Genomic DNA, 57671 nt, shown 5'->3' with positions numbered 1-57671 from the left:
ATGATCGCAACGACAAGAACTCCGGCAATTAAGAACATATCTCCACGTTTTAGTTTCATTAAGTATGTTATCTCCTACTCTGTATTTATTCTGGATTATATACTTAAAAATTTAAACATTCTATGCGTGATGAAATGGAAAAATGGAACGATGTTTGATATAATGTTTGCTTACATTTTTGAGGAGGTAACTTCATGCCACGTTTCCAAAAGGTGTTTTTGGCCTTGATTCTCTGCGTACTCGCGGTTACCGGCTGTAGCGGGAAGCAGCAGGAATCCACCCTTAAGGAGCCATCCACGAATCAAGAAGCGGCTGTAACGCCGAAATCTAAGACCTATTTTGTATTTGATACTGTTGTTTCCATTCGAGTGTATGACAATAAAGTGACAGATCATCATTTTGCGGAAATCAAGGCGCTGCTCGATGATATTGAGAACAAAATGAGCCGAACGATAGAAACCAGTGATATATCAAAAGTCAATGCGAATGCAGGCAAACATCCGGTGCAAGTATCCGACGAGACATTTTATGTTGTGAAAACGGCGCAGAAATATTCAGAAATGTCCAAAGGCCGGTTTAACGTAGCGATCGGAACGTTGGTATCGCTATGGAATATTAACCATGAAGGTGCTCATGTGCCACCTCAGGCGAAGATCGACGAAGCGCTCAAGCATGTGAATTATACGAATCTTGTGCTCGACGAAGCGAAAAAAACGTTATTCCTGAAAGAAACCGATATGGCGCTGGATCTTGGCGGAATCGCCAAGGGGTATGCGGCGGATCGCGTTGCAGCGTATTTAACGGAACGCGAGATGAACAGCGCGATTATTGACTTGAGCGGGAATATTTTTGCGCTCGGGTTGAAGCCTGGCAATCAATTGTGGACGATTGGCATTCAAGATCCTAATGAATCTCGCGGGAACCAAATTGGCAGCATGAAAGTTGATAACCAGACGGTCGTTACATCCGGTATATACGAGCGATATTTTATCGAGAATGGCGTTCAATATCACCACATTTTAGATTCGAAGACAGGGTATCCGGTCGTCAATGACCTGAATAGCGTATCGATCATAACGGACCATTCGATTGATGCGGACGCGTTGTCGACGACATTGTTCGCTTTGGGGAAGGAAGAAGGAATGAAGTTCGTGGAAAATATGGCCAATACCGAAGCGATATTTATTACCAAGGATAAAAAGATCTACGCGACATCTGGGATGCGAGAGAAATTTACGTTAACGAATGATGCGTATGCATTTGCCAATTAAGGAAGAGCCTTATTTGACACCGGGCGTATTTTTCTTTATCATAGAGTATCAGCAATACGATTGAAAAATCTCTTAAATTAAAGGTGGTACTATGGCATACATTCCTAAAGTAATTGATTTCAAACTTTCAGATTATAACGAAAAAGAAGGCCTTTACCAATTTGTTGTTGAACTGCAAGACGGCATTAAGTGCAGAATGTTCTACAATAGATACCCGGAATGGACGGTCAAAAATATCAACCGATTGCATACGACACCTTGCCCGATCTGCCGTAGAGACTACATTTGCAAATGTATGGCGAACGTTGTAGACCAAATTCATGCACAGGTGCAAGATCGTGAATTGATCTCGTCGGTGCTATCTCAAGCGTAAAAAAGAATATCGCATAACAAGATAACGAACATGTCAACGAGCTTCTTGGCATGTTTTTTTCTTGCCATCATGCGTAGAGGAGAGGTGTTCAGGATGCTACGTAAGCATCGCGGTTTTATGTTTTGGCTGGTTCTCACCGTGATTTGGATGATTTTTATTTTTTATAAGTCAGCGCAGAGTTATCAAGAGCAAGATATTCGTCCATGGCTTGCCTCATGGATTCCGCAATATGTCATTGATCATGGACTGCCGCACTGGGAGTTCAACTATGACGGCGGCTTGGTCACATGGAAGAAGCCCTATGATTTTATTGAATTTTTTATACGTAAAGGCGGACATGTGACCGAATATGCCATTTTGACATTTTTATGGATTATGACGCTCTTATCGCATGCGACATGGCGTCGTATTGCGATTCCTGTAGGCGCCGTGCTTTCGATTCTTTATGCGGCATCGGATGAATGGCATCAGTCTTTTGTTCCGGGTCGGACAGGGCACGCCATTGATGTGGCTATGGATTCCGTCGGCGTATTGGTTGTTTCGTTCTTATTCATCCTTGTTCTTATGATTCGAAGCCGTATGAAGAAACGTCGAATTTCCTAAAGTAATGCAGGATTTTGTCATCAGATGGTGAATTAGTGGAAGATAATTCAAGAACCACATGATGAGGGATGGAATGAGAACGTTAAAGATACTTGGTATGATCGGTATATATATTTTTCTTTTTGCCGCTCAAGGACGTGCGTCTGCCGCCCCCTTAGTACATACGATGGAACAAGCCCGGGGCACACCGTATGCTGATCAAGGGATCTTGGATGCAAGCCAGTGGGATTTTGAGCGGGACGGTATCTTGAAGCTGGACGGTCAATGGCGGTTCTATTGGAATCAGCTGATTGACCCGAATACGTTCCTTCAAGGTAAGCTCCCGCCGCCAATGCACGTCGAGGTGCCGAATTCATGGACGAGCTACATAAAGGATGGCCATTTGTTATCGAACAAGGGTTATGCAACCTACCGGTTGAAGATACGTCTCCCGGATCATGAGGCAGGCCAACTGAAATCGATTCACGTGAATGACGTGGCATCCGCGTATAAGCTGTGGGTGAATGGCAAGCTTCTCTTATCCCAAGGGACGGTAGGACGCAGTTATGAAGAAATGGTACCGCACAATTACGCGCAGATCGGATCATTCCTGCCTGAACAATCCGATGTAGATATTGTGATTCAAGTATCTAGTTTTGTTCAGCGCAAAGCGGGCATATGGGAACATATTGAACTTGGTCAGGCGGATCAAATTGCGGATCAACGCGTGAAGCGGGTTGCGTACGAAGTTTTTTTGGCAGGAACCTTGCTCATGATCGGTTTGTATCATTGTTTATTTTATTTGCAACGTCGTCATACCAAAACTGCACTATTTTATGGACTGACATGTATTGCGGTTGGATTGCGGACCTTATTCTTGGGCCAGACGTTAGCTGTATTTTTTATTCCTCAAATTCCATGGGTTGCTTCCGTAAAGGTGGAGTACATTACCGCCTATACTGCCATTTTATGTTTTACATTCTTTATTCAAATTCAATTTCCACATGAACGACAACGTCTGCTCGGACATCTTACGATTGGATTACATATCACACTCATCCTCGTTGTCTTACTTACACCCGCTTATGTATACACGCACATTCTTAGTTACTATGTTTGGATTGTTCTGGTTGCCTTCATCAACTGGCTGTACATCGTGATTTTAGCGATTTGGCGACGTCGAGAAGGGGCTCTTTTTCAACTATTTTCCGTCATTATTCTGATCCCTTGCATTATCCTTGAAATTTTCTATTATACCGATCTACTCGGCTTCGCGGATATGATCTCTCTTGGGATGTTTATCAGCTTAACCCTGCAAGGCATGTGGCTTGCGAGGCAGTTCTCTAAATCATATGGTCAAGTCCAGCGGTTATCGCAGGAGCTAAGTCGATGGAACCAGACGTTGGAAGAAGGAATCCAGCTTCGTGCCGCCGAGCTAGAGCAGTCGAATCAAGAGTTGCTTCAAGTCAATCAGCATTTAAGTCAAATGGAGCAGTCCCTTCGCCATTTGTTATCGGATATCTCGCATGAGCTGGGTACGCCGTTAACGTCGATTCAAGGTTACATGAAAGCCATGATGGATGGTGTCATCGCACCGGGTCATCCCAAGTATATGCGGATGATTTATGAGAAGACGATGGTCATGGATCGATTAATCGGCGATCTCTTTGAGTTATCCAAATTAGAAGCCAAACAAATAGCATTTGACTTCCAAACCGTCACCGCCATTCCTTACCTGTCGAAGTTGTATGACAAATACAAATTAGATTTAGCCGGTTACGATTATGAGCTGGCTTTCGAACTGGATGCAGGCTTAGACGAGTCGTATACGGTGGAGTTGGATCCGGCACGCATGGAGCAGGTCATCGTCAATTTATTAAATAACGCGAAGCATCATACCGTTCCAGGTCGGGCGATTCACATCGAAGTTCAGATGAAGAAGGACGAGATGACGGTCCATATTCTGGATCATGGCTCGGGAATGGATGAAGCAGAAATACCGTACTTATTCGATCGATTCTACCGAGGCAAACATTCGCAGCGGAATAAATCGAAAGGATCTGGACTGGGTTTATCCATCTGCAAAGAGATCATTACGATTCACGGCGGAACGATTGGGATTCACAGCAAGCTAGGGGAAGGCAGCGATGTATATTTTGCGATTCCAGTAAGAAGGTCTTAACTGGGGAAGATGGGAGGAATAAGGCATGTCGACACAGACTGTGATGGTCATTGAGGATGATGCAGAAATTGGGGAGCTTATGGGCTTGTATCTTGAGCGTGAAGGATACCGAGTGGTTTATGCTGAGAGCGGGGAGCAGGGCCTTGAATTGCTGCCTGCCGCGAAACCGGACTTGATTCTCATGGATATTTTACTTCCCGGGATGAGCGGCATGACAGTATGCATGGAAGTGCGCAAAGTGTCTGAAATCCCGATTATCTTTATGAGTTGCAAGCGCGATAATGATGATATTGTGGAAGGCTTGTCTTTGGGCGGGAATGATTATATCACGAAACCATTTAACCCTTCGATCATGGTCGCACGGGTCAAGTCGAACCTGCGCCGTTCAGCTATTCTGGATATGGAGGGATCGCGAGAAAGTCTGTGGAGCCATGGACATTTGGAGATTGATCTCCGGAATGAAGTGGTTCGTGTCCGTGGGAAGCAGGTTCCTTTATTCGTGAAGGAGCGGCAACTCTTGTTCTACCTGCTGAAGAATCCGAATCGGGTTTTCAGCATCTCTCATCTCTTTGAGCATATATGGGGGGCAGATCGGGAAAGTGATGAGCGGACCGTTATGGTACATATGAGCAATTTGCGCAAAAAAATCGAAGATGATCCGAGCAGCCCGCAATACGTAAGAACCGTTCGAGGTGTAGGATATAAGTTTCATATGGAGTAGGTTGTATTATCTTAGGGAATCTTCACGATATCGCCCTGGCGTAATTCCTGTCATGGCTTTGAACGTCTTCGCGAAATGGTGTACATCCGTAAACCCGCAGTACTCACTTACTTTTTTGATGGATTGACCGTCTCTTAACAGCTCCTCAGCATGTTCGATTCGGAGTTTTAACAAGTACTGATGCGGTGTCATGCCGAAATATTGTTTGAATAGGACCGTGAACCTTGATTCAGATAATCCAGCCCTTTTCGCCATATCATGAATGGTAATCGGTTCGGAGATGTGGAAAGCGAAGTAGGAGGTAATCCAGTTCAAAAAGGGTTTGGCTTGTGTTCGAACGGGGGCTGATATCATGTATTGCTTCATAAAAGCGGCAATCCACTCATGCACCAGTTGATGTGCCTCTAGTTTGCCAATATAGGTTTGCAGCTGCCAGCTTTCAATGATTTTAAAGACGAGATCTCTCATTCGCTGGGGTTGGTCAAGCTCTAATTTCACCGGTACGTTGAAGCCGTCACAATGATTGAGTCTCGGCTGCATGAAGGATGCGTGCAGGCTCAGATCCACTTGACCAGGACCGGTGATAAAGCTGTTCTTTTTTTGTGTGTTATAGAAAAAATCCAAATGAATATATGGGTTTATCGTATTTGTCATGCCTCGAATCGTATGGATGTCCCCAGGCTGCAGCAGCGCCCAATCCCCTTCTTTTAATACATGCGTGTCTCCGTCAACTTGAATCTCAAATAAGCCTTCCTGTACATAAAAAATAATATAGTCCAATAAGTTGCGTTTACCCAATAGAAAGGGCGGACGGATCGCGTAGTCGGCGTTGCGTATGTAAGGTACAAGTTCGAATTCCTCGATATGCATGATATGCCTCCCTACAAAAACAATCGTTTTTGACATCAAAGTAACCCGATTTAGACAAAGATTCTGAGAACGAATTCAACTATGATTATCGCACAGGACTATTCTTTACGTATACATATGACTTTGAGGTAAAGGGAGATATGTTATGAAAAAGGTATATACGGGTGCGAAAACTAAAGAAATCGTATTCCCACTTGGGGGGATTGGAAGCGGGTGTATTGGTCTTTCGGGGAATGGCCGGCTCGTCGACTGGGAAATTCATAATCGGCCTAACAAGAAGAGTTATAACGGTTTTAGCCACTTTGCTATCAAAGCAGAGCAGGATGGACAGCTGTTGGATGCCCGGGTTTTAAATGGCGATTTGCAAGCCCCGTATATGGGAGAACATATTCGAGGGGGTCCGATTCATAGCGGTTATGGATTTGGGCCTCAGAGCCAGACGATGGCCGGTATGCCGCATTTCCAACATACGGGATTCTCAGGAGAATTTCCTCTGGCATCGATGACATTTGAAGACCCTGCGTTCCCTGGGCAGGTTGAATTACTCGCATTCAATCCATTTATTCCGTTAAACGATCAAGACTCCAGTATTCCGGCGGCTTTTTTTGAATGGGAGATTGAGAATACAAGTGATGCTCCAATCACTTACACGTTATGTTTGTCAGTGGCAGATCCCGTACCTATAGAGAAAGTGACACATCATTTTGCTGATATCCCAGGGGAGCAAGGCCAACTCCTTCATACCTTAAAGCTTTCTTCCAATCAATATGATGCAGCGCATGTTGCCTATGGAGATGTATGTATCGCGACAGATTCGGACGAGATCAGTCATCAGGCCTATTGGTATCGCGGCAGCTGGTGCGATGCGCTGGAAATGTACTGGCATGACTTTACGAAGCCGGGGCGGTTGAAGAATAGAGTATACGCCGAGGATGAAGGAAACCAGCAGCGTAAAGATACGGCCTCGCTTGCCTCCCATGTGACGCTTGCGCCAGGCGAAAAAGGCAAGGTTAGATTTACGATCTCGTGGAACTATCCGAACGTGGAGAACTATTGGAACCCGCCGGCAGCAGGCAATAGCAGCTGGAAAAATTATTATGCATCGTTATTCGCAGATTCCCGCGCCAGTGCGGTGTATGCGTTGGGGCATTGGCAGCGTCTATATGATGAAACGTTAGCCTTCAAAGAAGCGATGTTCTCCTCGACATTACCGGAAGTCGTAAAGGAAGCGGTCTCGGCAAATTTATCCGTATTGAAGACGGCGACGTGTATGCGGTTAACGGATGGATCCTTTTATGGTTTCGAGGGCGGTATTGAAGATACCGGCTGCTGTGAAGGCTCTTGCACACACGTATGGAATTATGCTTATGGGATGCCGTTCCTGTTCCCTCAGTTAGAACGAAGCATGCGTGATCTGGATTTCAATTATAACCAGCGGTCGGATGGAAGAATGTCGTTCCGGCTCAACCTTCCGGTCGGGCGTGAGGCGCATGATTTCCATGCCTGTGCGGACGGTCAATTCGGCGGTGTGATTAAAGCGTATCGGGATTGGAAAATCTCCGGTAACGATGAGTGGCTCAGAATGAACTGGCCAGCTATTAAAAAATCAATTGAGTATGCATGGGCGGAAACGAACGAGGATCAGTGGGACCCTCACCAAAAAGGTTGGCTGGAAGGCAGGCAGCATCATACGTTGGATATGGAACTCTATGGGCCCAATTCATGGTTGAGCGGATTCTACCTCGCAGCCTTAAAAGCTGGATCTGAAATGGCGATTTATTTGGGTGAATCGGAGACAGGCCAAGTCTACCAGCACATGTTCGAACGAGGGAAAGCTTGGGTGGATCAGAATCTATTTAACGGGTCCTATTATATGCAGCTTATTGACTTGTCAGATCGGGATATTCTGGCTGTCTTCGGAGAGGACGCAGAACGAGGGTACTGGAATCGCGAGCTCGGCGAAATCAAGTATCAGGTTGCAGAGGGTTGCGTCATTGACCAGGTTATTGCCCAATGGCATGCAAATTTGTGCGGGCTAGGCGAGATATTCGATAAAGCGCAGACACGGCAAGCCTTGCAAGCGTTGTATCAGCATAATTTCAAATCGAGCATGCGGAATGAGGCGAATACTTGGCGCTTATATACGCTGAATGATGAGGCTGGTCTAATCATCTGTTCGTGGCCGGAAGGTACGGCTAAGCCATCGATACCGCTAACCTATAATTCGGAGACAATGACAGGGTTTGAATATCAAGCCGCCTCCCATATGATTCAAGAAGGGCTGCTTCAGGAAGGCCTAACGATCGTCAAGGCGATTCGGGACCGTTACGACGGCGAGAAACGTAATCCATGGAATGAGATCGAATGCGGCAGCAATTATGCCCGGTCCATGGCTAGTTATTCACTTCTCCTTGCATACAGCGGGTTTATGTATGATATGACAGCTAGGATGATCGGGTTTGACCCGGTATCACAGAAGGATCTCAAAGCACTGGAATGTTATCGGTTTTTCTGGTCGCTCGAGAGCGGATGGGGAATGTATATACAGAAGGAGCAGACCGCTGAACTCAGCATTTCCTATGGACAGTTGGAAGTGAGTACGCTTAAGTTGCCGAAATTCGCTAATGTCGCTGTACGCATCCAATATCCGAATGGACGGCAGGAAAACATCCTCACGGATGCGTTCGGATATATCCGGTTGGGCGAATCCGTCGTATTGAGAAGTGGAGAGCATTTGAGTGTAAGCAAGTCTGCTTAGTCAGCTCAATCAACAGGGACCAGGGACTGTCCTCGGTAGAAATCCGAGGAGTCAGTCCCTGATTTTGCATCGATATGCGGTTAGTCCAGTCCAGCGACGAGTTTACGCTTGCTGTTTCTGCAGCAAATCACGGAAAGCCGCCGTCAGCAGCGGCACGACCTCGAAGAGGTCTCCTACGATCCCGTAATCCGCGATCTTAAAGATCGGAGCTTCGGGATCTTTGTTGATGGCGATGATGACGCGTGAACTGCTCATCCCCGCTAGATGTTGAATTGCACCACTAATTCCGCAGGCGATATAAATTTCAGGCGTGACGACTTTCCCAGTCTGTCCGATTTGGAGACCGTAGTCGCAATATCCCGCATCACATGCGCCGCGGGATGCTCCAACCGCGCCTTGCAGAACGGAGGCGAGTTCTTCCAGGGGTTGAAACCCTTCGGCGCTCTTCACGCCCCGTCCGCCGGAGACGATAATTTTGGCTTCAGATAAGTCGAGCTTCCCGCTTGTTTTGCGGACCACCTCGCGAACGATGCTTCGTAGTGTGGGAGGCGTGTAGGGCAGTGCAACAACGTCTCTCGACGGAGTCGTATCTTGAACAGGCTGAAGCGGAATGTTGTTAGGGCGGATCGTGATGATTGCCGGGCGAGTGGGTGAACCTTGGATCGTCCGCTTCTCTACGGCCTTGCCCGCATAGAGCGGCCTTGTACAGATGATGTGCTCCCCTTGCTGCTGAATGTCCGTGACGTCAGATAGTTGTCCCGCTTGGAAGGCGGAAGCCAACCGGGGGCCAAGATCCCGGCCAAGGGCGGTATGCCCCAGTAGAATGACGTGCGGTTGAACGGTTGTCACGACGTGATGAAATGCTTGAAAATAGGCTTCGGCATGATAGGTTTCTAAATCGGTATGCGCAATTGTATACAACCGTTTCGTTCCGTGGGCGAAGAGTTCTTTCGCATAACGCTCGACTTCGGCAGGATCTTCAGCTGACCCATAGAAGAGACAGGTCACGATTTGATCTTGATCCTGAACAATATGGGCGGCAGCACTCACGGCCTCGAACGAGACTTGTCGTAATTGATGGTGGCGTATTTCCGCATAGGTAAGTAATGTACGGCTCACATAATCCCCTCCTTAAATCACTTTGGCATCCTCGTGTAATCTTCGAACAAGGTCAAGGGCCTGTTCATGCATATCCCCTTTGAGTAGGATGCCTGCTTGACGTGCAGGCGGCAAAGACAGTTCTAATCGAGAGGTTCTTGCAGCGAAATCATCCCAAGAAAATGAAGGAATATCGTCCAGTGTCAGCTGCCGGAACGGCTTTTTCTTGGCTTTCATAATACCGGGCAATGTCGGGTAGCGAGGCTCATTCAAACCTTGTTGGGCGGTGAAGAGAGCGGGGATCGCCGTCTCGATGATTTCGATATCCCCTTCCGCATCCCGTTGTACGACTGCTTTTCCATCCGCGGTGATGTCGAGCTTCGTAATCGAGCCCACGTGCGGAATGTCCAGCTGATGTGCGAGTCGGATGGCGACCTGTCCTGCCCCGTGATCGACGGAGAAATTTCCTCCCAGAATCAGATCAGGTTTGTGTCCGGTAAGATAGGCGGTCAATACATGTACGATGGCCCATTCATCTTGAGGAATCCGGTCATCCGTAATAAGAACGGCTTCATCCGCGCCCATGGCTAAGGCCGTACGGAGGGCTTCTCCCGTTTTTTCCGGGCCGATAGATAGAACCGTTACTTTCCCCCCTTGGCGTTCAACGATTCGAATCGCTTCTTCGACGGCATATTCATCATAAGGATTTACGATATATTTCACTCCCGTGTCGTCAATATTGCCGTTCACCAGCGTGATCTTCTCCTCCGTATCGAATGTTTGCTTCAGTAACACCCAAATATCCATTTCTTATACTCCTTTCGCATCGGGATTGATGGCTAAAGTCATGTTTTGCTCACGATTTATTGTCATATTTAAGCACGTAAATACCTTCTCCCGTAAGTTTATTAATCGAACAGCGTTAAAATACCGCTTATCCCGAACTCATTTTTCGGCATCTATGGACATATATCAGTAACGAGGATGGCATCGTGGGGACTCGGGTTCAGGGTTTATTTCGTAAAAGAGCGAAGGAGAGGATGTCTCATGAGCTTGGGCGTCGTACGCCTGCTTGCAGCTCTACTTCTCGTAGGCTACGCGTTCGCACTGTTCGGTATCGTCGTATACCGCCGATGGATGTATATCCGATTAGGGAAGCCGATGGAGCGAAGGCAAGGGAAGACAAAGACAGGGATTGAGGGCAAGCAAGAGTTTATGAAGCAAGTGTTCGGTCAATCGAAGCTGTTCAAAGATTGGCGCAGCGGATGTATGCATGTTGTTTTGTTCTACGGATTTATCATTGTACAGTTCGGGGCCCTTGATTTGATTGTAAAAGGGCTCGCCGGTCGCGGGATTCCGTGGTTTGAAGCTGCTTGGTTCACGTTCACCCAAGAGGTGACGGTGGGGCTTGTTCTTCTCGCGATTCTGTACGCGGCTTTTCGGCGTTATGTGGAGAAGCTTCAGCGATTGAAGCGTGACTTCAAGCCCAGTCTTGTCGTCTTCTTCATTGGATTTCTTATGCTTTCTGTGGTCTTCGCTCTAGGATTTGAACGTCTGCATCAGGGGATGGAGGGATCGTGGAGCGCCCCGCTGTCATCTGGTTTGGCCTCCTTATTCCAAGGGATTTCATTGTCCGGCAGCGCCGTAGGGTTTGAGATTGTATGGTGGATTCATCTGCTAATTCTGCTCCTTTTCTTGGTCTATGTGCCGCAATCGAAGCACTTTCATATTTTGGTGGCGCCGATCAACATTTGGCTGCGCAGGCAAGGTTCCCCGGGTCGGTTGCGTACATTGGATTTAGAAGACGAGAATGCAGAAACGTTCGGCGTCGATCAAATCGAACAATTTTCGCAAAAACAGCTCTTGGATCTCTATGCGTGCGTGGAATGCGGCCGGTGTACGAATGTCTGTCCTGCATCAAATACGGGAAAATGGCTTTCGCCTATGCATCTCATCGTAAAATTGCGCGATCATTTGACAGAGAAGGGGGCTGCAATGACATCTACATCTCCTTGGGTCCCTGCATTTGCGCTCAGTCAAGGAGGAGTCCATCGTGTGGATCCAGGTGTGGTTGTGCAGGATGAATTTCGCGAATCCAAGACGTTGGTAACGACGATCCAGCCCACCATGGCAGCGCACAAGGAAGCGTGGCGGAGCGATGAGGCGGTGGCGGTGGACTCCGTACAGCTCATCGGCGATGTCATCACCGAGGAAGAAATATGGGCGTGCACGACTTGTCGGAACTGTGAGGACCAGTGTCCCGTCGACAATGAACACGTGGATAAAATTATTGATCTGCGTCGTCATCTGGTATTGATGCAGGGCAGTATGCCGCATGACGGCCAACGCGCAATGCAGAACATCGAACGGCAGAGTAATCCTTGGGGAATGAGCCGTATGGATCGGGTGAAATGGGCAGAAGAGTACGCGGCAAAATGGATCGAACAAGGCGATCTGCTCGAAGAACAGGCACCACAGGCCCGTGAACGGGGGGAAGATCCCGTCAGTCTTATTGATCTTACCCGGAGAAACGAAATCCAAGCCAACCGCTTGAAGCGGGAGCGTACGGAACGATACCGGGTCCCTACCGTACAGGAGCATCCGAATTTCGAATATCTCTTCTTTGTTGGTTCGATGGGGTCGTACGACCTTCGTTCCCGCAAAATAACGGAGGCTTTGGTCCGATTGATGCAGGAAGCAGGGGTGAATTTCGCCATTCTTGGCAATGAGGAGCGGAATTCCGGCGATACGCCAAGACGTATGGGTAACGAGATGTTATTCCAGCAGCTATGTATGGAGAATGTGGCGACATTCGAGAAATACGGCGTTCGTAAAATCGTAACCGCATGCCCGCATACGTACAATACCTTGAAAAACGAGTATCCCGACTTTGGCTTTACGGGGGAAGTATGGCATCATACGGAGCTTCTTGCCGCATTAATTGATTCGGGAGCGCTTACGCCAAAACATGAGGTTAAGGAAAGAGTGACGTATCATGATTCGTGTTATCTAGGCAGATACAACGGAACGTATGAAGCACCCCGTCGTATTTTACGGGCGGTTTCGGGGGTCACTTTGCTTGAAATGGAACGTACGCGCGAGAACGGGATGTGCTGCGGAGCGGGAGGCGGTCGGATGTGGATGGAAGAAACCGCAGGCAAACGGGTGAATGTTGCGAGGACAGAGCAAGCATTAGCCGTATCGCCAACCATGATCGGTTCCGCCTGTCCTTATTGCCTGACGATGTTATCGGATGGCACGAAGCAGCAGGGTGTAGATGAACAAGTTCAAACGAAGGATGTTGCCGAAATCTTAGCGTTTGCGGTATTCGGTGAGTAAATGATGTCGTTAGGGAAAGCGGAGGGGTAGACGAAATGACAAGAGGGATTCGAAAAGCAGCTGTACTCGGTTCAGGTGTGATGGGAGCTGCCATAGCCGCGCATTTAGCGAATGCAGGGATTGCATGCTTGCTGCTGGATATGGTTCCAACGGCTTGTTCGAAGGAGGAAGAAGCGGCGGGGCTTGATCTGCAATCTGCCAAAGTCCGCAATCGCTTAGCAAGTCAGGCCATGGAGCGTTTGAAGAAGACAAACCCGGCCCCGCTCTTCGTTCCGGCTTTTGCGGACCGGATTACGCCAGGGAATATCGAAGACCACTGGGAGCGGCTTGGCGAAGTGGATTGGATTATCGAAGCCGTGACGGAGTCTTTGCCGATTAAGAAAAGCTTATATGCAAGGCTTGAGGAAGTCTGGAAACCGGGCACAATTGTGAGCTCCAATACATCGGGGATCTCGATCCGAGAGATGATTGAAGATTGCGGAGAGGCACTGCGGGCTCATTTTCTCGGGACCCATTTCTTTAACCCGCCTCGGTACATGAAGCTGCTGGAGCTCGTGCCTGGACCGGACACGGATCCGGAACTGCTGGTCTGGATGAAGCATTTCGCTGAGAAAAAGCTGGGGAAAGGCGTCGTAGTTGCCAAAGATACGCCGAATTTCATCGCGAACCGCATCGGAACGTACGGACTCTTAGTCACCCTGCAGGAGATGGAACGAGGCGGATTTACGGTGGAAGAAGTGGATGCGGTGACGGGACCTGCTCTAGGACGGCCCAAAAGTGCAACCTTCCGTACGTTGGATTTAGTCGGTCTGGATACCTTTGTGCATGTCGCGGTGAATGTCCATGCGAGTGTACCCGAGGATACGGCAGAAAAGGCGGCATTCCAGACGCCGGGCGTCTTAACGGAATTAGTCCGAAGAGGCTGGATCGGGGAGAAATCGGGTCAGGGCTTCTACAAGAAAGTGAAGGGAGCCAACGGGAAATCCGATATTCTTGCACTTCAGCTTGATACGTTAGCTTATGAACCTAGCCGGAAGATTACATCCGGATCGCTAGAGGCGGCGAAATCCGCGAAAGGCGCACGCAACCGAATTAAGGCATTGCTAGGTGGCCATGACAAGTACGCGGACTTAGCGTGGAACATCGTTAAACCTGTGTTGATCTATGCCGCCGAGAAAATCGGTGAAATCGCCGATACCGTCGTGGAGATCGATGATGCGATGAAATGGGGCTTCAACTGGGATTTGGGACCTTTCGAATTGTGGGATGTGATCGGCGTGAAGGCATCCCTTGCCCGGATGGAAGCAGAAGGCACGAAGGTGCCGGCGTGGGTTCAAGCATGGATCGATGAAGGCAATGAGACCTTTTATACGCAGCGCGAGACAACGGGGTTTTATGTACATCAGCAAGCTTGGAAACCGATGGAGATCCAACCCGAGCAAATTTCGCTCGCGAGCTTGAAGCAGCAGAACAAGATCATTAAGGGAAATACGGGGGCCAGCCTGATCGATCTGGGGGATGATGTAGTCTGCTTGGAATTTCACTCCCCCAATAACGCCATCGGCGTCGATATTCTTACGATGATTCAGCAGAGCGTAGACGAAGTAAGGCGGAACTGGCGCGGCCTCGTACTAGCGAACGAGGGACGGAATTTCTGCGTCGGCGCCAACTTGATGCTGCTCTTAATGGAAGCGCAAGACGGCGAATGGGATGAAGTAGATCATATTATTCGCACCTTTCAGAATACGATGCTCAAGCTCAAACGCTTAGAGAAGCCTGTCGTAGCGGCGCCTCATCGTATGACGCTGGGGGGCGGGGTCGAAGCTTGCATGCCGGCGGATCGGATTCTGTTCTCGGCCGAGACTTATTTTGGCTTGGTGGAGACCGGGGTAGGCTTGATTCCCGCGGGCGGCGGCTGCAAAGAGATGGCGCTTCGGGTCAGTCAATCTGCCGGCAGCGCAGACGAAGACGTTCAACCGTTCCTGAATAAAATATTCGAGACGATTGCGATGGCAAAGGTGTCTACCAGCGGTGAGGATACTCGAAATCTTCACTATATGCGGGCACAGGATCGCGTGATCATGAATCCGGATTACCGGATCTATGAAGCCAAGCAAGCTGTGCTGGCGTTAGATCGTGACGGGTATGTACTGCCGGAAGAAGAGCTGATCCGCGTGGTAGGCGAGGATGGTCGAGCGGTCATGCAGTTGGGGGCGCTTCAGCTGTATCAAGGAGGCTATATCAGCGATCATGACCTCTTAATTGCAAGAAAGCTGGCTCATGTGCTGGCAGGAGGAAATGCACCCGCCGGTACTCGCGTAACGGAGCAATATATGCTGGATCTGGAGCGGGAAGCCTTCTTAAGTCTAACGGGCGAGCCGAAAACATTGCAGCGGATACAGCATACGCTCGCTAAAGGCAAGCCATTGCGTAATTAATCCCATATAACAAAGGTGTCAACCCTTAGAGCTGAAGGAAAATGATGGAGGTGAACGGTGATGCAGGAAGCTGTCATTGTGTCCATTGCGCGTACGGCTGTCGGCAGGGCTAAGCGAGGAGGCTTGGCACAGACGCGCGCAGAGGACTTGGGTAAGGCGGTATTAAATGCGGTGGTTGAACGCGCGCCGGGTCTCGAAAAAGGCGATATCGAGGATATTATTATAGGTTGTGCGATGCCGGAGGGAGAGCAAGGGCTGAATGTCGCCCGCATCATGGCACAGTATGCGGGGTTTCCCGTTACGGTCCCTGCACTGACTGTTAATCGTTTCTGTGCGTCGGGTTTACAATCGATTGCATTTGCAGCAGACCGCATTCGACTCGGTGAAGCAGAGGTTGTGATCGCAGGCGGCGTTGAGAGTATGAGCCATGTGCCGATGGCGGGGTTCAAGCCCTCGCCGCATCCGCAAATCGTCTCCGATTTGCCTGGCGTCTATATGGCCATGGGACATACGGCGGAGAAAGTAGCCAGTCAATTCAACATCAGCCGTGAAGATCAGGACAGCTTCGCAGCAAGCAGTCATCGCAAGGCCGCGGCTGCGCTGGAAGCAGGGAAGTTCATCGAGGAGATCGTACCGATCGAGACAACGTTGAAGAACATAGATGAGCGCGGGCACCTTGTGGCGCGTTCCATTGTATTTGATCGCGATGAAGGTGTTCGGCCGGATACCTCCGAGGAGGTGCTTGGGAAGCTGAAGCCAGCCTTTGCCGTGCGTGGTACTGTGACCGCGGGCAATGCCTCGCAGACCAGTGACGGTGCGGCAGCCGCAGTCGTGATGAGCCGCGAACGCGCGGAAGAGCTCGGGTTGGAGCCGCTTGCGACCTTTCGTTCATTCGCTGTGGCTGGCGTAGCGCCGGAAGTCATGGGAATCGGACCTGTGGAGGCGATCCCAAAGGCGTTGAAGAAGGCGGGCATCGAGCTGGATCAGGTCGATTTATTCGAGATTAATGAGGCGTTTGCTTCCCAATGTCTGCATATTATTCGGGCGCTTGACATCGATCAAGATAAAGTGAATGTGAATGGCGGAGCGATTGCACTAGGGCACCCGCTTGGATGCACGGGAACGAAGCTTACAGCAAGTTTGATCTATGAGTTGAAGCGCCGCGGCGGCGGGATTGGCGTCGTATCGATGTGCATTGGGGGCGGCATGGGCGCTGCGGGAGTATTCGAGGTTCATTAATTTAGACAGGAGGGAAATCGATGGGAAGCGTAAGGGATAAAATGGTGGGCGGCAGCTTTGTTATTGAAGATGTCAGCCCGGAGGAGATTGTCACGCCTGAGGACTTTACGGAAGAGCAGCGTATGTTCGCGGAGACGACACGGCAGTTCATCGAGACCGAAGTATTGCCGCATGACGAGCAATTGGAGAAGCTGGATTACGAGCTTACCGTGAAGCTGATGCGCAAGGCAGGCGAGCTTGGACTGATGAGCTCGGATGTCCCGGAAGCCTACGGGGGATTGGGCTTAGATAAAGTAAGTTCGACGATTATTAATGAAGTGCTTGCTGCGGCTTCGTCCTTCGCTCTGTCTGTCGGAGCTCACGTCGGAATCGGGACGCTGCCAATTGTCTTCTTTGGTACGCAGGAGCAGAAGAAGAAATATTTGCCCGATTTAGCGACAGGCGCCAAAATCGCTGCCTACTGCTTAACGGAACCGACTTCAGGCTCGGATGCATTAGGTGCGAAAACAACGGCGAAATTATCTGCTGACGGTCAGTATTATATTTTGAACGGCTCCAAGGTGTTCATTACGAATGCCGGTTTCGCGGATGTGTTCATCGTGTACGCGAAGGTTGATGGGCAGCATTTCAGCGCATTTATCGTTGAGCGCGACACGCCGGGATTTTCCTTGGGACCCGAAGAGAAGAAGATGGGAATCAAGGCTTCGTCCACACGCCCTCTATTCTTCGAGGATGCACATGTCCCTGTCGCGAATTTGCTCGGCGAGGTTGGCAAGGGGCATTTGATTGCCTTCAATATTCTGAACATCGGTCGGTTCAAATTGGGGGCGGGTTGTGTCGGCGGTGCGAAGGAAGCGATACAAATCGCCGCGCAGTATGCGAATGTGAGAACGCAGTTCGGGAAGCCGATTTCCTCCTTTCCACTCATGGGCAAGAAGCTTGCAGAAATGAACATTGCCACCTATGTCATGGAAAGCATGATCTATCGGACGGCTGGGCTGATTGACGATATTCTGAAGGATCTGGACCATGCCAGTCCGGATGCCGGGAAGCAATCGGCGAAAGGCATCGCGGAATATGCGATCGAATGCTCGATCAACAAAGTGTTCGCTTCGGAAGCCCTGGATAAGGTAGCGGATGAAGGGGTTCAAATCCATGGCGGTTATGGCTTTATTCAAGAATATAAAATCGAACGCATTTATCGTGATTCCCGAATTAACCGGATTTTTGAAGGAACCAATGAAATAAATCGACTGCTGATTCCGGGAACGCTGCTGAAAAAAGCATTAAAAGGCGAGCTGCCTCTGATTCAAAAAGCGGAGGCCCTTCAAGGCGAACTGCTGCAGTTGATTCCAGGCCAATCCTTTGATGGCGTATTGGAGCAGGAGCGTCATCTTCTTCAGATGGCGAAGAAAATTTTCTTATTCGTAGGCGGCACGGCGATTCAGAAAGTGGGTACTCGCATCGAATCGGAGCAAGAAATATTAAGCAATTTGGCTGATATGATGATTCAAATTTACGCATTGGAAAGCGCATTGCTCCGTGCGGAGAAGCAGATCGCCCGTACCTCGGAAGCTCGCAGTGAGAACCTGATTCAAATGACGCAAGTATTCACGCAAGAAGCCTTTGAACGAATGGAATCGTATGCGAAGGAGACGTTGACCGCCTTGGAATCGGGAGATACCCTCCGTACGCAATTATCCGTGTTGAAAAAGCTTACCCGATATACGCCCGTGAATACGACAGCCCTGAAACGGGATATTGCCGCTCGTGTGATTCGAGGGGAGAAATATCAGTCTTAATCCATTAGGAAAGGATGTGCTACTCATGCATTCATCCAAGCTTTGGTTAAGGCATTACCCGCAAGAGGTAGCTCCTTCGAATGATTATCCGAACATCAATATTGCGCAATTCCTCGCGGATTCAGCTGCACGGTTTCCTCATCAACCCGCATTGGATTTTATGGGGAAGCGGATGACGTATCGACAATTGTCTTGTGAGGCGAATCGGTTTGCCAACGCACTCGTATCCTTAGGGTTAGAAGCGGGTGATCGCGTAGCGATCATGCTGCCTAACTGTCCGCAAATGGTCATTGCCTATTTCGGCATTCTTTCCATGGGCGGGATCGTCGTTCAGACGAACCCGCTCTACATGGAAGGCGAATTGAAACATCAGATGGCGGACGCTGGGGCCAAAGCCATTGTTACGCTGGATTTCATGCATCGTCGTGTCTTAGCCGTGAAACCCCATACTGCGATTCAACACGTCATTGTTACCTCACTAAAAGAAGCACTCCCTTTCCCGAAAAATATACTCTATCCGATCAAAGCCAAAAAAGACGGCCAAGATTTGCAAGTGACGTACAACGATGAGGTACTTTCGTTTCAACGCCTGCTAACGGATGCCTCGCCGCAGGTGGATTTGGCAGCCGTTAATGCACGCGAAGATATCGCTGTGCTTCAATATACCGGAGGTACCACAGGCGTGCCCAAAGGGGCCATGCTAACCCATATGAATCTCATCGCCAATACCTTGCAGGTAGCGCATTGGTTCTACCGGGCAGAGTTTGGTCAGGAAAGATATTTAGCGGCATTGCCGTGTTTCCATGTGTTCGGACTGACCGTCATTCTTAATCAATGCATTTATGCTGGAGGCATGTTAATCCTGCTTCCGCGATTCGAGATCAGTCAGGTGTTAAAGACGATCGATCGATTGCGGCCGACGATTTTTCCGGGTGCGCCGACGATGTACATCGCCTTGATCCATCATCCGGACATCAAGAAATACAGTCTCTCTTCCATTAAGGCTTGCGTGAGCGGATCTGCCCCGCTGCCGATTGAAGTTCAGGAAACGTTTGAATCTTTATCGGGTGGAAGGTTAATTGAAGGGTATGGACTGACCGAGGCTTCTCCTGTCACGCACGCCAATACGGTGTGGGAGAAGCGAAAGATTGGCACGATTGGTATTCCGCTGCCTGACACGGACGCGAAGATCGTGGATTCGGATACGGGAGAAGAAATGCCTATGGGGGATGTCGGCGAATTGATCGTCCGAGGTCCGCAGGTCATGAAGGGGTATTGGAACCGCCCGGATGAGACGGCCCATGTGCTGCGAGACGGCTGGCTTTATACAGGCGATATGGGAACGATGGATGAGGACGGATTTTTTGCCATTGTGGATCGGAAAAAGGATGTCATTATCGCGAGCGGCTTCAAAATCTATCCGCGCGAAATTGATGAAGTGCTCTATGAGCATCCAAGTATCAAGGAAGCGGTAGCTATTGGTATCCCTGACGAATATCGGGGGGAAACCGTAAAGGCATTCATCGTGCTGCGTGAGGGAGCTACCGTGACCTTAGAAGAGATTGATGCGTGGTGCCGTGAAAGGCTCGCCGCATTTAAAGTCCCGCGTGTCATTGAGTTTCGGGATTCCCTGCCGAAGACCATTATTGGGAAGGTGCTCCGCCGTAAATTGTTAGAAGAAGAATTGAAGAGAGATCCGAACGACGACGAGCAGTAAGATATCGTTGTTTCTTTTGGAGGTGCAAGGATGGAAATGAGTGACGCGGAGCGTAAATTTTATATGGAGCAAGTCTCCAAGCTTGCGGAGAATACATTCTGGGGTTTTCTTGGCTGCCAGCTTGAATCGCTCACCCCGCAGAAAGCCGAGATTAGCTTGCAGGCAGAGGTGCAGCATTTGAATTTAATCGGCATCGTGCATGGGGGCGTTCTCTCCTCTCTGCTCGATAATGCGATGGGTGTGCTCGTCATGAGTATATTGCCTCAAGCGAAGATCGTTACGACGAATTTAAATGTTCATTTCGTAGCGCCCATGCAGCCGGGAAGACTGATCGTGAGCGCTGAGCTGGTGCATCAATCCCGTAAAATGTTAACGGTCTATGGCATGATTACGGATGGTGAAGGCAAATTAGGAACGATCGGAACAGGAACATTTCGTATCATTTCAGGGGATTGATGGCGCTTGCATTTGACTTTGGCTGCCCAAAACTTTACGATTCTAATGAAGGGCAGGTTAGAATCCAAAGTCGTGGGAGGTTATAGGATGACATATCAAGCTAGCAGTGAACGTTATGCAACGATGAAGTATAATCGGTGCGGAAATTCAGGTCTCAAGTTGCCTGCGGTATCTTTAGGAATGTGGCATAATTTTGGCGGTGTGGACACCGAAGAGAATGGCCGCGCATTGCTTCGCAGAGCTTTTGATCTTGGCATTACGCATATTGATTTAGCTAATAATTATGGACCACCTCCAGGATCAGCCGAAGAAATGTTCGGACGTATGATGAAGAAAGATCTGGCTCCTTATCGCGACGAACTCGTGGTATCGACCAAAGCGGGTTACTACATGTGGGAAGGTCCATACGGGGAATGGGGATCCAAGAAATACCTCGTGAGCAGTCTGGATCAAAGCTTGAAACGCATGAATCTAGACTATGTGGATATCTTCTATCACCATCGTCCAGATCCGAATACACCGTTGGAAGAAACGATGGCTGCACTAGATCTGATCGTGCGTCAAGGCAAAGCGCTGTATGTCGGAATTTCTAACTATAATGCGGAGCAGACGCAAGAGGCAGTACGAATTCTCAAAGATTTAGGCACACCACTATTGATTCACCAGCCATCGTATTCGATGTTCAACCGCTGGATCGAGGATGGATTGCAGGATGTCTTAGAAGAGAACGGTGTCGGAAGCATTGCTTTCTCTCCACTGGCACAAGGCTTGTTAACGGATCGTTATTTGGATGGGATTCCGAAGGATTCGCGTGCAGGTCGCGGTGGATTCTTGAAGGAAAAGGATATCACGGAAGCGGTCCTGGATAAGGCGCTTCGCCTGCAGAAGATTGCTGCACGCCGCGGTCAATCTCTGGCACAAATGGCACTCGCATGGGTATTGCGCGGCGGACGCGTAACAACCGTACTGATCGGAGCAAGCCGCGTGACGCAGTTGGATGAGAATGTGGCAACCTTGAATAATTTGGATTTCAGTACAGAAGAGCTTGCAGAGATCGATAATATCTTGAAATAATGCGTCTGGGTTACTATAACGCCGTTATCATGCTGTTTACAGCGTGTTACGGCGTTTTTACTTTATTTGTTAGAACATATGATATTTCATTAGGGTATCTAAATACTGTATAATGAAAACAAATTGTTAATGTTCTATGAATATGTGAAAGAGAGAGGTTGCAACATGACCCGACTGGAACGCTTTTCTGGCTTATGGAAAAAGCCGTTTGTATTATTTTCAATTATTGTGCTGCTTAAAAGTTGCTTGGCTTACGCCGTCGTGTTCGGCGATAAAGTCCCATGGATTGCGCTCGTGGCGGATATACCTTTTGCATGGGTGTTATTCTGTCTAATCGAATTGTTCGCATCCAAACGGAAGTTAGGATGGTACGTGACCGTAAACGTGCTCGTGACGGCCATATTGTTCGCTGTCATTATGTATTACAAATATTACGGTGTTATCGTTACTTACCATGCCTTGGAACAAGTGAACCAAGTAACAGCGGTGAAGAACAGCGTATTTTCGTTGCTCGCACCTTATTATTTGCTGATTTTTACGGATATTATTATTTTGTTCTACGTTACTTTCCGCAAGAAGATTGCAAAAGGCTGGAAAGATGTTGTAAAAGTGAAGATGCATCGCGGGCTGGCACTGGGCATTCTCGTGGTCTCCCTTGCCATTTGTATGTTTAACATCTGGCCGAATCGCGCGAGTATGAACGAAATCAAACAAGCGAAGGATATGGGCATCCTCAATTATGAGATGTACACGATTTTGTCTCGTGAGAAACAGGACTTGATTGATCCAAAAGAGATTACGCAAGACCGGATTAATCAGCTGAAGGGAATCGAGAAGATTGCCAACCCGAGTTATTATGGCGCGGCCAAAGGCAAGAACTTGATTATCATTCAAATGGAGTCCCTCCAGAGCTTTCTCGTTAATTTGAAAATTGACGGCCAAGAAATTACGCCGAACTTGAATAAGCTCGTGAATAACAATTTCTACTTCCCGCATTTCTTCCAGCAGGTTGGCCAAGGGAATACGTCGGATGCCGAATTCGTTGTGAATAGTTCCTTCTACATCCCGCCGAACGGCGCAGCAACGATGATTTATGCAGGAAAAGAGCTGCCGAGTCTGCCGAAGCTGATGCAGGAGAACGGATATCAGACCGCCACCTTCCATACAAATGTTGTGGAGTTCTGGAATCGTGGAGAACTTTATAAAGGCCTAGGTTGGGAAAAATATTACGATGCGAAATTTTTCGAAGGTGAGGATGAATTTTTCTTCGGTTCGTCCGATGAAGTGCTCTATCGGAAGACAGCAGCTGAGCTTCAGAAGATGAACGACAGCGGCAAGCCGTTCTATAGCCAGGTTATTTCCATGAGCGCGCATCATCCGTTTACAATCCCGGCATCCAAATATAAAATGGCCTTGCCGGAACGTTATGAAGGCACATTTGTCGGGGATTACATTCGCTCGCAAAATTACGCAGACTATGCGTTAGGTCAATTCTTCGATGAATTGAAGGCGAACGGCGTCTGGGACGATAGCGTCATCATGATCTACGGCGACCATTTGGGGTTACCGATCTATTCCTTGACGAAGGCGGATAAACAGCTGATGGAGGAAATTTACGGACGCGAATACGGGTATACCGATATGATTAATATTCCGTTGGTGATTGCTTCTGAAGGCGTTACGAATCCAACCGTCTTTCCAGGGCTTGGCGGAGAAATCGATGTTATGCCGACAGCTGCCAATTTGTTAGGGGTTTCGATGGATCATCAAATTCATTTCGGTGAAGATATCTTTAATCAGAAAAACAATTTATTGCCGCAACGTTATTACTTGCCGTCCGGATCCTTTGTCAGTGGGAAAACGCTCTTCATGCCGGGCGACGGCTACCAAGACGGGACCCAATATTCACTTTCAGGCCAATCTGGCGTAACGAGCGGCGTCACGGAAGAAGAGTACAATCAGGCGCTTCAATTATTGCACTTATCCGATAGTTATGTGAGTCAGCTGCCCGATTGGAAGAAAAAATAGAGAACAAGAAAAGGGATGCATCAAGTCATGATGGACTTGGCGCATCCCTTTTGTATGCTCCTTGCGTGGTACTTAACGTTTTGCTTTGCGATAACCTGCCTTTTCGGCCTCTGCTTCGGTGTAGAACATTTCCTCTGCCTTGGTGGATTCATAGGAGGCTCCGCCAGGAACATGATAGATCTTTTCACCTTTACGATTGATATTGCCTTTGATGGTCGGCTTTTTGGAAGAATCTTTCGATGGGCTTGTACTTGGCTGCTTCGGGTTCTTATTTTGCGATTTGGAAGCAGGCGTACTGACAGCACTATCGTTGAAGCCTTTATCTGTCGCATAGTTCTCAATGCTCCAGATGCCTAACTCGGCTTGCTGTGCCTTTTTCTGGATTTCACGAAATTGGTCGACGTATTTTACATTTGGCGGATAAACGTAGGCGACTCGTGCGAGGCCTTGTTCGAGCAGCATTTCGTTAAACATCTTGTCTCCGATCCATATGTATGCGAGCAGCCTTCCGTATTTATCCCGTTCGGATACATCCAGCTCGACTCTTACGGGCTGGTCGGTTAATGTTTTTTTGGCAAATGCCGATGCTTCTGGACCAAAGGGTTCAACGGGTTTGGAGGGATGCACCGTTTCCGGGGTATCGACAAGCAAGAGTCGGATCCGTTCTTTTTTTCCATTGAACTCAACATCCAAGGTGTCTCCGTCAACGACTTTCACGACCTTAGCATTGGCATCTGATGAATCTGTACCTGTGGTGGCACTACAGCCTGCAAGGGTTGCAAGAATAACCAGAAGGATGAGATACATGGCAAGGGTTAACGATGTTTTCTTTAAGGTTTTCAATGATTTGGCACTCCTTATGTCATTCAAGTTGTTCGTTGTAGTATAAGTATGCTAAGAAAGTCGCCGGTTGGCAAGCGAACAGGAAGCAACAATTTAGGGCTTGCTCGATGGAAAAATATGTGATAACCTAACCTTAAATTAATATGGACATGAACGGAAGCACCGTCATCATCCACAGTTCTGCTGTGGTTGTTGGCGGTTTTTTTGCGTTGTTCGAAGGAAAGGGGGGCAAGCCACCATGCGAAGGTTGGAACTTCAGATGGCCGTATTCGTCGCAGTCGTCGGTATGGTTTGTTGTATAGGTGGTGTGTTGAAGATTGTAGATCTGATGTGACTTTTGCGGAGAAGGGGAGGGCAGCCCATGAAGAAATTACATCTCATCTTGGCGGTAGAGGACCGAGATTATGCCGAATTGTTTGTCCAATATATTCAGGCATCCGATTTCATGAAGGAAGTTATCGTTAAATCCTTCACACAGTTGGAATCTTTTCGTTATTATGTGCAGCATGAATCGAGTGTGGACTTGATTGTTGCTGAAGCGTCGTTTTTGGTTGGGGATACGTTGAAGGATGGCGTAAGTCCCGTGATGATGCTGACGGAGGATGTGGGGGGAGGAGAGATAACAAGAGAAGGGGAGGTTCCGAAAATCGGGAAATACCAGCCCCTGCATCTTCTCGTATCTTCGTTACTAACCTTTTATGCTTCCGAAAGGAACCGTCCATCGGGTCGCAGCCATCATCGCACAGAACAGACCCGAATGATTGCCGTATATTCGGCTGTCGCAGGTATGGGCAAGACGACTGTGGCTTTGAATCTATGCAAGCAATGGGCTCTTCAAGGACAGCGCGTGTTTTATTTGAGCTTGGAGCTGCTGAATAGCATGGAATCTATTGTACGCCTACCGGAAGGAAGAACGTCTGACAAGCAAGAGAATCGATTCTCTAAGCTCCTTTATTATTTGAAAGCAGATCGGGCAATGGATGAGCTGGTTAGGGAATGGGCGAGTTATAAGCACCATGATGCTGCGATGCATATTGAATATGTTGAGCCTGTATCGAATTTAGATGAAATGAAGCAATTAACGCAGAGGGATACGGAACGGTTATTGGACTTGTTGGTAAGGACGGGGGCGTATGATGTTGTGGTATTGGATTTGGATTCCGTGCTAGAGGAGCGAACGCTCGTGGCCTTAGAACGATGTGATCAGATCATTTGGCTGCTGCAGGATGATTTGCTCGCATTACGCAAGACGGAAGCAATACTTCAGTACATGGAACGAAGTCTATCTGCTCAAATCGTGTCATCTATGCTTCATAAGACCTGTTGCACGATGAACCGTTATCAAGGAAATATGTTGAATTCGTTACGCGCATCACGTCTTCGGGTACAAGCCCACTTACCTTATATCACCGCTTGGAAGCAGATAGATCAAGGTCAGGTTCTGTTGCAATCAGCGACGTTTCAAGCGGCGATTTTGAAGTTATGTGCTGGGGAAGTACTGAATACGGAAGAACAGGGGGCGTTCCGCAATGCGTGAGGAATGGGTCACGTCCATTCGCCAGACGGTACGTGCGGGATTGGATTTGTCGGGATCGACGAGCGATGCGGAATTATATCGCGCAATAGAGCATGCGGTATTCCGTCATATGGAATCGCCGACATGGACAGCAGCGGATAAACAGCAAATCGTGCAGCGCGTATATTACACATTTCGGGGCTTAGATGTCCTGCAGCCTTTCGTGGAAGACCGGCGGATTACGGAAATTATGATTAATAGCCATGAAGAGATTTTTATCGAGGAAGATGGTGAGGTCAAGCGGGCCTCCATCGGCTTTGAATCGCAGGAACGGCTAGAGGATATCATTCAATCGATCGTGGCCCAAGTGAATCGCGTCGTGAATGAATCTTCACCGATTGTCGATGCAAGGTTGCAAGACGGCTCGCGCGTAAATGTTGTACTTCCGCCGATTGCATTAAAAGGGCCCACCATGACGATACGGAAGTTTCCCGATACGCCAATGACCATGAAGGATTTAGTAGATAAAGGAGCCTTGACAGACGAGGCGGCATCTTTCTTACAGCAACTTGTTCGCGGGAAATACAATATTTTTATTAGCGGGGGGACGGGATCGGGAAAGACAACCTTCCTGAATGCATTATCACAGTACATTCCGAGTGATGAACGTGTCATTACGATTGAAGATTCTGCAGAATTGCAAATTCGAACGGTTCCCAATCTGGTCGCGCTCGAGACACGTAATGCGAATACCGAAGGGAAGGGGGAAATCTCGATTCGAGATTTAATACGTTCGTCTCTTCGTATGCGACCGAACCGGATCGTCGTGGGTGAGGTTCGGGGCGCGGAGGCCTTAGATATGCTGCAAGCGATGAATACTGGGCATGATGGAAGCTTATCAACCGGGCATGCCAACGGGACGCAAGATATGATTAGCCGCTTAGAGACGATGGTTCTAAGTGGGGCTCCGCTTCCTGTGGAAGTCATCCGTCAGCAGATTAGCTCGGCAATTGATATCATCGTCCATCTCTCTCGCTTACGTGATCGATCACGTCGTGTGATGGATATTAGCGAAGTCATTGGACTCCAAGAAGGTGAGGTGGTGTTGAACTCCTTGTTCCAATTTGAGGAGTGTGCGGAGAAGGAGGGAAAGGTTATTGGGCGATTGCAAGCGACTGGAAGCAAGCTTGTGCATACGCAAAAACTAGGGATGGCAGGAATACGGTTGGAACACCAAGATAGGGAGAGGGGTGAATCATGAGTATGGTTATCCTCGTCCTGGCGGCTATTCTGATTACTGGAGGGATCTTGATTGCTCAGGAGAAGAAACGCAGCAGGCAACAGGATACATCAGAGAAGGATGACGAGGTTCATAAGACAGAATCAGATGAAGGTTTAACACAATACACCGAATACACGCTGACCCGACGTCAATGGATGACCGCTTTTATGATCGCAGGATCCGCAGGGGGAGTGATAGGGTATTTATTCTATCACCATGTGATCGTTGCTCTCCCGTGTGTAGGCTTGGGGGCCATGTACCCTCGATTTCGGCGGAGAGCCTTGCTTCACAAGCGGAGATCCGAATTGAGCTTACAGTTCAAGCAGGCACTCTATTCGTTATCCTCCTCGCTTGCAGCCGGAAGGTCTGTGGAGAATGCCTTTTATGAGGTTGTACAAGATTTACAGCTCTTGTATCCGGACGCGAATACCGATCTGATCCGAGAGTTTCGGATAATCCGATTCCGATTAGAGAATGGTGAACCGATTGAGGAGGCCGTTCAGGATTTCAGTCGTAGGGCAGGAATCGAGGATATTACGAATTTTGCGGATGTATTTACAGCTTGCAAGCGAACCGGCGGGGATTTAGTCGAGGTTGTACGACGAACCTCCACGATGATTGGAGAGAAAATTGACATTCAGCAAGAGATATCGGTGATGGTAGCGCAGAAGAAATTTGAATCGAAGGTCATCATGTTGGCACCTGTCGGCTTTTTAGCATTTCTGAATATGAGCGCGCCTGATTTTATGACACCAATGTATTCTGGCGTGGGCATCATCGTATCCACATTTGCATTATTCGGACTTATCGCTTGCAGTGTTTGGATTCTGAAAATCATGGATATTCGCGTATAGCGATAGTTCGTTGAAAGGAGGTTCTAAGGCGTGCCTAGCGTGGTATGGGGAGTACTCCTAGGGGTATTGCTTCTCCTATGGTGTGGTTGTTATCAGGTCGGACGAAAGAGATATCCCGTGGATGCTCCAATCACGAAAGTGCTGAACCTACGATTGGAGCGATTTGCTCCGCCCATGTTGCTGATTTTAGAGAAAGTGAGATGGATCGAGCGGTTTCCAGCTCTCTTCTATACAATCCAACGGGCCATGCAAATTCTGTATGGTACACAGGTTGCTGCGAAATATAGTGCCATGTTCATGGCTGAATTGTTGAACTATGCTTTCTTGATGTTGGTCTTTGGCTGTGTGCTGCCTTTGTTAACCGATGGGCAAGTCATGGGGTTTGGCGTGGGCGCTGTGCTTGCGATCCTGCTTCCCGTGGCCATGGTGAAGGATTTAACCAAGCGGGTCGTTCGACGGGAGCAAGACTTATTAATTGAACTGCCGGAGTTTTTGAATCAAATGATTTTGCTTGTGAATGCAGGTGAGACGGTTCAGAAGGCTTTGATGCAATGTGTAGAGCGCAAGAAGGCGCATGGGGATCACCCGTTGTACAAAGAGCTGATCCAAATGGTTCACGAATGGCATAGCGGATATTCATTCCAGCAGTCTTTCGAACAGTTCAGCAAACGGTGCGCCGTACAAGAAGTCTCCATATTTACGACCACGATTATGCTTAATTACCGCCGAGGGGGAGACGAATTCGTCGTCGCTTTGCGGGATTTATCGCGTGTGTTATGGGAGAAGCGAAAAGCAGTCAGCCGTGTGCGGGGGGAGGAAGCATCTTCAAAGCTGGTGTTTCCGATGGTGATGGTATTTTTTGTTCTGCTTGTCCTGGTATGTACGCCGATGTTTTTAATGATGAATGGCTAGAGTCTAGGTTTATAACTTGAATAATAAGGGAGAGAAATGAAATGTTGAATCTAGGGAAGTTGCTGAATGACGTATGGAAAGATGAGGATGGACTTGGCACAGTTGAAATCATTTTTATCATTGCGGTATTGGTTGTGATCGTATTGTTATTCAAAGATAAAATTATGGAGTTTATTGAGCGCTTGATGGGAAAAGCAACTTCGGAATCAGATAAATTATTTGAGGGCTAAGATGTATCCTTCCCAGCTTCATTTCAGGATCAAATCGCTATTTCGTGAAGAAGGAACCTTTACGGTGGAAGCCTCTATGCTATTTCCGTTCATTTTTATGATCATCATGGTGTTATTGTTCTTCTGCTTGTATATGTACCAACAAGTGGTGCTTGTCTATGTCGGCGCTTCAACAGCTGAGCGCATAACCTATAACTGGGATAACTCGCACAAGGAAGTGAAGACAGGCGCCTTCCAGCACGGGCAATTTGATGGGTTGTATTGGAGGTTAACCGATGATCAGGCATTGGATATCCTGTTCGGAATCGGCTCGAATGTCCATAGCGTATCCTATGACTTACATCAAGAAGCGGGGGAGCGTGCCTCCCTTCCTACACGTAAAATAGCATCTCCAGCTGCATTTGTACCTGCAGCACTAAAGGGGGATATTCATTATCAGAATCAAATCTGGAAGCGTGAGATCACCGTTAACTTCGAAAATCCGGTTCGATTGGCGCCCTTAGAGTGGATCATGGGGCGTATGCCCTTGCAAGTGAAAATAACCAGTACGGTGGCAGATCCAGTGGAGTTTATCCGAACCGTCGAATTGGCTCGGTACTATGGAGCGAAGTTCAAAGGAGTAGGGGTTTCAGATGGAGCTGCCGTAACGAAAGATCAAGCTGGCGAAGTGCTGAAGGGCAAGCTCAGCCATGGAACGAAATAGTCAATACCTATCGACTGGGGGAGGACATGCGCAACGATCACCCATATAAGGAACATTCCATCAAATATAAGGAACATCCCAGCAAGGAAAAAGTGCAGCATCCGTTACGCAGGGGCTTCGTCCCCTTGCGTCGTTTGTTATACCGTCAGCAAGGTTCGGTGTCGGTTTTTCTTATCATGATGGTAGCCATTATTTTTATGTTTGTTGCTGTATTTATCGATTATGCCAGAATTACAGCCTTTCAATTACAAACTGAGCAGCTAGCCAAGTCAGGGATTCGCTCTGTGATGTCCAGTTATGAGCCTGCATTGCAAGAAAAATATGGTTTGTTTGCGTTAGGCGGCAGTGATTCGAATGAATTGTTAGCTTCCAGTGTGGCGGAGAGCACAGGAATTCGCTCACGGAAGGGTGAAGCGTTTCGTCTTCTAGACACAACACTTGATTCCCAGAGCGTCAATGGATCATCAGAACTCGGGCGGTATCCTGTCTTTGAACGGCAAATCCTTGAAGAAATGAAATATAAGGCACCCATCGATTTTACGTTAGAGATTGTGAATCGATTTAAGCCCCTTTCGCTGGTGATGAAGGAAGCATCCAAAACCACGGACCTCTTAGTCAAGCTGCAAAAACTTTATGAGAAGCGGGAGAAGTTGGTGGATCGGATAATGGAGGCGCAGAAGAAGGCCAGCCAGCTTGTGGAGCGTACTCATTTTGACACGAACTATGTGTTCTCAAATGGGCAGACCAGTCTTACGGATTCATCGCTGGGCTCGATTCACAGTGCAGCGGATATTGCAGCTCAATACGCAGATTATGTTCGGAAGAATTACGCTGATTCGAATCGGGATCCGGATGAAGACGCCCAATATGCAGAGGAAACATCAGACTATGAACGAGAAGCGGGGTGGTTCAGTAGTTCTTTTGCACGGGAAGCGACTCAAATCCAGCAGAAACATCGCAAACATCTCGAGGAGGTGAAGCCTCTATTTGGAGAAGTGCGCGAGATCAATGATCAGATGAAGGGAATCATTGCGGAAGCGGAACAGCAGAACAATGCAGATTATGATCAAGTAGGACAGGGCCGTACTCCTGCGAGTGGCGTTCCTAACCTTAAAGGGGATTCAAACCACGCGATCCAAGATATTCGAAATACCGTACAGCAGCTTGTGATGCCGGACGATTTTGTAAATTCATTCGAAGCAGAAGTACAAGGACAATTGGATTCATTCCAACGGTTTGAAGGCGAGGTTGGGAGCTTTCGATCGGTCGTCTCTTCATCAATTCCCAGTACATCGGGAAGCTCGGGCCCGTTAAAACAATCAGTTACCCAGATGAAGCGGAAGATCGATGATTATTTACAGGCTTATGTATGGAGCGATGCCGCGAATATCATTCTAGCACGGCAACAAGCTATCGCAACCAACAGATCTTCGGATAAAGAACGTAAACGTACTGAAGCCAAGTCGAAGGCAAAGCTCAGCGAAGTGCTGGGCTTATTAGATAAGCTAAAGCAAACCGCGAAGGAGAGCCAACAGGAATTCGATCAACTTGAGGGGTTTTTTGATGACAGCATCACTTTTAATGCTCAAAAGGACCGAGAAGCTGACACAGTGAGCATAGAAGGACAGCCAGAGGATGCCGGAAAACAATCGATGTCGATGATGGATGGACTTTATGGCGGTATGGCTGGGATGCTTGAAGGGGTCAGGGATGAGTTTTATCGGAATGAATATGCGGTGAACCATTTTACGAGATTTGAACCAGCCATGCTGAAGTCTTTATTTACTTCACATGATGTCGACAAGCAGTTGTCTAATGCCTTGCATGTCAAGAATCAAGAGCTGGAATACATTTTATATGGATTTCATCTTCCAGGAGGAAATGTATCCGCAGCTTACGGGGAAATTTTCAGCACGAGGCTAGCGATTCGTACAATGGAAGGCTTCGTGGAATGCAGCCGGATGGGACATCCCCTGCTAATCCTTGCCTCGGCCATCCTCTATGGCATTGAGCATGCGCTCCAGGATATGTTAGAGCTCGTGAACAAGGGGGATTTGGAGCTCTCGAAGTACGTGCCGCTGCGTCTGACTTACAAAGACCATCTTCGGATGTTCCTGATGCTTCATAGCCGTAATGAAAAAATGATGTCAAGAATGTTGGCACTCATTCAGTTCAATACAGGGATCAATCCGAATGAAAAGTTAACCTATATGGAAGGCGATGTTCGTGCATCTATTCATGTGTGGTTCTTACCCGGCGTGATGCGTTCGCTTCGTGATGTGCAGATGATCTCTCAGGGGGAATTTGAAGGTAATCGTTATTATGTAACGAAAAAAGCCGCTTTTTCCTATTAGAGGGTGACTTATTGAACGCGTATGAAAGTGGAGGCTTAGAATCATGAAGTATTTGCGTAAATGGATGACACGATATGATCAGGGAAGTATGACGGTAGAAGCAGCCATGATACTGCCGGTATTTCTTTTATTCGTGGTATTTCTGATCTATATCGTGAAGATGGCGTTCATAACGATGGCGCTTCAGGTGACGGTCTCCAATACCGTGAAACAACTAGCAACGCATATGTATCCCGTAGCAATGGTCATAGATCAGCAAGGTGAAGCGGAAGGCGCAGGGAAAAAATCAGGTACAAATCCAGGAGACGAAGTTCTTCTGGAATCTGGCGGACAGCAGCCTGCACCACCGAAGCTTACGTTCGATGAATTGGCGGATACCTATAATCAATTGTTTCCTCCACCTATCGGCGATTGGATAAAAAGCACGGATTTGTATGGTCAATTCGTGGATGCAGCTCATCAGGCAGCTGGAGATACGCTGGTAAAGCCTTTGATGAAGCCATATATGCAAGATACGATTCTGAACATCGATCGAATCCATGTGACGCGAGTTACCCTTCCTCAATGGAAGAAAAAAGAAAACATGATGATAGCACTCGAAGTTTCTTATACGATGCCCATGCGTGTTCCGTTCTTATCCCAAGCTCTTGTTTTGCAGGCAAAAGCGGCGGAACGTGTATGGGTAGGGGATACTTCGCAAGCAACACCAGGGGATGGAGAAGGAGGAGATGAATCCGGTCGTCCGCAGATCGTCTCTATAGAGCCGAATCCTTTGAAGCCGGGGTCTAGAGCAAAAATCAAAGTTAAGGTAGCTCCCAACCAAACGTCCCATGTGACTGTGTTCTATAAGAGCGGTGAAAGTACAGCTAAGTTTCTTGGCGATAAGACTGCAGATGTAGATGGCTATATTGAATGGGAATGGCATGTATCAGGCAATACGACGAAAGGGAGCACGGTCAAAATTGTAGTCGAGACAGCGGAGGGAAATAAGACAGAAACTCAAATTCAAGTAAAAGAATCATGAGAAGGAGGGAAATCGTTGCATATCGTGATGATCGTCATTGGTGTCGTTTTCCTGAGCATTGCTTTTTATAGTGATATCACGAGAATGAAAATTCCTAATTGGTTAACGATACCCATAACGGTGCTTGGTGTAGGCCTCCATACGTTAATGGAGGGATGGGAGGGGTTCTTATATGCCATTTCTGGAGTTGGGGCAGGGTTTGGTGTCCTATTCATTCTCTACGTATGTAAAGCCGTAGGCGCTGGGGATGTTAAATTGTTCGCGGCTGTAGGAGCAGTGGCGGGCGTGCAATTTACCCTGCAATCCTTAATGTATTCTGTCTTATATGCAGGTGTCATCGCTGCCATCGTACTCCTTGTCCGGCGCAAATCCATTTTCCCGTTGCATCAAGGAAGAATGCTTAGATTTCCCTTCATGTATGCGGTGTTACCGGGTATATGTACCGCGTTTTTATATATGCAGTAGGTGGATAGGAGGGTTAGGATGTTTGGATTTCAAGCACGATTCACACAGAATGGATCCACATGGATGATTTTGGAGAAGGAAGGCGGTGAAGGCAAGACAGGCAATGAAGGCGGCTTTATAAGTGATGAACTGATGCCGATCGAAGTCAAAATGATTCAATCTACTGTGATTCCGCAGTGTATTCCACTTGATTTTTATGAACTGGATCTGAAAATTACGTTACGATATAACATTTCAGGCAAGCGAATGTTATCGCAATGCTTGAGGGGAGAGAAGCTAACATTAGGTACCCTCTACGCGATTCTTTTACAGCTTGTCACGATCTTGGATCATAGCCGACGATATATGCTGCGACCGGACCATTATGTATTGCATCCTGATTATATGTTTATAGAGGGAACTTTGGAGATGGGGGCTGTATGGGTATGTTACGTTCCTGTCGTAGAAGCCCTGCAGCCGGAGCCCTTGCATCAACGCGTTCGCGGGATATTGACGATGCTCATGGGATCGGTTACGGAACTATCCGGTAACGGGATCCAACAACTGATTCAATATTGTCAGGAGAGTCAATTTAGCCTTGAGGGGTTTAAAACATTGCTGCTTCAATTACTGACGAATCAGAACGGCATGCCTGAAAATCCTTCGGTTACGCCGATAGAAAAGGCATGTATTCCTTCCCCAGGTTTAGGTCGAATACAGAAACATCATGAACCACCTATAGATGCTGCCATGACCCCATCATTCTCCGGCAGGCTTGATGGGAACATCATCTCCCCAGAGATCATGCAGCCTGATTCCAGACTAGAGCAAGGGGAAGTATTTTCATTGCGTAAATATATGACCTATATTCTCTTAGGCGGTGTCTTGTTTCTTGCCCTAATCTGGAAGTATGTATACGTATCCTATGAGGCCGTTGATGGGATGTTCTTTGTATGTATGGGTCTATCTTTACTGGTTGGGGACGTGATATTCCTAGCTTGGCGTGGATATTCCCCTTCATGGTTAAAGGGAAAGCAAGAATTGGCTCTGGATGGAGGAGCGGGAACATGGGAAGATCCTTCACAGGATGTGGACCGTAACTTCCGAGAATCTAAGCATAAATGGCAGGAACCAGATAATGAAGCATCGGGGTTGCTATTTCAAGTGCTTTCATTTACTGCAGATAAGTTGACAAGCGGGTCACGTCAGCCACTGCAAGAGAAGCAAGCATCGAATCCCTATGGAGTGATGGCCCCGATTGTTGCCCCGATCGTTCAAGAGCCGACCGTGTGGTTACATGAAGGACAGACAGAAACGTTGAACCGTGAATTGAAAAAGAAGCCTATCATAGAACGCCTAATTCCAGGTCGCCATGATCCTGAACAAATTCAGATCCAGCAAGCAAGCTTCATCATTGGCAGAAGCGGCGACGTAGCCCATTATCTGGATACGTCGCCTGGGGTGTCCCGTACCCACGTAGAAATTATTGAATCGCAAGAAGGGTACCACATCAAGGATCTGGGATCTAAAAACGGCACCAAGCTTCGCAAGGAGCCTATGGTGCCGTATACTGCCTATCCGCTTGCTGACGGTGATCGGTTCGTCGTCGCACAATCGGAATATGTATTTAAATGGGTTGAATAATGGTTAATGGTCGATCTAATACGTCGAACTTGACCTTAGATTTTGTAATGCGGATTCCAGCGTAGGATAGCGGAAGGTAAATCCATGATTCAGTGCCGCGTTCGGGAGAACCTGTTGTCCTTCGAGCAGAAGTATGGATAATTCGCCGAATAGACCTTTTAATAAAACGGCAGGAACGGGGAACCAGTGTGGGCGATGATAGACCCTAGCTAACACGCGTCCGAATTCATCATTTCGCACAGGAACCGGCGCCGTTGCATTGACAGGGCCTGAGACATCTTCTTGCCGCAGGCAAAAATCAATTAAACGAACCATATCCTCGATATGAATCCAAGAGAACCATTGGCGTCCGTTGCCGACTCGTCCGCCGCCACCCAGCATGTAAGGGAGCTTCATGAGCGGATAGGCACCGCCTTTATTGCCGAGTACAAGTCCTACACGGAGTTTCACGAGACGAGAGACCGGTATGGCATCGGCAGCTTGTTCCCATTGTTCGACCACTTCGGCGAGAAAATCTGTGGGATGGTGCGGACTGGTCTCGTCGAAGCTTTCGACTTCAGACGTGCCGTGAATGGAGATCCCGGAGGCATTAATCACAACCTGAGGTTTCGGATGCAGCGCTGTGACGAGGTTAGCAACGCGGGCTGCCGCTTGCAGACGAGATTCGAGAATCCGTTGTTTGGCTGCTTCTGTCCAACGTTGGTTAATCGATTCTCCCGTTAGATTAATAATCGCATCGATCCCGGCTAAGGTCTGTGGGTCTGAATGAAGTTGATCCCATGTCACGTATGTAACCTGTGGATGTCGTTGATGATCCTTCGGGATTTTACGTGTAATAATGACGACGGAATCTTGTTGCTGCACGAAGAAATGGGTCAAAGCCGTTCCCACAAATCCTGTTCCGCCGCATATCGCAATGTTCATCGTTCCACGATCCCTTCCTATGGATAACTAACTCTAACTGAGCATCCTATTTGTTCAATAAATGTTTATACGGCGTATAGTCGATCTGACTTTTTTCTAAAAAGCTAACTAAACTTTTATAGTCGCGTTTGGGCGTTGCAACGATATAGCCTTTAATACAATGATCTCTTGTCACTTCGGAGGCACCGCTCTCGATCGCGATTTGACCGATTTGCGCTGCAATGGAATGCTTCGCAATGTCGCGGAATGCTTTGGGTACTGGTGCGACCAATTCGGCTAAGAACGCTTTGGAATCCTCTGTCCATAGGTCACGGCTCGCATCTACCCAGTGGTTCTGCCAGTCAAGCTTGGATTTGCCGTCTTGCTTCGGCAGAACCTTGAAAAATTTGCGGAACATAAAGTACCCGCCAATCGACATGAAAAACAAAAGAACAAACGTCCAGAACGCAATCACGAGCATGAATCCATTACTTGGTCCTTGCGATGCCGCAGCAGGCCATAACGCAGTTAAATGCATATTTGTCACCTCATTCATCTAAATAACCATGATCACAGGTTTTTCCAGTATCTTTCTAGTAGGATTATAACGTATTTCTAGCTTTATGACGATAATCAAGGTAAAATAAGGTTTGATTATGGAAAAAAGGAGCATGAAATATGTTGAAGATTGGATCACACGTTTCATTTTCAGATAAAGGGCTGTTAACCGCAGCGAAAGAAGCCATCTCTTATGGCTCGAGCACATTTATGATTTATACAGGGGCTCCGCAGAATACGCGCCGCAAAGCGATTGATGCACTTTATATTCCAGAAGGAAGAGAAGTCATGGCACAGCATGGGATTGACGAAATCGTCGTGCATGCGCCGTATATCATTAATCTGGGCTCGTACAAGGATTCAACCTTTGAGCTTGCCGTAAATTTCTTGCAAGAAGAAATTCGCCGTACACAAGCCATTGGCGTCCGCAATATTGTTCTTCATCCGGGTGCCTACACGGATAAAGATGCTGCCTATGGCGTGCAGCGCATCGCTGAAGGACTGAATGAAGTTCTTCGAGCTACGAGCGAAACGGATGTTAATATTGCCTTGGAGACCATGGCGGGCAAAGGTACGGAAGTGGGACGCAGCTTCGATGAGCTTGCGGCTATTATCGATAAAGTAGAAGATAATCGTCGTCTAACCGTATGTTTAGACACATGCCATATTCATGACGCTGGCTATGATATTGTCAACAATCTGGATGGCGTACTTGAAGAGTTCGACCGTATTGTAGGGTTGGATCGTATTGCAGTTGTGCATATGAATGACAGTAAAAATCCGGTTGGAGCGGGTAAAGACAGACATGCTCCGGTAGGTGCAGGCTGGCTTGGACATCACGCGATGAAACGCGTTATCCAACATGAAGCCCTCGCAGGCAGACCTTTTATTCTGGAGACACCTTGGATTGGTTCTGACGCGAAGAAAGAGCGTCCGATGTATGAAGCAGAAATTGCGTTGCTTCGCGGAGATGTGGAAGCGCGCTTTGGACAAGCCTATCTTGAAGATGTGGAACGTCTAAGCTCGTTTTTCCAACAGCAGGATATCGACGCTCGCGAGTACGTGTTATCCGTATGGACAACGTTGAAGAATGATGCGAAAGCGAAGAAAGCAGATCCACGCGAACCGATGGATCGCCTTTACGAGATGATTATGGAAGCGAATTTGTTCGAAGCGTTGAGTGAAGAGCAAATCAACCAACGTATTTTGGGCTGGTTTGCCCGTTAATCTATTACACAGAAATTGAGGTAGAATCATGGACAACCGGAATCGTGCAAGAATGTTAATCTCCTGCCCTGATCAGGCAGGTATTGTCGCAACGGTATCGCAATTTTTGTATGAGCATGGTGCGAATATCGTTCAATCTGATCAATATACCATGGATCCCGAGGGCGGCATGTTCTTCATGCGCATCGAATTTGATCTTGCGCATCTGAGCGAGTTGCATCCGAAGCTGGAGCAGGACTTTGCGGTAATTGCAGACAAGTTCCAAATGAAGTGGAACATTCATGAAGTGAGCAAGAAGAAGCGCCTAGCTATCTTTGTGTCAAAGGAAGATCATTGTCTTGTTGAATTATTATGGCAATGGCAAGCGGGCGATCTCGATGCTGACATCGCGATGGTCGTAAGTAACCATAACGATATGCGGGAGTACGTGGAACAGTTCGGTATCCCGTACCATCATATTCCGGTGACGAAGGATTCGAAAGAAGAAGCTGAGCGTCAACAACTTGCGGTTGTGGATGGCCAAGTGGATGTTATCATTCTTGCGAGATACATGCAGATTATTTCACCGAAATTCCTCGAACATTATGCGAATCGCATTATTAATATCCACCATTCGTTTTTACCGGCGTTCGTAGGCGGCAAACCGTATGCTCAAGCTTATAATCGCGGTGTGAAAATTATCGGGGCAACAGCACATTATGTGACAGAGGAATTGGACGGCGGTCCAATCATTGAACAAGACGTACAGCGCGTAAGCCACCGTGATGAGGTCGACGAATTGAAACGTATCGGACGTACGATTGAGCGTGTCGTATTGGCGCGTGCCGTGCATTGGCATATCGAAGATCGTATCCTCGTACACCAGAACAAAACCGTGGTATTTAATTAGGGACAAAGACATCCTACTCTTTTGCAGATTGGATGTCTTTTTTTGTTGGAGGAAGTGAGATAAAGTGGAGATTTGGATAAGATATAAAGGTTATGGGTGTTCAAAATAATTTTATGAAATTGCGTATTGGAAAGTCATGTGCGGTCGTGGTACAATAGTAGCAATGTAATACTCTCAAATTGATAATATTAAAAGTAATGAATGGAGGATTCACAACATGACAGTGAGCAACAAGTCAGTAGAACAGCTATCGATCGATACAATCCGTACGTTAGCGATTGATGCGATTGAGAAAGCAAATTCAGGTCACCCTGGTATGCCAATGGGTGCTGCCCCAATGGGATACGAATTATTTGCAAAAGTGATGAACCACAACCCAGAAAATCCAACATGGATTAACCGCGACCGTTTCGTTCTTTCCGCAGGTCATGGTTCCATGTTATTGTACAGCTTGCTTCACTTAAGCGGCTATGATTTACCTCTTGAGGAGTTGAAAAACTTCCGTCAATGGGGAAGCTTAACGCCAGGACATCCAGAGTTCGGACATACAGCAGGTGTTGATGCGACAACAGGTCCTTTGGGTCAAGGGATTGCAATGGCTGTGGGTATGGCGCTTGCTGAAACACAACTTGGCGCGACTTACAACAAAGATAACTTCAAAGTGGTTGACCACTTCGTATATTCCATTTGCGGCGACGGCGATTTGATGGAAGGCGTTTCTCACGAAGCAGCTTCTCTTGCAGGTCACTTGAAACTAGGCAAATTGGTTGTTCTTTATGATTCCAACGATATTTCATTGGACGGTAAATTGGGTCTGTCGAACTCTGAATCCGCTAAAATGCGTTTTGAAGCTTATGGCTGGCAAGTATTGCGCGTTGAAGACGGCAATGATTTAGCTGCTCTAGAAAATGCGATTAGCCAAGCGAAGCAAGAGTTGAACAAACCGACATTAATCGAAGTAAAAACGGTTATCGGTTACGGCAGCCCGAACAAACAAGGTAAAGGCGGCCATGGCGGTACACACGGATCTCCACTTGGTGCAGACGAAACCAAATTAACGAAAGAATTCTACGGCTGGACATCAGAAGAAGCTTTCTATGTGCCGCAAGAAGTTCGCGCTCACTTCCAAGCCGTGAAAGATCGCGGCATTGCAGCGAACCAAACATGGAACGAACAATTTGCAGCTTACAAAGCAGCATACCCAGAACTTGCTAAGCAATTCGAGCAAGCGGTGAGCGGCGAGCTTCCTGAAGGCTGGGACAAAGATCTTCCTAAATATACAGTACAAGATAAAGCCGTTTCGACACGTGTTGCTTCCGGTAACGCTTTGAACGGTCTTGCGCCGAACGTGCCGAACTTAATGGGCGGTTCTGCGGACTTGGAAAGCTCCACCATGACGCATCTTAAAGGCATCGACGTCTACAATGCAGAGAACTATGCAGGCCGTAACATCTATTTCGGCGTTCGTGAGTTTGGCATGGCGACAGCGATGAACGGTATGATGCTTCATGGCGGCGTACGCGTATTCGGCGGTACGTTCTTCGTATTTACCGACTACTTGCGTCCAGCGGTTCGTTTATCCGCAATCATGGGTCTTCCGGTTGTATACGTCTTGACGCATGACTCTATCGCAGTGGGTGAAGACGGTCCTACCCATGAACCGATTGAACAATTGGCTTCCCTTCGCATTATCCCGAACTTGACGGTTCTTCGTCCTGCTGACGGTAACGAAACATCTGCTGCATGGGCATATGCGGTTGAGAACCGTAAGAATCCAGTAGCGCTTGTATTGACTCGTCAAAACTTGCCAATCTTGGATACGACGGCTGAACTTGCTCGCGAAGGCATCAAAAAAGGTGCGTATGTTGTATCTGAAGCAGCAAATGGCAAACCGCAAGCACAAATCATCGCTACAGGTTCTGAAGTACAATTGGCTGTTGCAGCGCAAAAAGCATTGGCTGAAGAAGGCGTTCAAGTACGCGTAATCAGCATGCCAAGCTGGGATTTGTTCGATAAACAATCGAAGGAATACAAAGCTTCCGTGATCTTGCCAGAGGTTAAAGCTCGTCTTGCGATCGAGATGGCTCATCCAATGGGTTGGGAGAAATATGTTGGCGATCAAGGCGATATCCTTGCCATCTCTACATTCGGTGCTTCCGCTCCTGGCGACCGCGTGATCAAAGAATACGGCTTTACTGTTGAAAACGTGGTAAGCAAAGTAAAAGCATTGCTTTAATTTTCTGGGGAGAAGGTAAGAGACATGGCGGAGAGCAAACAATTTGACAATGTAACTGTAGTGAAACAAGCGAACGTGTACTTCGATGGTAAAGTAACAAGCCGTACCGTGGTGTTCGAGGATGGAACGAAGAAAACGTTAGGGATTATGCTGCCAGGCGATTATGAGTTTGGCACAGATGCCATAGAAATCATGGAGATTCTTGCCGGTGATTTGAAAGTGCAATTGCCAGGCAGTGACGCGTGGATTCACATTCAAGGCGAAGGTGAATTTACAGTGCCCGCGAACTCCAAATTCAAGCTGCAAATAGCTACCGTTACGGACTATTGCTGCTCTTACATCTCAGAATAAGGACCGACATGTTTCAATTAAAAAAAGAAGGGTGGCCCGCCGGTCCTGTGAAGGATATCGGCGACCACCCTTTTCTAGAATAGTTAATCTCCGATTCGTTTGCCTAGCCATTGCTCATAAGCTTTGGCTACGGCAGATAAATCTTCTTCACCGAACCCGTGGGTTTGTCCCATTTGCAGCATGCTCTTCGCCGCTTCAAGCATTGGCGTCGGCAGTTGCATTTCATCGGTAAGCTGTGAAGAAAGCTTCATGTCTTTTAGCATTAAATTCAGAGAGAATTGGTTGCTGAAATCATGTTCAATGATTTTGCGCCCTTTCAACTCCGCTGCTTTACTGCCCGCAGATCCGGATTGAATGAGCTCCATAAAGTTGTACATGGGAAGGTTGGCTTTGGCTGCAATAGAGAAGCCTTCTGCCAGTGCGACATTGTTAATGCCGACGATGGTGTTATGAGCAAGCTTCGCAACAGCACCGCTGCCGTTCTCGCCCATGTATAGGAATTTCGTGCCGAGCGCTTGGAATACATCCATATGCGCTTCCATGGCAGCTTCTTTGCCGCCGATCATGAACAACAAGGTTCCGTTGACTGCACCAGGCTTACTTCCTGTAACCGGAGCATCTAAGAAATCAACGCCCTTCGCAGCCAGATCGCTTGCGAGACGCTTCACAAGACCGGGAGAGAGCGTACTGCAGTCGATAATCGTTAATTTATCATGGAGACCGGCAAAAATACCATTGCTGCCGTAGTAGACTTCTTCTGTCGCTTGGTCATTGCTTATGATCGAGATCAGTACATCTGCTGCTTTCGCCGCTTCAGCAGGAGATGAAGCAACGTTGGCGCCTAACGCGCGTGCTTCTTCAGCTTTGGATGCTGTGCGGTTGTATACCGTTACGGCAAAGCCTTTGTTCAATAAATTAGCAACCATGGGCGCGCCCATGGTTCCGAGACCAATAAAACCTACATGTTTCATGAGAATCACCTCGTCCTTACAGGTTGTAATCAAAAGCTTTTCATATTCTAACATAAATTTGATGCAAGAGGGACGACAGGAACTTGTATTATTGGTTAAAATCCAGTATCCTTAGGCTAGTCGATGGTTTGGCGGTTTAAAGGATGAAAGTTTTTCTAATGTTTTAATCGTTACAACATAAAAAACCAAATTTAAGATTTGGCTAGGAGGATGCACCATGAGTAGAAAAATACAATTTGATTACAGCAAAGCATCAGCATTCGTTCAACAACATGAAGTCGACTATTTGGCTGAGCCAATTCGTCTCGCTCATGAGCAATTACATAATAAAACGGGCGTAGGTTCAGATTTCTTAGGTTGGATCGACCTACCGACTGCATATGATAAAGAAGAATTTGCACGCATTAAGAAAGCGGCAGCACAAATTCAATCCGATTCCGAAGTACTTATCGTTATTGGGATCGGCGGATCTTACTTAGGTGCTCGTGCGGCAATTGAAATGTTATCGCACTCTTTCTATAACATGTTATCCAAGGATCAACGCAAAACACCGGAAATCTATTTCGCTGGGAACAACATCAGCTCGACCTATGTGAACCACTTGGTTGAATTGATCGGCGATCGTGATTTCTCTGTGAACGTGATTTCGAAATCCGGTACAACAACAGAGCCAGCGGTTGCTTTCCGTATCTTCCGTGCATTGCTTGAGAAGAAATATGGCAAAGAAGCGGCTCGCAAACGGATCTATGCAACAACAGATCAAGAAAAAGGCGCTTTGAAAAAATTGTCTAACGAAGAGGGATACGAAACATTCATTATTCCTGATGATGTGGGTGGACGTTATTCCGTATTAACACCTGTTGGATTGCTTCCGATCGCGGTTGCAGGCGTCAACATTGATGAAATGATGCAAGGTGCAGCAGACGCAGCGCAAGAATACAGCAATCCGAATGTTGCTGAGAACCAAGCTTATCAATATGCAGCTGTTCGTAATGCGCTTTACCGCAAAGGTAAAGGAATCGAAATTCTTGTGAACTACGAACCATCGCTTCACTTCGTATCCGAATGGTGGAAACAATTGTTCGGCGAGAGCGAAGGAAAAGACAGCAAAGGCATCTACCCAGCATCTGTTGACTTCTCAACAGATTTGCACTCTATGGGTCAATTCATTCAAGAAGGATCCCGCAACTTGTTCGAGACAATCATTCAAGTGGCTGAAGTTCCATCTCACATTACCATTGAGAGTGATCCGGACGATTTGGACGGCTTGAACTTCTTAACGGGCAAAACGATGGATTTCGTAAACAAAAAAGCGTTCCAAGGAACCATGTTAGCTCATTCCGATGGCGGTGTGCCTAACTTAATCGTGACGATTCCGGACATGACGCCTTATACGTTCGGTAACTTAGTGTACTTCTTTGAAAAAGCTTGCGGCATCAGCGGTTACTTGTCAGGTGTTAACCCATTTGACCAACCAGGGGTTGAAGCCTACAAAAAGAACATGTTCGCGCTTCTTGGCAAACCGGGTTATGAAGCTGAAAAAGCCGAATTGGAAGCAAGATTATCGAAATAATATGCTTGAAATAACAGCGTAGACATACAATTTACTAAGAAAGCAGTTCACCGACACAAAAACGGGAACTGCTTTCTTAGCAATCGGCAGGTGAAGATGGTTGCTGGAACGTTACAAGACGGTCCGAGAATACGGAAGCAAAGAGATCGTCATTAAGAAATCGCGATTTATTGGATATGCCAAACCGGCTTCGACAGAAGAGGAAGCGCTCCAATTTATCGATGAAATAAAGAAAAAACACTGGAATGCAACGCATAATTGTTCAGCATATATGATTGGTGAGCGCGATGAGATTCAGAAGGCTTCAGATGACGGTGAGCCTAGCGGAACCGCAGGGAAACCGATTCTGGAAGTGATCAAGAACCAAGGCCTTAAAGATATCGTCATCGTCGTGACCCGTTATTTTGGCGGTATTATGCTTGGAGCCGGTGGACTTATTCGAGCTTATACCGACGGCGCTGTTGCAGCGATTGAAGGGGCAGGTTCCATCGTCAACGTATTGCATCAAGAAGTATTCGTTGAAGTGGAATATCCATGGCTCGGAAAGTTAGAGAATGAACTTAGAAATAGAGAGACACGGATGGGAGAGACGCAATTTACGGACAAAGTCACATTGACTTGCTTGCCCGAGGTGTCCGAAAGTGACAGTTTTATCGCTTGGATCACAGATCTGACGCAAGGCCAAGCGGTCATAACGAAGGGAGATCATATTTATTACATTGATGGAGAGTAAGGAGAACTAGCGCTATGCCAAGAAAAGCAGTAGATCAGGAATTGTCGCGTGAGCGTATATTGGAAGTAGCGAGGCATTTATTTGTAACCAAGGGATATCGAGCGATCTCCATGCGTAGTATCGGTCAGCAGCTTGGGTACAGTCACGGTTCGCTGTATTATCATTTTAATGATAAGGCAGAGTTATTCTACGCGATTGCACAAGAAGACTTTCAACGGCTTGGTCGACTATTCGAGCACGTATTGAACCAATCGCCAAGCGAAGGGATGTCAAAGTTAGAGCAAGTTATGCTGGAATTTATCCAATTTGGCCTTAATCATCCACATCATTATGAAATTATGTTTATGACTCGCGACGAAGAATTGCTTGCTTACGCACATGCTGAACAAGGGCGCTGCATGGAGATGTTCTATACGATCGTGCGTCAGTCGTTAAGCGCGCATATGATGTCTGAACAGGATCGGCACAACATACCGAGAAGCTTATTTTTGGCACTGCATGGATTTGTTTCTTATTACATTCAAGATCAAGTCACCTTTGAAGAAGTGAAGCCCGCGGCAACGGCGCATGTCCGTTTCCTATGTAGAAGAGCGGTCGAAGAAGCGATACAATCGGCTTAAGAAGAGATGGGAGATACATGAATAGTTCAATATCAAGGAAGCATGGGTGTACGCAAGGATTGCGAAGCTCATGCTTTTTTGTGTTTTTCACGGATGGTTATAAAAATAGGCAAGCACACACCATAAGTAAAACGAATAGGATGCATTAGAAATTCTGATAAAGCCATTGATGAATACACATTGACGGAAAACGGTAACTTCTGGTAGAGTGGAATATAAATACCAAGTAAGTTAATAGGAATTGTCTGAGACGCTATCGGAGGAGGAATATCGCGTGAATGACATCTTGCGTCATAAAGGCTGGAGCTGGGGATTTCGCAGCACAGTGATGCTCTATTTTATCGTACTCATTGCACTACCTATTATCGGTGTCTATACGAAGTCATTCTCGCTAGGATGGAATGCGTTCATCGAGAGTGTAAGCGATCCGTTAGCTTGGAAATCCATTGTATTAACGCTGAAGCTGTCATTGATTGCAACATTGATCAATATCGTCATTGGCACGATGGTCGCCTGGGTGCTGAATCGTTATCGATTCATAGGACGAACGATCCTCAATAGCTTAGTCGATTTGCCATTTGCATTACCAACCGCTGTTGGCGGATTAATGATATTACTGCTGCTTGGACCGAATAGCTTGGTAGGGAATTGGGCAGCGGCGCTCGGGATTGAAATTGTCTTTCATGAGCCGGCGATCGTGATTGCGATGGTATTCGTGACGTTTCCTTTTATCATCCGGGCGATTCAGCCCATATTGGAAGAATTGGATAAATCGGAGGAAGAAGCAGCTTATTTGCTGGGCGCTTCGAAAGGCCTTGTTTTCTTTAAAGTGATTTTCCCTGTCATCTTGCCAGGTGTTTTGAGCGGTGCGATGCTCGCATTCTCACGCGCTCTAGCGGAGTTCGGGGCTGTCGTGTTAGTTGCGGGGAATATTCCGGGGAAAACGCTCATTGCGTCCGTGTATATCTTCGGTGAGGTGGAGAGCGATAATCCGCAGGGAGCTGCGGCTGTCTCGATTTTATTATTGACCTTATCCTTCCTGATCTTATGGCTCGTGAACCGGGTCCAAATGCGGAGGAATGCCAAATGAGAAAGCTGCTTATTCCTCTGACGTATCTTGTTTTCTTGGTACTGCTTATCGTACCTTTGATAAAAATAGCTTTCGGAGCTTGGGAAGACGGCGTGGATGGTCTTATTCATGCCATAACGCGGCCCGAAGCGGTACATGCGCTTATGATGACAGGGTTGATTGTCATCGTTGTGACTTTGTTAAATACCTTATTTGGCGTGATGTTATCCATTTATTTGGTGCGCGGGACATGGCTTGGCTCAAGGCTGAAGCAGCTCTTGAACAGCATCGTCGACTTGCCATTTTCGGTGTCTCCGGTTATCGGCGGTCTGATGATTGTGTTGATTCTCGGGCCTAGCACAACGATTGGGGCATTCTTCGAATCGATTGGCTTCAAAATCGTATATGCTTTTCCAGGGATGGTTCTAGCGACCTTATTCGTGACGTTCCCGTTAATGGTGCGAGAAGTGATGCCAGTCCTTCAAGAAATCGGCACACAGCAGGAAGAAGCGGCGTCGACGTTAGGAGCCTATGGTTGGACGACATTCTGGAAGGTGACATGGCCATTAATTCGCTGGGGCGTTATCTATGGGGTTGTGCTTACAATTGCCCGTTCTCTCGGGGAATTCGGGGCGGTGCTGGTCGTATCCGGAAATGTCATGAATAAGACTCAGACGGCGACAACGCTCGTCTATCAAGATGTTGAAAATTTCAATGTCGTATCCGCGAACGGGGTTGCCTTGATACTGGTTGCTTTTTCCGTCGCGTTGCTATTGGTTATGGAATGGTCGAAAAAGAGAAAGGGAGTGCATTGAGATGCATATCGAGGTTACGGGATTAAATAAGCATTTCGGTCAATTTCACGCGGTAAAAGATGTGAGCTTTACCATTGAAAAAGGGCATCTCATTGGGTTATTAGGTCCAAGCGGCGGCGGTAAAACATCCATTCTCCGCATGTTAGCGGGATTAGAAAGTCCGGACGCAGGCGACATCCTTTTTCACGGACGGCGTGTGAACGACCTTCCTCCCCAAGAACGCGGAATTGGCTTCGTATTTCAGAATTACGCCTTATTTAAGCATATGACGGTGTATGATAATATCGCTTTTGGCTTGAAAATCAAGAAGCAGAGCAAAGAGCAAATTCGTAATCGCGTGATGGAACTCGTGGAATTGACCGGGTTAAAAGGCTTCGAGCAACGATATCCGCATCAACTGTCCGGCGGACAACGCCAACGTGTAGCATTCGCCAGAGCATTGGCTCCAGAGCCGCAGTTATTGCTCTTAGATGAGCCCTTCGCTGCAATTGATGCGAAGATTCGCCAAGAGCTGCGGTCATGGTTGCGCGATCTGATCGAACGTGTGGGCATTACCTCGATCTTCGTCACACATGACCAGGATGAGGCGATTGAAGTCGCCGACGAAATTATGATCATCAGCCAAGGACGTGTCGAGCAAAAGGGTACGCCATGGGATATCTATAAACAACCTCAGACGCCGTTCGTTGCCAGCTTTATTGGTGAATCTTCGATTGTTGAGAACATACATGAGCTGCGAGGTTTCGAGAATGCAAGCGATTGGCTGAACACGAAGGCATTGATTCGACCTGAGTATATTGAAATCGGGCAATTGTATGAGTTCCCGATTGCATCAGCAACGGAGAAAGGCCGGATTAAGCATATTCATTTCCGCGGCAGTGAGTGGATGGTTGAAGTAGAAGTGCGCGGCAACACATTAATTACGTATCGTTCGCTTGAGAAGGAAGTCCTTCATCCTGGAGATGACATAGTTGTGCTTGTGCACCGTGCCTATCTGTTCAATGATCATGACAGCTGGATTATGGAGAATCGCATGAAGGAAGATCCGATGCCGATCCATATATAGAAATTTCTTGGCAGATTACAGAGAAAAGAGGAAATGCGATGCATCAACGAAAATACCGTACGCGTTATGCGCTGGTCATTCTTCTATTTACTTGTATCTTAAGCGTGGTTCTGACGGCATGCGGCAGCGGAGCATCGCAACAGAAAGTAGCTGGGACGAAACCAGTTGAGGTCAAAAATACATCCGTGTCCACAGGCAAAACCGACCCCGAAGTCACGCTCGTCATCGGTGCTTACAGTGTTGTGAAGGATGCGCTTCAAGATATTTTGCCTAAATTCCAAGCCTATTGGGAAGCCAAAACAGGACAGCATGTGAAGTTCCAAGAATCCTATGAAGCCTCTGGAACCCAAGCAAGAGCGATTGTGGGTGGGTTTGAAGCAGATGTTACCTTGCTCGCTATGGAAGGAGATATCGACAAACTCACGAAGGCAGGACTGATCACGCATGATTGGAAGCAAGGCCCCTCGCAAGGAATGGTAACGGACTCCGTTGTGGTTCTTGGGACACGTGAGGGAAATCCGCTTGGGATAAAAGATTGGGAAGATATCATGAAGCCAGGGGTGAAAGTGCTCTATCCCAATCCGAAAACATCGGGTGGAGCGCAATGGGATATCAATGCCATTTATGGCGCAGGGCTGAAGGCCTCTGAGGAGAAGGGCGGGAAGGATCCCGCTTATGCCAAACAGTTCTTAGCGCGTGTACACAACAATATTGAATCGCTTGATAAAAGCGGGCGTGCTTCGATGGCTGCGTTTGAATATGGTGTCGGTGATGTCATCGTTACGTATGAGAACGAATTGATAGCTCGCATCAAGAAGGGTGTCCAATACGATATTATTACACCGAAAAATACGATCCGTATCGAGAATCCGGCGGCATGGATTGATAAAAACGTCGATAAGCATGGGACCCGTGAGATTGCTGAAGCATTTATTGCGTATCTGGGCGAAGAAGAGGCGCAAAAGGCGTTCGCAGATGCAGGATTTCGCCCCGTTAACCCTGCGGTTTTGGCGCAAGTAAAGGATCAATACACGACTCCTGCCGGACTCTTCGATATCGAATATTTGGGCGGCTGGGATGAAGTGCGCAACACGTTATATTCCAAACACGGCGTGTGGTATCAGGTATTAGCTGGGCAATAATTGGCCGGTACAGACAAGTAACAGTAAATTTCGATTCGGGAAGGAAGCATTTGACGGATGTCAGATGCTTTTTTTCTTATGATGATAGAGATTATAAGTTCGCGCTCCAATGTTCGGGGTTTGAAAAAGTAGAAGGAGACTCAAAGTAGAACCAAAGAGGGCATGGGTATGGGGTGGAAAAGCGTTAGCGTTCGCCTTTGTGCTCAAGTTCCATCCATTTGTTTAATCAAATCAAGGAACTAGAGCACAACAGAGATTGGAACCCCATACCAATCCCTCCCCCATGCACCAACGTATGGGTTAGAGGGCCTGGAGCGTAGCTGCGTAAATACGCTATTCATGATACAATACTAGGAACGAATGTTCCCTGAGGGACAGATGAAAGGTGAACGTATGAGCGATTCTGTACAGATTGCCGTAAGACCGCTTGTGGAATATGTATTTCGGTCAGGAAGCATCGATTCCGGTTTTCGATCGACCAGTACGATGCTGGAAGGCACGAAGGCGCATCAGAAGATCCAGAAGCAATACGGTGAACGGGATCAGAAAGAAGTTTATTTGCAAGCGGAGATCCCTTGCGGAGATCTGATCTTTCGCATCGACGGGCGTTGTGATGGGTTACTCGTATCGGAGGATGGCCGCGTAACCATTGAGGAGATCAAATCCACGGGGATGAACTTGGAATATGTCACAGCGGACAGCTATCCGGTACACTGGGCACAAGCGAAATGTTATGCTTATATGTATGCGCGTGATCATCAACTGGCGGAGATCGACATTCAATTAACGTATGTGCACGTAGACACGGAAGAGCAGAAGCGATTCCTCCAAGCAACAACGATCGATGAGCTGGACGTTTTCGTACGCGAGGTGGTTGCACGTTATGCTCCTTATGCGCACATGCTGCACCAACACAGAACAGCGAGGAATCGAAGCATCGAAGAGCTTGCGTTCCCCTTTGAACGGTATCGGGTAGGGCAGCGGAAGCTCGCAGGTTCGGTGTATAAATCGATTGAAGAAGGCGTAAACCTCTTTGCGAAGGCACCTACAGGAATAGGCAAAACAATCTCTACGACGTATCCGGCGATCAAAGCCATGGCTGCGGGCACGCTGGAACATCTCTATTATTTGACCGCAAAGACGATCACAAGGACGGCAGCGGAAGAAGCATTGCGACTTATGGAAGCGAAGGGGCTGCAGATGCATGCCGTGACGATTACCGCCAAAGAAAAGATATGTTTTCAGGAAGAGATGCGCTGCCGCAAGGAAGATTGTGAATTTGCCGACGGGTACTATGACCGGATCAACGAAGCCATCTTGGACCTATTGTCGAACGAGACGCTAATGACACGACCTGTCATCGAACAGTATGCACGCAAACATCGGGTATGTCCGTTTGAGTTCTCTTTGGACGTGGCGTATGCCGCGGATATGGTTATTTGTGATTATAATTATATCTTCGATCCACGTGTCTCTTTAAAACGGATGTTCTCCACGTACAAACATCATACGGCGTTATTGATCGATGAAGCGCATAACCTGGTAGACCGCGCGCGCGAAATGTTCTCCAGCAGCTTGAATAAAGCTGATTTCCTCGCACTTCAGCGGGAGTTCAAAGGGATTCATAAGGATATTCACCAAGCGGCAAAAGAGGTCAACAGCTATTTCATCGCGCTCAAAAAAAGAATGACTGCAAAGCATGTGATTGAGCCACAGCTCCCCGAGGAATTGGTTGCGTTCATCGAGAACTTTGTGTTTCATGCTGAGAGATATCTGGTTACCGCTGCAGACGAGCCGGCTGTGTCGAAATTATTGGACACGTATTTCGCAGCGCAAAATTTCTTGAGAACCGCGAAGCTGTATGATGAGCGGTATGTGACCTTTTCGGAAATCGACCGAGAGGGCGTAACGCTGAAGCTCTTCTGTCTGGACCCATCCCATCTGCTGCAGGAAATGGGCAAAGGGTATCGGTCCCATATCTATTTCTCCGCGACGTTGACGCCGATGGGATTTTATCGAGACATGCTTGGCGCGGATGCAGAGGATTACACGTTGACATTAGGATCTCCCTTTGCAAGGGAGCAATTGGATGTCTATATCCAACCGCTGTCTACGCGGTATCATGATCGGGAGCATACCAAGCATGACATGGTCCTGGCGTTGCATGAATTAGTACGGACGCGGCCAGGCAATTATCTGTTCTTTTTTCCTTCGTATGCCTACATGAATCTGATCTACGAAGATTTCGTGTTGTGTAATCCGCAGGTTACGACCTTGTTGCAGCGTTCGGATCTATCTGAAGAGGAGCGCGAGAATTTCTTGGCGGCTTTTGACGCGAATAACGAAGAGACCCTGATCGGTTTTGCAGTCATGGGCGGCATTTTTTCGGAAGGAATAGATCTGGTAGGGGATCGCCTGACGGGCGTCGTCGTTGTCGGGGTAGGGTTACCCCAATTAGGCGTTGAACGGGATATTATCCGGGATTATTTTAATGCGGCGGGCAAAAGAGGGTACGACTATGCCTACGTCTTTCCAGGTATGAATAAGGTGCTGCAAGCAGGCGGACGATTGATTCGTACCGAGACGGATCGAGGTGTTCTTGTGCTTATCGATGATCGATATCTAACGCCTTATTATCAGCGGTTGATGCCAGACGAGTGGCAGGACTATACCGTCATTCACCCAGGCGAGAGTCTGGATTGAAGAATAGCTTCTGCTGCAGACATCGATTTCTTTTGGTAATTTCAATATTGTAAGATTGGATTAATAAAAGTGTAAGGTTATGGAAAGGGTCGCCCGCTATAATAGGCAATATGAACTTCCTAGTGCAGACACGAATTCATAAGGAATGAGGTTATTGCATGGGAAAAACGGAACTAATTGCGAATGAATCGGTCAAAAAAAGATTTGCGTGGTTTACGAACCCGTTTAAGCGTTTAGCCCCCCTTTCCCCAGGCTGGAAAGGAGCAACGCTTACGCTCTCCGTCATCGCTTGCTGGATTTATTTGGTGCAAGGGTATTATCTCATCGGGATGCGGGGCACAGGCGATTATTTCATTGGAACGATATTGTTCCTGCTGGCAGTTGTCCTCATCACCGGCGTTATTGCCGGGCTGCTTCACTTCACGAAGCGGATGCCTTCGCGTTATGTCTGGCTGGCGCTTGCATCTTTCTGTCTGCTGTGCATCGGCTTCATCGGTCCGGTGCAGCTGATGTTGATAGTAACTTTGTCGATGATCGTTGCATTTTCCTTGCTTGGCGCACTCCTATACCGCTGGATCACGGGTGCATACCGCGAGGCAAAGACGATATCAAAAGTTATGACAGGGGTTGTCGCGGCAGTTACGGCAGGCTTCATCGTTATCGGCGGGTATTGGCTGCTCCATAATGGAAGTACGGATTTAGTTAAGCTTTATAGGCTGCAAGCGATGAAACCAGCGAACCGCTACGCGACGACGATGGCGAACCCGTCAGAGCAAGGATCATTTCGGGTCAAAACATTAACGTACGGCAGCGCCAACAGTTATCGAAAGGAATTTAATGCGGCTGGATCGCTCGAAACGAAACAAGTGGATGGATCCGCTTTTGTAGAGAAATGGTCTTCAAGCCGCACGAATACGTTTGGCTTCGGGCCCGATGCAATGCCGCTCAACGGGTCCGTCTGGTACCCTGATGGTGGAGGGCCATTTCCGTTAGTCATGGTCGTACATGGCAACCATCTTGCGACGGATTATTCAGATCCGGGCTACGAATACCTTGGCAATCTGCTGGCAAGCCGCGGGTATATTGTCGTATCGATCGATGAAAATTTCCTTAATACATCGCCGTATGACGACTTGTTGGTGCTGAATGTGCTGGAGAAGGAGAATTCGGCGCGAGGCTGGTTGATGCTGGAGCATCTAAAGGTATGGGATGGATGGAACAGAACGAAGGGCAATCCGTTCTACGGCAAAGCGGACATGAGCCGGATTGCACTGATCGGCCACTCCCGCGGCGGTGAAGCGGTAACGGTGGCTGCAGCATACAATAAGCTGGCGGCTTCCCCGGAGAACGGGAATATCAAGTTCGACTATAATTTCGGTATCCGTTCCGTCCTATCGATTGCAGGTACAGACGGTCAATACAAGCCTGCAGGACAACCGACGGTATTGAAGGATTTGAACTATTTAGCCATTCAGGGCGCGCATGATATGGATGTCACCTCTTTCGATGGAGCGAGCCAATACAATCGGATCAGCTTTACAGATGGCAGTGATTATTTGAAAGCGTCGGTCTACATATACGGTGCGAATCATGGGCAATTCAATACGGTATGGGGGCGAACAGACGGTGTGGGACTTGGAAATAAGCTGTTTAATACGGCCCAATTAATGCCGCAGGAGGAGCAGCTGCAAGCCGCTAAGGTGCTCATTTCGTCTTTCCTAGATGCAACCTTGAGTGGGAAAAGCGAATACCGCGAAATATTCCAGGACCTTGGCTACGCCCGAGAGTGGCTGCCAGACACGATGTACATCAGCAATTATTTAGATTCGCAGACGACGGTCGTCAGCAGTTACGACGAGGATATCGATCTGAGCACAACCACTTTGCCTGGAGGACGGTTGTTCGGGGAGCAGCTGAAGGAGTGGAAGGAAGAGAAGGTCAAGATGAAATTTGCATCTGAACAATACAGCGCCGTTCGCCTTGGATGGGATCGCGCAACAGCTTCGGGGGTTCCCGCTTATACGGTTGTTCTGCCCGATCGCGGGCTTGACATAAGACCAAGCAGCTCCATTGTCTTTGCCATGGCTGACCGGGATGACAAGAAAGGAGCTTCCAGCTCGGATGTTCTCGTTGATATGACCGTGCAGGCCGAAGATAGGAACGGTAATGCAGCGGCTGTACCGCTCAGCACAGTAGCCAACTTACTGCCGATGTTCGAAGGTAACATTGTCAAATGGCCGTTTACTTCTGCTTTACCAGCGAAGGAGCCGGTATTCCAGAACTTCGCATTTGCGCTTGCCGACTTCAAGAAGGCCAACCCAGAATTTCAACCGGAGCAGTTAATGAAGATCAACTTCGTGTTCGATCGGACGGAGAAAGGAACCGTGTTAATCCGAGACATCGGCATTCGTAACGCAACGGAGTGAAAATCCGCTCTCTCGTTGTAGCAGTTCATATCTAGAAGAGCTTCTGTTCCAGGTGGAAGAAATAAGGTAAGATGGATGTATAATACAATGTTGAAAAAGAGAGAGGCGAACGACTCATGGCAATTGCTGAACTAACCGTCATCCCAATAGGGACCGGATCGACAAGCTTGAGCAGCTATGTTGCAGATATGCAGCGAGCGATTGCGCAAATTGAAGGGATCACTTACGAAATGACGGCGATGGGGACGATTATTGAAGGGCCCATGGATCAATTATTTGACGCGATTCGCTGCTTGCATGAAAGTCCGTTTCAGACGGGCGCAGGACGCGTATCTACCGTGATTAAGATTGATGATCGGCGGGATAAGGAGAGTTCGGTCGTACAGAAATTGGAATCTGTTCGAAATAAATTAAATTTCTAAACATTCGATTTCTATGCTAAACCTCACAGTGAAAAACTATATATCGTAGTAAAATTCGTAAATATCAACTATATCTTGTGTGAATAGATGTTTACGATCCGAATTAGAGTGCATTCCCTCTTCGACTTCGTAGAGTGGAATGCTTTTTTTATGCGCTGAGAAAGGGTGAAGGAATGTGAAGTCACTTGAAATGGAACGGTTACGGTTGGAATCGATTTTTGAGGAGGAAAATAGCGATATTTTACAGGAAAATGCGAATGTGGATGGGCGTTCGCCGATGGGTCAAATGGCCAAGCTCGCTTCGGAGAGCAGCAAGTGGTACATGAAGCATCACATCTTATCCGATGAGGCACGCCACATGGTAGACGAGAACCTGCTCTATATACATGATGCGGATTTCCTGGCCGTGGGGACGACCACATGCTGCCAGATCCCGCTGGGACAATTGCTTCAATCCGGATTTAACACAGGGCACGGCTACATGCGATCCCCGCAGGATATTAAGAGCGCGATGGCGTTATCCTCTATTATCTTGCAATCCAACCAGAATATGCAGCATGGGGGACAAGCCTACCCGATGTTCGATTATGATCTTGCGCCTTACATAGTACGAACCTTTGAACGGAATTTAACACGGATTCAGAGTTATCCGACGACATTTACGAAAGAACAATGCGAGGAGCAAGCGTGGATAGAGACGGAACGGGATACGTACCAAGCTTGCGAAGCTTTCGTGCACAATGCGAACAGCATGCATTCCCGCGGCGGCGGTCAAGTTCCTTTTATCTCGGTGAACTATGGCACGGATACCTCGCGGGAAGGCAGAATGCTCACGCGAAATTTATTACTAGCAACACAATCGGGATTGGGTCACGGGGAGACGCCGATTTTCCCGATTCAAGTGTTCAAGGTGAAAGAAGGCGTGAATCTGAATGAAGGCGATCCGAACTATGATCTGTATCAATTGGCACTGGAGACGACGAGTGAACGATTGTTCCCGAACTTTAGCTTTCTTGATGCGCCGTTCAATGCGCAATATTGGGATGGACGACCTGAGAGTGAAGTGGCCTACATGGGCTGCCGTACACGTGTCATGGGAAATATCCATGGGGAAGAGACCAGTATCGGTCGAGGCAATCTTTCCTTCTCCACGATAAACTTGGTACGCCTTGCGCTGCTGAGCACAAGCATGGACGATTTCTGGAGACGATTAGATGAACTCGTCCAAGTCGGCGTACGACAGCTGCATGATCGCTATCTGCTTCAGTGCCAGAAGAAAGCTGCCAACTTCCGGTTCTTATATGAACAAGGGGTATGGCGCGGCGGTGAGGAGCTGAATCGCGAAGATACGCTTGAAAGCATCTTGAAACAGGGCACATTAAGTCTCGGTTTTATTGGGATGGCAGAGGCGCTCGTGGCCCTTCGCGGACGACATCATGGGGAGTGCGAGGAATCCAGAAAAATAGGGCTGGAGATTGCTGAGCGGATGCGCAGAGCCATGGATGAAGCGATAACGACCTATCAGCTGAATTATTCGTTATTAGCGACGCCTGCGGAAGGCCTGTCCGGCAAATTCGTGGGAGCCGATCGAGAGCGCTTTGGACGGTTGCCTGGGATTACTGATCGGGAATACTACACGAACAGCTTCCATGTTCCGGTATATTACAAACTGAAGGCCGTGGACAAAATCCGCATTGAGGCTCCGTTCCACAACTTATGTAATGCAGGGCATATCACGTATGTGGAGTGCGATGGGACATTGCGCCATAATGTGGCGGCCATCGATGCGCTTGTGCGCACGATGTTTCGGGAAGGCATTGGATACGGTTCGATTAATCACCCTGTCGATCGATGCAAAAATTGCGGGCATTCCGGCGTCATTCATGAAGCTTGTCCTTCATGCGGAACAGATCAAGAGATTCATATTGAACGGATTCGTCGGATTACAGGGTATTTAGTCGGTGAATTATCGCGTTGGAATTCGGGGAAACGCGCCGAAGAACGGGATCGGGTGAAGCATTCATGAGGATCATGAACATCCTTCATGATTCCGTGGTCGATGGGATCGGATTGCGGACGGTTGTGTTCTTCGCAGGCTGTCCGCATCACTGCCGAGGTTGCCATAATCCGCAGAGCTGGAACATGGAAAATGGAACAGAATTGTCCTTAGCGGAAGTCGTGGAGGAAATTGCGAGCAACCCGATTACGAATGT

General features: G+C 47.8%; 48 protein-coding genes (2 of these 48 cut by a window edge). 40 read left to right on the top strand and 8 right to left on the bottom strand.

The genetic code is table 11. The features are described from left to right. Window positions 1–59, bottom strand: the start of a protein-coding gene (locus BVG16_RS17595; RefSeq protein ID WP_078500065.1) for a NusG domain II-containing protein. 346 nt of this gene lie to the left of the window's left edge; 59 of the gene's 405 nt are visible here — the first part of the coding sequence; it begins with the start codon at window positions 57–59; its stop codon lies beyond the left edge, outside the window. A 135-nt stretch (window positions 60–194) separates the two neighbouring features. Here BVG16_RS17595 and BVG16_RS17590 point away from each other — a divergent pair, with 135 nt between their 5' ends. From BVG16_RS17590 to BVG16_RS17570, 5 genes are all read left to right on the top strand, one after another. After that, complete coding sequence (locus tag BVG16_RS17590) at window positions 195–1271, top strand: FAD:protein FMN transferase (RefSeq protein WP_078500063.1); 1077 nt, start codon at window positions 195–197, stop codon at window positions 1269–1271. Between the two features lie 91 nt (window positions 1272–1362). Then, window positions 1363–1644, top strand: coding sequence for a hypothetical protein (locus BVG16_RS17585; RefSeq protein WP_078500061.1), 282 nt, complete (start codon window positions 1363–1365; stop codon window positions 1642–1644). A 93-nt stretch (window positions 1645–1737) separates the two neighbouring features. Next, window positions 1738–2247 (top strand): VanZ family protein, encoded by a 510-nt coding sequence (locus BVG16_RS17580; RefSeq protein ID WP_078500059.1) that lies wholly within the window; start codon window positions 1738–1740, stop codon window positions 2245–2247. Window positions 2248–2320: 73 nt separating this feature from the next. Next, window positions 2321–4408: an ATP-binding protein gene (locus BVG16_RS17575; protein ID WP_158081722.1), complete on the top strand. Its 2088-nt coding sequence runs from the start codon at window positions 2321–2323 to the stop codon at window positions 4406–4408. Window positions 4409–4433: 25 nt separating this feature from the next. Beyond that, complete coding sequence (locus BVG16_RS17570) at window positions 4434–5129, top strand: response regulator transcription factor (protein WP_078500055.1); 696 nt, start codon at window positions 4434–4436, stop codon at window positions 5127–5129. A 6-nt stretch (window positions 5130–5135) separates the two neighbouring features. Here BVG16_RS17570 and BVG16_RS17565 read toward each other — a convergent pair whose 3' ends face one another. Further along, on the bottom strand, window positions 5136–5999 hold the full coding sequence (locus BVG16_RS17565; protein ID WP_158081721.1) for a helix-turn-helix domain-containing protein: 864 nt from the start codon (window positions 5997–5999) through the stop codon (window positions 5136–5138). A gap of 145 nt (window positions 6000–6144) precedes the next feature. Between BVG16_RS17565 and BVG16_RS17560 the strand changes: the two genes are divergently transcribed. Beyond that, the gene (locus BVG16_RS17560) at window positions 6145–8757 is read left to right on the top strand and encodes a GH116 family glycosyl-hydrolase (protein ID WP_078500052.1); all 2613 of its coding nucleotides are present in this window, start codon (window positions 6145–6147) and stop codon (window positions 8755–8757) included. Between the two features lie 102 nt (window positions 8758–8859). Here the strand turns inward: BVG16_RS17560 and BVG16_RS17555 are convergent, their stop codons facing one another. Then, window positions 8860–9876, bottom strand: coding sequence for an electron transfer flavoprotein subunit alpha/FixB family protein (locus BVG16_RS17555; RefSeq protein WP_078500050.1), 1017 nt, complete (start codon window positions 9874–9876; stop codon window positions 8860–8862). A 12-nt stretch (window positions 9877–9888) separates the two neighbouring features. Further along, complete coding sequence (locus BVG16_RS17550; protein ID WP_078500048.1) at window positions 9889–10662, bottom strand: electron transfer flavoprotein subunit beta/FixA family protein; 774 nt, start codon at window positions 10660–10662, stop codon at window positions 9889–9891. A 240-nt stretch (window positions 10663–10902) separates the two neighbouring features. Here BVG16_RS17550 and BVG16_RS17545 point away from each other — a divergent pair, with 240 nt between their 5' ends. The 8 genes from BVG16_RS17545 (at window position 10903) to BVG16_RS17510 (ending at window position 23948) form a co-directional block, all read left to right on the top strand. Beyond that, window positions 10903–13194 carry a (Fe-S)-binding protein gene (locus BVG16_RS17545; RefSeq protein ID WP_078500046.1) on the top strand — a complete coding sequence of 764 codons (2292 nt, stop codon included), beginning with the start codon at window positions 10903–10905 and terminating at the stop codon, window positions 13192–13194. 35 nt (window positions 13195–13229) lie between these two features. After that, a complete protein-coding gene (locus BVG16_RS17540; protein ID WP_078500044.1) occupies window positions 13230–15632 on the top strand; it encodes a 3-hydroxyacyl-CoA dehydrogenase/enoyl-CoA hydratase family protein in 2403 nt (800 codons plus the stop codon). A 60-nt stretch (window positions 15633–15692) separates the two neighbouring features. Next, window positions 15693–16871: an acetyl-CoA C-acyltransferase gene (locus BVG16_RS17535; RefSeq protein WP_078500042.1), complete on the top strand. Its 1179-nt coding sequence runs from the start codon at window positions 15693–15695 to the stop codon at window positions 16869–16871. A 20-nt stretch (window positions 16872–16891) separates the two neighbouring features. Then, window positions 16892–18673, top strand: coding sequence for an acyl-CoA dehydrogenase family protein (locus tag BVG16_RS17530; protein WP_078500040.1), 1782 nt, complete (start codon window positions 16892–16894; stop codon window positions 18671–18673). 25 nt (window positions 18674–18698) lie between these two features. Beyond that, a complete protein-coding gene (locus tag BVG16_RS17525; RefSeq protein WP_078500038.1) occupies window positions 18699–20390 on the top strand; it encodes a long-chain-fatty-acid--CoA ligase in 1692 nt (563 codons plus the stop codon). 30 nt (window positions 20391–20420) lie between these two features. Next, the gene (locus BVG16_RS17520; RefSeq protein ID WP_078500036.1) at window positions 20421–20846 is read left to right on the top strand and encodes a PaaI family thioesterase; all 426 of its coding nucleotides are present in this window, start codon (window positions 20421–20423) and stop codon (window positions 20844–20846) included. Between the two features lie 87 nt (window positions 20847–20933). Next, window positions 20934–21920: an L-glyceraldehyde 3-phosphate reductase gene (gene mgrA / locus BVG16_RS17515; protein ID WP_078500034.1), complete on the top strand. Its 987-nt coding sequence runs from the start codon at window positions 20934–20936 to the stop codon at window positions 21918–21920. A 165-nt stretch (window positions 21921–22085) separates the two neighbouring features. Further along, the gene (locus BVG16_RS17510) at window positions 22086–23948 is read left to right on the top strand and encodes an LTA synthase family protein (RefSeq protein ID WP_078500032.1); all 1863 of its coding nucleotides are present in this window, start codon (window positions 22086–22088) and stop codon (window positions 23946–23948) included. Window positions 23949–24020: 72 nt separating this feature from the next. Here BVG16_RS17510 and BVG16_RS17505 read toward each other — a convergent pair whose 3' ends face one another. Then, window positions 24021–24791 carry a thermonuclease family protein gene (locus tag BVG16_RS17505; RefSeq protein WP_233147071.1) on the bottom strand — a complete coding sequence of 257 codons (771 nt, stop codon included), beginning with the start codon at window positions 24789–24791 and terminating at the stop codon, window positions 24021–24023. 361 nt (window positions 24792–25152) lie between these two features. Between BVG16_RS17505 and BVG16_RS17500 the strand changes: the two genes are divergently transcribed. Genes BVG16_RS17500 through BVG16_RS17455 form a run of 10 tightly spaced genes read left to right on the top strand, consistent with a single transcriptional unit; the run spans window position 25153 to window position 35754 of the window. Next, on the top strand, window positions 25153–26328 hold the full coding sequence (locus BVG16_RS17500) for an AAA family ATPase (RefSeq protein WP_078500031.1): 1176 nt from the start codon (window positions 25153–25155) through the stop codon (window positions 26326–26328). Continuing rightward, on the top strand, window positions 26321–27568 hold the full coding sequence (locus BVG16_RS17495) for a CpaF family protein (RefSeq protein WP_078500030.1): 1248 nt from the start codon (window positions 26321–26323) through the stop codon (window positions 27566–27568). The genes BVG16_RS17500 and BVG16_RS17495 overlap by 8 nt, the downstream gene beginning before the upstream one ends. After that, on the top strand, window positions 27565–28443 hold the full coding sequence (locus BVG16_RS17490; RefSeq protein WP_078500028.1) for a type II secretion system F family protein: 879 nt from the start codon (window positions 27565–27567) through the stop codon (window positions 28441–28443). Before BVG16_RS17495 ends, BVG16_RS17490 begins: the two co-directional genes overlap by 4 nt. Window positions 28444–28473: 30 nt before the next feature. Further along, window positions 28474–29355 carry a type II secretion system F family protein gene (locus BVG16_RS17485; protein ID WP_078500026.1) on the top strand — a complete coding sequence of 294 codons (882 nt, stop codon included), beginning with the start codon at window positions 28474–28476 and terminating at the stop codon, window positions 29353–29355. Between the two features lie 41 nt (window positions 29356–29396). After that, window positions 29397–29585: a Flp1 family type IVb pilin gene (locus BVG16_RS17480; protein ID WP_078500024.1), complete on the top strand. Its 189-nt coding sequence runs from the start codon at window positions 29397–29399 to the stop codon at window positions 29583–29585. 1 nt (window position 29586) lies between these two features. Then, window positions 29587–30288, top strand: coding sequence for a TadE family protein (locus BVG16_RS17475; protein WP_078500022.1), 702 nt, complete (start codon window positions 29587–29589; stop codon window positions 30286–30288). Between the two features lie 26 nt (window positions 30289–30314). After that, on the top strand, window positions 30315–32642 hold the full coding sequence (locus BVG16_RS17470; RefSeq protein WP_078500020.1) for a TadE/TadG family type IV pilus assembly protein: 2328 nt from the start codon (window positions 30315–30317) through the stop codon (window positions 32640–32642). Window positions 32643–32685: 43 nt separating this feature from the next. Continuing rightward, entirely contained in the window at window positions 32686–33666 is a 981-nt protein-coding gene (locus BVG16_RS17465) for a TadE/TadG family type IV pilus assembly protein (protein ID WP_078500018.1), read from the top strand. 24 nt (window positions 33667–33690) lie between these two features. Beyond that, a complete protein-coding gene (locus BVG16_RS17460) occupies window positions 33691–34131 on the top strand; it encodes an A24 family peptidase (RefSeq protein WP_332888793.1) in 441 nt (146 codons plus the stop codon). An 18-nt stretch (window positions 34132–34149) separates the two neighbouring features. Next, complete coding sequence (locus BVG16_RS17455) at window positions 34150–35754, top strand: DUF6382 domain-containing protein (RefSeq protein ID WP_078500016.1); 1605 nt, start codon at window positions 34150–34152, stop codon at window positions 35752–35754. Between the two features lie 15 nt (window positions 35755–35769). Here BVG16_RS17455 and BVG16_RS17450 read toward each other — a convergent pair whose 3' ends face one another. Further along, a complete protein-coding gene (locus BVG16_RS17450; protein ID WP_078500014.1) occupies window positions 35770–36678 on the bottom strand; it encodes a TIGR01777 family oxidoreductase in 909 nt (302 codons plus the stop codon). A gap of 46 nt (window positions 36679–36724) precedes the next feature. Then, window positions 36725–37195: a DUF2621 domain-containing protein gene (locus BVG16_RS17445; protein ID WP_078500013.1), complete on the bottom strand. Its 471-nt coding sequence runs from the start codon at window positions 37193–37195 to the stop codon at window positions 36725–36727. Between the two features lie 140 nt (window positions 37196–37335). Here BVG16_RS17445 and BVG16_RS17440 point away from each other — a divergent pair, with 140 nt between their 5' ends. The 4 genes from BVG16_RS17440 to ppnP all read left to right on the top strand — a co-directional run bounded on the left by BVG16_RS17440 (window position 37336) and on the right by ppnP (window position 41918). Continuing rightward, window positions 37336–38442 (top strand): deoxyribonuclease IV, encoded by a 1107-nt coding sequence (locus BVG16_RS17440; protein ID WP_078500012.1) that lies wholly within the window; start codon window positions 37336–37338, stop codon window positions 38440–38442. A 28-nt stretch (window positions 38443–38470) separates the two neighbouring features. Beyond that, window positions 38471–39331 carry a formyltetrahydrofolate deformylase gene (gene purU, locus BVG16_RS17435; RefSeq protein WP_078500011.1) on the top strand — a complete coding sequence of 287 codons (861 nt, stop codon included), beginning with the start codon at window positions 38471–38473 and terminating at the stop codon, window positions 39329–39331. 217 nt (window positions 39332–39548) lie between these two features. Further along, window positions 39549–41567, top strand: a complete 2019-nt coding sequence (tkt, locus tag BVG16_RS17430) for a transketolase (RefSeq protein WP_078500010.1) — start codon at window positions 39549–39551, stop codon at window positions 41565–41567. Between the two features lie 24 nt (window positions 41568–41591). Then, window positions 41592–41918 (top strand): pyrimidine/purine nucleoside phosphorylase, encoded by a 327-nt coding sequence (gene ppnP / locus BVG16_RS17425; RefSeq protein WP_078500009.1) that lies wholly within the window; start codon window positions 41592–41594, stop codon window positions 41916–41918. Window positions 41919–42001: 83 nt separating this feature from the next. Here the strand turns inward: ppnP and BVG16_RS17420 are convergent, their stop codons facing one another. Further along, window positions 42002–42889 (bottom strand): NAD(P)-dependent oxidoreductase, encoded by an 888-nt coding sequence (locus BVG16_RS17420; protein ID WP_078500008.1) that lies wholly within the window; start codon window positions 42887–42889, stop codon window positions 42002–42004. 217 nt (window positions 42890–43106) lie between these two features. On the opposite strand from BVG16_RS17420, the gene BVG16_RS17415 reads away from it, so the two are divergent. The 12 genes from BVG16_RS17415 to nrdG all read left to right on the top strand — a co-directional run. Continuing rightward, window positions 43107–44462 (top strand): glucose-6-phosphate isomerase, encoded by a 1356-nt coding sequence (locus BVG16_RS17415; protein ID WP_078500007.1) that lies wholly within the window; start codon window positions 43107–43109, stop codon window positions 44460–44462. A 100-nt stretch (window positions 44463–44562) separates the two neighbouring features. Next, window positions 44563–45195: a YigZ family protein gene (locus BVG16_RS17410; protein WP_078500006.1), complete on the top strand. Its 633-nt coding sequence runs from the start codon at window positions 44563–44565 to the stop codon at window positions 45193–45195. Window positions 45196–45209: 14 nt separating this feature from the next. Next, complete coding sequence (locus tag BVG16_RS17405) at window positions 45210–45815, top strand: TetR/AcrR family transcriptional regulator (protein WP_078500005.1); 606 nt, start codon at window positions 45210–45212, stop codon at window positions 45813–45815. Between the two features lie 274 nt (window positions 45816–46089). Continuing rightward, entirely contained in the window at window positions 46090–46905 is an 816-nt protein-coding gene (gene cysT, locus BVG16_RS17400; RefSeq protein WP_078500004.1) for a sulfate ABC transporter permease subunit CysT, read from the top strand. Next, on the top strand, window positions 46902–47699 hold the full coding sequence (locus BVG16_RS17395; RefSeq protein ID WP_078500002.1) for a sulfate ABC transporter permease subunit: 798 nt from the start codon (window positions 46902–46904) through the stop codon (window positions 47697–47699). Before cysT ends, BVG16_RS17395 begins: the two co-directional genes overlap by 4 nt. A 1-nt stretch (window position 47700) precedes the next feature. Then, a complete protein-coding gene (locus tag BVG16_RS17390) occupies window positions 47701–48765 on the top strand; it encodes a sulfate/molybdate ABC transporter ATP-binding protein (RefSeq protein WP_078500000.1) in 1065 nt (354 codons plus the stop codon). Between the two features lie 38 nt (window positions 48766–48803). Next, entirely contained in the window at window positions 48804–49907 is a 1104-nt protein-coding gene (locus BVG16_RS17385; RefSeq protein ID WP_078499998.1) for a sulfate ABC transporter substrate-binding protein, read from the top strand. Window positions 49908–50300: 393 nt separating this feature from the next. Further along, window positions 50301–52610, top strand: a complete 2310-nt coding sequence (locus BVG16_RS17380) for a helicase C-terminal domain-containing protein (protein WP_078500154.1) — start codon at window positions 50301–50303, stop codon at window positions 52608–52610. Window positions 52611–52768: 158 nt separating this feature from the next. After that, window positions 52769–55036: an alpha/beta hydrolase gene (locus BVG16_RS17375; protein WP_078499996.1), complete on the top strand. Its 2268-nt coding sequence runs from the start codon at window positions 52769–52771 to the stop codon at window positions 55034–55036. A gap of 116 nt (window positions 55037–55152) precedes the next feature. Then, window positions 55153–55458 carry an MTH1187 family thiamine-binding protein gene (locus BVG16_RS17370; RefSeq protein WP_078499995.1) on the top strand — a complete coding sequence of 102 codons (306 nt, stop codon included), beginning with the start codon at window positions 55153–55155 and terminating at the stop codon, window positions 55456–55458. Window positions 55459–55648: 190 nt separating this feature from the next. After that, window positions 55649–57484, top strand: coding sequence for an anaerobic ribonucleoside triphosphate reductase (locus BVG16_RS17365; protein WP_078500152.1), 1836 nt, complete (start codon window positions 55649–55651; stop codon window positions 57482–57484). Then, window positions 57481–57671: the start of an anaerobic ribonucleoside-triphosphate reductase activating protein gene (gene nrdG, locus BVG16_RS17360; RefSeq protein WP_078499993.1), read on the top strand. Its footprint extends 310 nt past the window's final position; only the first 191 of its 501 coding nucleotides appear in the window; its start codon is at window positions 57481–57483; the stop codon falls past the right edge of the window. The genes BVG16_RS17365 and nrdG overlap by 4 nt, the downstream gene beginning before the upstream one ends.

Source organism: Paenibacillus selenitireducens, assembly GCF_002021565.1.
Classification (GTDB): domain Bacteria; phylum Bacillota; class Bacilli; order Paenibacillales; family Paenibacillaceae; genus Paenibacillus_K; species Paenibacillus_K selenitireducens.
The sequence above is the reverse complement of the archived record's forward strand: the minus strand, read 5'-3'. Positions and strand labels throughout refer to the sequence as shown.

What these genes read in the sequence shown, in the direction of transcription:
- BVG16_RS17590 (WP_078500063.1), top strand. Translation starts at nt 195, where the DNA reads ATGCCACGTTTCCAAAAGGTGTTTTTGGCCTTGATTCTCTGCGTACTC.
- BVG16_RS17585 (WP_078500061.1), top strand. Translation starts at nt 1,363, where the DNA reads ATGGCATACATTCCTAAAGTAATTGATTTCAAACTTTCAGATTATAAC.
- BVG16_RS17580 (WP_078500059.1), top strand. Translation starts at nt 1,738, where the DNA reads ATGCTACGTAAGCATCGCGGTTTTATGTTTTGGCTGGTTCTCACCGTG.
- BVG16_RS17575 (WP_158081722.1), top strand. Translation starts at nt 2,321, where the DNA reads ATGAGAACGTTAAAGATACTTGGTATGATCGGTATATATATTTTTCTT.
- BVG16_RS17570 (WP_078500055.1), top strand. Translation starts at nt 4,434, where the DNA reads ATGTCGACACAGACTGTGATGGTCATTGAGGATGATGCAGAAATTGGG.
- BVG16_RS17565 (WP_158081721.1), bottom strand. Translation starts at nt 5,999, where the DNA reads ATGCATATCGAGGAATTCGAACTTGTACCTTACATACGCAACGCCGAC.
- BVG16_RS17560 (WP_078500052.1), top strand. Translation starts at nt 6,145, where the DNA reads ATGAAAAAGGTATATACGGGTGCGAAAACTAAAGAAATCGTATTCCCA.
- BVG16_RS17550 (WP_078500048.1), bottom strand. Translation starts at nt 10,662, where the DNA reads ATGGATATTTGGGTGTTACTGAAGCAAACATTCGATACGGAGGAGAAG.
- BVG16_RS17545 (WP_078500046.1), top strand. Translation starts at nt 10,903, where the DNA reads ATGAGCTTGGGCGTCGTACGCCTGCTTGCAGCTCTACTTCTCGTAGGC.
- BVG16_RS17540 (WP_078500044.1), top strand. Translation starts at nt 13,230, where the DNA reads ATGACAAGAGGGATTCGAAAAGCAGCTGTACTCGGTTCAGGTGTGATG.
- BVG16_RS17535 (WP_078500042.1), top strand. Translation starts at nt 15,693, where the DNA reads ATGCAGGAAGCTGTCATTGTGTCCATTGCGCGTACGGCTGTCGGCAGG.
- BVG16_RS17530 (WP_078500040.1), top strand. Translation starts at nt 16,892, where the DNA reads ATGGGAAGCGTAAGGGATAAAATGGTGGGCGGCAGCTTTGTTATTGAA.
- BVG16_RS17525 (WP_078500038.1), top strand. Translation starts at nt 18,699, where the DNA reads ATGCATTCATCCAAGCTTTGGTTAAGGCATTACCCGCAAGAGGTAGCT.
- BVG16_RS17520 (WP_078500036.1), top strand. Translation starts at nt 20,421, where the DNA reads ATGGAAATGAGTGACGCGGAGCGTAAATTTTATATGGAGCAAGTCTCC.
- mgrA (WP_078500034.1), top strand. Translation starts at nt 20,934, where the DNA reads ATGACATATCAAGCTAGCAGTGAACGTTATGCAACGATGAAGTATAAT.
- BVG16_RS17510 (WP_078500032.1), top strand. Translation starts at nt 22,086, where the DNA reads ATGACCCGACTGGAACGCTTTTCTGGCTTATGGAAAAAGCCGTTTGTA.
- BVG16_RS17500 (WP_078500031.1), top strand. Translation starts at nt 25,153, where the DNA reads ATGAAGAAATTACATCTCATCTTGGCGGTAGAGGACCGAGATTATGCC.
- BVG16_RS17495 (WP_078500030.1), top strand. Translation starts at nt 26,321, where the DNA reads ATGCGTGAGGAATGGGTCACGTCCATTCGCCAGACGGTACGTGCGGGA.
- BVG16_RS17490 (WP_078500028.1), top strand. Translation starts at nt 27,565, where the DNA reads ATGAGTATGGTTATCCTCGTCCTGGCGGCTATTCTGATTACTGGAGGG.
- BVG16_RS17480 (WP_078500024.1), top strand. Translation starts at nt 29,397, where the DNA reads ATGTTGAATCTAGGGAAGTTGCTGAATGACGTATGGAAAGATGAGGAT.
- BVG16_RS17475 (WP_078500022.1), top strand. Translation starts at nt 29,587, where the DNA reads ATGTATCCTTCCCAGCTTCATTTCAGGATCAAATCGCTATTTCGTGAA.
- BVG16_RS17470 (WP_078500020.1), top strand. Translation starts at nt 30,315, where the DNA reads ATGCGCAACGATCACCCATATAAGGAACATTCCATCAAATATAAGGAA.
- BVG16_RS17465 (WP_078500018.1), top strand. Translation starts at nt 32,686, where the DNA reads ATGAAGTATTTGCGTAAATGGATGACACGATATGATCAGGGAAGTATG.
- BVG16_RS17455 (WP_078500016.1), top strand. Translation starts at nt 34,150, where the DNA reads ATGTTTGGATTTCAAGCACGATTCACACAGAATGGATCCACATGGATG.
- BVG16_RS17450 (WP_078500014.1), bottom strand. Translation starts at nt 36,678, where the DNA reads ATGAACATTGCGATATGCGGCGGAACAGGATTTGTGGGAACGGCTTTG.
- BVG16_RS17445 (WP_078500013.1), bottom strand. Translation starts at nt 37,195, where the DNA reads ATGCATTTAACTGCGTTATGGCCTGCTGCGGCATCGCAAGGACCAAGT.
- BVG16_RS17440 (WP_078500012.1), top strand. Translation starts at nt 37,336, where the DNA reads ATGTTGAAGATTGGATCACACGTTTCATTTTCAGATAAAGGGCTGTTA.
- purU (WP_078500011.1), top strand. Translation starts at nt 38,471, where the DNA reads ATGGACAACCGGAATCGTGCAAGAATGTTAATCTCCTGCCCTGATCAG.
- tkt (WP_078500010.1), top strand. Translation starts at nt 39,549, where the DNA reads ATGACAGTGAGCAACAAGTCAGTAGAACAGCTATCGATCGATACAATC.
- ppnP (WP_078500009.1), top strand. Translation starts at nt 41,592, where the DNA reads ATGGCGGAGAGCAAACAATTTGACAATGTAACTGTAGTGAAACAAGCG.
- BVG16_RS17420 (WP_078500008.1), bottom strand. Translation starts at nt 42,889, where the DNA reads ATGAAACATGTAGGTTTTATTGGTCTCGGAACCATGGGCGCGCCCATG.
- BVG16_RS17415 (WP_078500007.1), top strand. Translation starts at nt 43,107, where the DNA reads ATGAGTAGAAAAATACAATTTGATTACAGCAAAGCATCAGCATTCGTT.
- BVG16_RS17405 (WP_078500005.1), top strand. Translation starts at nt 45,210, where the DNA reads ATGCCAAGAAAAGCAGTAGATCAGGAATTGTCGCGTGAGCGTATATTG.
- BVG16_RS17395 (WP_078500002.1), top strand. Translation starts at nt 46,902, where the DNA reads ATGAGAAAGCTGCTTATTCCTCTGACGTATCTTGTTTTCTTGGTACTG.
- BVG16_RS17390 (WP_078500000.1), top strand. Translation starts at nt 47,701, where the DNA reads ATGCATATCGAGGTTACGGGATTAAATAAGCATTTCGGTCAATTTCAC.
- BVG16_RS17385 (WP_078499998.1), top strand. Translation starts at nt 48,804, where the DNA reads ATGCATCAACGAAAATACCGTACGCGTTATGCGCTGGTCATTCTTCTA.
- BVG16_RS17380 (WP_078500154.1), top strand. Translation starts at nt 50,301, where the DNA reads ATGAGCGATTCTGTACAGATTGCCGTAAGACCGCTTGTGGAATATGTA.
- BVG16_RS17375 (WP_078499996.1), top strand. Translation starts at nt 52,769, where the DNA reads ATGGGAAAAACGGAACTAATTGCGAATGAATCGGTCAAAAAAAGATTT.
- BVG16_RS17370 (WP_078499995.1), top strand. Translation starts at nt 55,153, where the DNA reads ATGGCAATTGCTGAACTAACCGTCATCCCAATAGGGACCGGATCGACA.
- BVG16_RS17365 (WP_078500152.1), top strand. Translation starts at nt 55,649, where the DNA reads ATGGAACGGTTACGGTTGGAATCGATTTTTGAGGAGGAAAATAGCGAT.